Origin of the sequence: Halomonas sp. FeN2, assembly GCF_020595105.1 — a bacterium.
In the GTDB taxonomy this organism is placed as follows: Bacteria; Pseudomonadota; Gammaproteobacteria; order Pseudomonadales; family Halomonadaceae; genus Vreelandella; species Vreelandella neptunia.
The window spans coordinates 2,706,155-2,761,286 of record NZ_CP074200.1 but is presented as its reverse complement, the minus strand read 5'-3'; the positions used below and the strand labels follow the sequence as shown (position 1 = coordinate 2,761,286).

At 56.1% G+C, this 55,132-nt stretch carries 64 protein-coding genes, 4 tRNA genes and 1 riboswitch (2 of these 69 cut by a window edge); of the genes, 16 read left to right on the top strand and 52 right to left on the bottom strand.

Annotation, left to right across the window (positions count from 1 at the left end; genetic code table 11):
• Together KF947_RS12760 and KF947_RS12755 are read left to right on the top strand one after the other, a co-directional pair.
• Positions 1-358: the 3' end of a metal ABC transporter permease gene (locus KF947_RS12760; protein WP_227404108.1), read on the top strand. 533 nt of this gene lie to the left of the window's left edge; only the last 358 of its 891 coding nucleotides appear in the window; the start codon falls outside the window, past its left edge; the stop codon is at positions 356-358.
• A 35-nt stretch (positions 359-393) separates the two neighbouring features.
• Positions 394-1,479, top strand: coding sequence for a metal ABC transporter solute-binding protein, Zn/Mn family (locus tag KF947_RS12755; RefSeq protein ID WP_227404107.1), 1,086 nt, complete (start codon positions 394-396; stop codon positions 1,477-1,479).
• A 22-nt stretch (positions 1,480-1,501) separates the two neighbouring features.
• Here KF947_RS12755 and KF947_RS12750 read toward each other — a convergent pair whose 3' ends face one another.
• Positions 1,502-2,377 carry a LysR family transcriptional regulator gene (locus KF947_RS12750; RefSeq protein ID WP_133731683.1) on the bottom strand — a complete coding sequence of 292 codons (876 nt, stop codon included), beginning with the start codon at positions 2,375-2,377 and terminating at the stop codon, positions 1,502-1,504.
• 149 nt (positions 2,378-2,526) lie between these two features.
• On the opposite strand from KF947_RS12750, the gene ampC reads away from it, so the two are divergent.
• Both ampC and KF947_RS12740 read left to right on the top strand, forming a co-directional pair.
• Complete coding sequence (gene ampC, locus KF947_RS12745; protein ID WP_133731684.1) at positions 2,527-3,699, top strand: class C beta-lactamase; 1,173 nt, start codon at positions 2,527-2,529, stop codon at positions 3,697-3,699.
• A gap of 191 nt (positions 3,700-3,890) precedes the next feature.
• Positions 3,891-4,556, top strand: coding sequence for a cupin domain-containing protein (locus KF947_RS12740; protein ID WP_227404106.1), 666 nt, complete (start codon positions 3,891-3,893; stop codon positions 4,554-4,556).
• On the opposite strand, the gene KF947_RS12735 is transcribed toward KF947_RS12740, so the two are convergent.
• Both KF947_RS12735 and gloA read right to left on the bottom strand, forming a co-directional pair.
• On the bottom strand, positions 4,553-4,921 hold the full coding sequence (locus KF947_RS12735) for a DUF6164 family protein (RefSeq protein ID WP_227404105.1): 369 nt from the start codon (positions 4,919-4,921) through the stop codon (positions 4,553-4,555). The two genes, KF947_RS12740 and KF947_RS12735, sit on opposite strands and share 4 nt — an antisense overlap.
• 9 nt (positions 4,922-4,930) lie before the next feature.
• On the bottom strand, positions 4,931-5,467 hold the full coding sequence (gene gloA / locus KF947_RS12730; RefSeq protein ID WP_227404104.1) for a lactoylglutathione lyase: 537 nt from the start codon (positions 5,465-5,467) through the stop codon (positions 4,931-4,933).
• Positions 5,468-5,722: 255 nt separating this feature from the next.
• Between gloA and KF947_RS12725 the strand changes: the two genes are divergently transcribed.
• The 6 genes from KF947_RS12725 to KF947_RS12700 all read left to right on the top strand — a co-directional run bounded on the left by KF947_RS12725 (position 5,723) and on the right by KF947_RS12700 (position 9,951).
• Positions 5,723-6,067, top strand: coding sequence for a hypothetical protein (locus KF947_RS12725; RefSeq protein ID WP_227404103.1), 345 nt, complete (start codon positions 5,723-5,725; stop codon positions 6,065-6,067).
• Between the two features lie 54 nt (positions 6,068-6,121).
• Positions 6,122-6,220, top strand: a riboswitch (TPP riboswitch).
• A 23-nt stretch (positions 6,221-6,243) separates the two neighbouring features.
• A complete protein-coding gene (thiM, locus tag KF947_RS12720) occupies positions 6,244-7,053 on the top strand; it encodes a hydroxyethylthiazole kinase (RefSeq protein WP_227404102.1) in 810 nt (269 codons plus the stop codon).
• Positions 7,043-7,675 carry a thiamine phosphate synthase gene (gene thiE, locus KF947_RS12715; RefSeq protein WP_227404101.1) on the top strand — a complete coding sequence of 211 codons (633 nt, stop codon included), beginning with the start codon at positions 7,043-7,045 and terminating at the stop codon, positions 7,673-7,675. Before thiM ends, thiE begins: the two co-directional genes overlap by 11 nt.
• The gene (locus tag KF947_RS12710) at positions 7,672-8,592 is read left to right on the top strand and encodes a LysR family transcriptional regulator (protein WP_227404100.1); all 921 of its coding nucleotides are present in this window, start codon (positions 7,672-7,674) and stop codon (positions 8,590-8,592) included. The genes thiE and KF947_RS12710 overlap by 4 nt, the downstream gene beginning before the upstream one ends.
• 78 nt (positions 8,593-8,670) lie before the next feature.
• On the top strand, positions 8,671-9,108 hold the full coding sequence (locus tag KF947_RS12705; RefSeq protein WP_227404099.1) for a DoxX family protein: 438 nt from the start codon (positions 8,671-8,673) through the stop codon (positions 9,106-9,108).
• Between the two features lie 105 nt (positions 9,109-9,213).
• Positions 9,214-9,951, top strand: a complete 738-nt coding sequence (locus KF947_RS12700) for a DODA-type extradiol aromatic ring-opening family dioxygenase (RefSeq protein ID WP_227404098.1) — start codon at positions 9,214-9,216, stop codon at positions 9,949-9,951.
• Here KF947_RS12700 and yegQ read toward each other — a convergent pair.
• From yegQ to KF947_RS12450, 49 genes are all read right to left on the bottom strand, one after another.
• Positions 9,944-11,335, bottom strand: a complete 1,392-nt coding sequence (gene yegQ / locus KF947_RS12695; protein WP_227404097.1) for a tRNA 5-hydroxyuridine modification protein YegQ — start codon at positions 11,333-11,335, stop codon at positions 9,944-9,946. The genes KF947_RS12700 and yegQ overlap by 8 nt on opposite strands.
• Before the next feature lie 120 nt (positions 11,336-11,455).
• Positions 11,456-12,331, bottom strand: a complete 876-nt coding sequence (locus KF947_RS12690) for a DMT family transporter (RefSeq protein ID WP_227404096.1) — start codon at positions 12,329-12,331, stop codon at positions 11,456-11,458.
• Positions 12,332-12,422: 91 nt separating this feature from the next.
• Positions 12,423-13,748, bottom strand: a complete 1,326-nt coding sequence (locus KF947_RS12685) for a D-alanyl-D-alanine carboxypeptidase family protein (protein ID WP_227404095.1) — start codon at positions 13,746-13,748, stop codon at positions 12,423-12,425.
• Between the two features lie 322 nt (positions 13,749-14,070).
• Positions 14,071-14,457, bottom strand: coding sequence for a 50S ribosomal protein L17 (rplQ, locus tag KF947_RS12680; RefSeq protein WP_008959150.1), 387 nt, complete (start codon positions 14,455-14,457; stop codon positions 14,071-14,073).
• A gap of 39 nt (positions 14,458-14,496) precedes the next feature.
• Positions 14,497-15,492, bottom strand: a complete 996-nt coding sequence (locus KF947_RS12675) for a DNA-directed RNA polymerase subunit alpha (protein WP_064235085.1) — start codon at positions 15,490-15,492, stop codon at positions 14,497-14,499.
• 98 nt (positions 15,493-15,590) lie between these two features.
• Positions 15,591-16,211: a 30S ribosomal protein S4 gene (gene rpsD / locus KF947_RS12670; RefSeq protein ID WP_008959152.1), complete on the bottom strand. Its 621-nt coding sequence runs from the start codon at positions 16,209-16,211 to the stop codon at positions 15,591-15,593.
• A 12-nt stretch (positions 16,212-16,223) separates the two neighbouring features.
• Positions 16,224-16,610, bottom strand: a complete 387-nt coding sequence (gene rpsK / locus KF947_RS12665) for a 30S ribosomal protein S11 (RefSeq protein WP_007111985.1) — start codon at positions 16,608-16,610, stop codon at positions 16,224-16,226.
• A gap of 39 nt (positions 16,611-16,649) precedes the next feature.
• The gene (gene rpsM / locus KF947_RS12660; RefSeq protein ID WP_022520863.1) at positions 16,650-17,006 is read right to left on the bottom strand and encodes a 30S ribosomal protein S13; all 357 of its coding nucleotides are present in this window, start codon (positions 17,004-17,006) and stop codon (positions 16,650-16,652) included.
• Positions 17,007-17,130: 124 nt separating this feature from the next.
• Complete coding sequence (gene rpmJ / locus KF947_RS12655; RefSeq protein ID WP_008959154.1) at positions 17,131-17,244, bottom strand: 50S ribosomal protein L36; 114 nt, start codon at positions 17,242-17,244, stop codon at positions 17,131-17,133.
• 64 nt (positions 17,245-17,308) lie between these two features.
• On the bottom strand, positions 17,309-18,640 hold the full coding sequence (gene secY / locus KF947_RS12650; RefSeq protein ID WP_133731695.1) for a preprotein translocase subunit SecY: 1,332 nt from the start codon (positions 18,638-18,640) through the stop codon (positions 17,309-17,311).
• Positions 18,641-19,075: a 50S ribosomal protein L15 gene (rplO, locus tag KF947_RS12645; RefSeq protein ID WP_133731696.1), complete on the bottom strand. Its 435-nt coding sequence runs from the start codon at positions 19,073-19,075 to the stop codon at positions 18,641-18,643. It lies immediately after the preceding gene.
• Between the two features lie 3 nt (positions 19,076-19,078).
• The gene (gene rpmD, locus KF947_RS12640) at positions 19,079-19,261 is read right to left on the bottom strand and encodes a 50S ribosomal protein L30 (RefSeq protein WP_064235087.1); all 183 of its coding nucleotides are present in this window, start codon (positions 19,259-19,261) and stop codon (positions 19,079-19,081) included.
• A 6-nt stretch (positions 19,262-19,267) separates the two neighbouring features.
• On the bottom strand, positions 19,268-19,768 hold the full coding sequence (rpsE, locus tag KF947_RS12635) for a 30S ribosomal protein S5 (protein WP_007111990.1): 501 nt from the start codon (positions 19,766-19,768) through the stop codon (positions 19,268-19,270).
• Between the two features lie 11 nt (positions 19,769-19,779).
• Positions 19,780-20,130: a 50S ribosomal protein L18 gene (gene rplR, locus KF947_RS12630; RefSeq protein WP_008959159.1), complete on the bottom strand. Its 351-nt coding sequence runs from the start codon at positions 20,128-20,130 to the stop codon at positions 19,780-19,782.
• Between the two features lie 9 nt (positions 20,131-20,139).
• Entirely contained in the window at positions 20,140-20,670 is a 531-nt protein-coding gene (gene rplF / locus KF947_RS12625; protein WP_223288618.1) for a 50S ribosomal protein L6, read from the bottom strand.
• Between the two features lie 9 nt (positions 20,671-20,679).
• On the bottom strand, positions 20,680-21,072 hold the full coding sequence (rpsH, locus tag KF947_RS12620) for a 30S ribosomal protein S8 (RefSeq protein ID WP_035582690.1): 393 nt from the start codon (positions 21,070-21,072) through the stop codon (positions 20,680-20,682).
• A gap of 32 nt (positions 21,073-21,104) precedes the next feature.
• The gene (gene rpsN / locus KF947_RS12615; protein WP_040479530.1) at positions 21,105-21,410 is read right to left on the bottom strand and encodes a 30S ribosomal protein S14; all 306 of its coding nucleotides are present in this window, start codon (positions 21,408-21,410) and stop codon (positions 21,105-21,107) included.
• A 10-nt stretch (positions 21,411-21,420) separates the two neighbouring features.
• Positions 21,421-21,960 (bottom strand): 50S ribosomal protein L5, encoded by a 540-nt coding sequence (gene rplE, locus KF947_RS12610; RefSeq protein ID WP_007111995.1) that lies wholly within the window; start codon positions 21,958-21,960, stop codon positions 21,421-21,423.
• 18 nt (positions 21,961-21,978) lie between these two features.
• On the bottom strand, positions 21,979-22,293 hold the full coding sequence (rplX, locus tag KF947_RS12605) for a 50S ribosomal protein L24 (protein WP_007111996.1): 315 nt from the start codon (positions 22,291-22,293) through the stop codon (positions 21,979-21,981).
• Positions 22,294-22,307: 14 nt separating this feature from the next.
• Positions 22,308-22,679: a 50S ribosomal protein L14 gene (gene rplN, locus KF947_RS12600; RefSeq protein WP_008959163.1), complete on the bottom strand. Its 372-nt coding sequence runs from the start codon at positions 22,677-22,679 to the stop codon at positions 22,308-22,310.
• Between the two features lie 49 nt (positions 22,680-22,728).
• Positions 22,729-22,989, bottom strand: coding sequence for a 30S ribosomal protein S17 (rpsQ, locus tag KF947_RS12595; protein WP_007111998.1), 261 nt, complete (start codon positions 22,987-22,989; stop codon positions 22,729-22,731).
• A gap of 1 nt (position 22,990) precedes the next feature.
• Positions 22,991-23,182 carry a 50S ribosomal protein L29 gene (gene rpmC, locus KF947_RS12590; RefSeq protein WP_007111999.1) on the bottom strand — a complete coding sequence of 64 codons (192 nt, stop codon included), beginning with the start codon at positions 23,180-23,182 and terminating at the stop codon, positions 22,991-22,993.
• On the bottom strand, positions 23,182-23,595 hold the full coding sequence (gene rplP / locus KF947_RS12585) for a 50S ribosomal protein L16 (RefSeq protein ID WP_007112000.1): 414 nt from the start codon (positions 23,593-23,595) through the stop codon (positions 23,182-23,184). The genes rpmC and rplP overlap by 1 nt, the downstream gene beginning before the upstream one ends.
• A 15-nt stretch (positions 23,596-23,610) precedes the next feature.
• Positions 23,611-24,315: a 30S ribosomal protein S3 gene (rpsC, locus tag KF947_RS12580; protein ID WP_133731698.1), complete on the bottom strand. Its 705-nt coding sequence runs from the start codon at positions 24,313-24,315 to the stop codon at positions 23,611-23,613.
• Between the two features lie 10 nt (positions 24,316-24,325).
• Positions 24,326-24,658, bottom strand: coding sequence for a 50S ribosomal protein L22 (gene rplV / locus KF947_RS12575; protein ID WP_007112002.1), 333 nt, complete (start codon positions 24,656-24,658; stop codon positions 24,326-24,328).
• Between the two features lie 18 nt (positions 24,659-24,676).
• Complete coding sequence (gene rpsS, locus KF947_RS12570) at positions 24,677-24,952, bottom strand: 30S ribosomal protein S19 (RefSeq protein WP_009098993.1); 276 nt, start codon at positions 24,950-24,952, stop codon at positions 24,677-24,679.
• A 33-nt stretch (positions 24,953-24,985) separates the two neighbouring features.
• Entirely contained in the window at positions 24,986-25,816 is an 831-nt protein-coding gene (gene rplB, locus KF947_RS12565) for a 50S ribosomal protein L2 (protein WP_008959166.1), read from the bottom strand.
• Between the two features lie 17 nt (positions 25,817-25,833).
• Positions 25,834-26,130, bottom strand: coding sequence for a 50S ribosomal protein L23 (gene rplW, locus KF947_RS12560; protein WP_008959167.1), 297 nt, complete (start codon positions 26,128-26,130; stop codon positions 25,834-25,836).
• Positions 26,127-26,732 carry a 50S ribosomal protein L4 gene (gene rplD, locus KF947_RS12555; protein WP_071695001.1) on the bottom strand — a complete coding sequence of 202 codons (606 nt, stop codon included), beginning with the start codon at positions 26,730-26,732 and terminating at the stop codon, positions 26,127-26,129. Before rplD ends, rplW begins: the two co-directional genes overlap by 4 nt.
• Before the next feature lie 15 nt (positions 26,733-26,747).
• A complete protein-coding gene (rplC, locus tag KF947_RS12550; RefSeq protein ID WP_035582685.1) occupies positions 26,748-27,386 on the bottom strand; it encodes a 50S ribosomal protein L3 in 639 nt (212 codons plus the stop codon).
• Between the two features lie 161 nt (positions 27,387-27,547).
• On the bottom strand, positions 27,548-27,859 hold the full coding sequence (rpsJ, locus tag KF947_RS12545; protein WP_007112007.1) for a 30S ribosomal protein S10: 312 nt from the start codon (positions 27,857-27,859) through the stop codon (positions 27,548-27,550).
• Positions 27,860-28,018: 159 nt separating this feature from the next.
• Positions 28,019-29,212, bottom strand: a complete 1,194-nt coding sequence (gene tuf, locus KF947_RS12540; RefSeq protein WP_009288143.1) for an elongation factor Tu — start codon at positions 29,210-29,212, stop codon at positions 28,019-28,021.
• 29 nt (positions 29,213-29,241) lie between these two features.
• Positions 29,242-31,365, bottom strand: a complete 2,124-nt coding sequence (gene fusA, locus KF947_RS12535) for an elongation factor G (protein ID WP_133731699.1) — start codon at positions 31,363-31,365, stop codon at positions 29,242-29,244.
• Positions 31,366-31,594: 229 nt separating this feature from the next.
• Positions 31,595-32,065, bottom strand: coding sequence for a 30S ribosomal protein S7 (rpsG, locus tag KF947_RS12525; protein WP_009288145.1), 471 nt, complete (start codon positions 32,063-32,065; stop codon positions 31,595-31,597).
• Positions 32,066-32,268: 203 nt separating this feature from the next.
• The gene (gene rpsL, locus KF947_RS12520) at positions 32,269-32,643 is read right to left on the bottom strand and encodes a 30S ribosomal protein S12 (protein WP_008959173.1); all 375 of its coding nucleotides are present in this window, start codon (positions 32,641-32,643) and stop codon (positions 32,269-32,271) included.
• Between the two features lie 214 nt (positions 32,644-32,857).
• The gene (gene rpoC, locus KF947_RS12515; RefSeq protein WP_009288147.1) at positions 32,858-37,072 is read right to left on the bottom strand and encodes a DNA-directed RNA polymerase subunit beta'; all 4,215 of its coding nucleotides are present in this window, start codon (positions 37,070-37,072) and stop codon (positions 32,858-32,860) included.
• Positions 37,073-37,082: 10 nt separating this feature from the next.
• A complete protein-coding gene (gene rpoB, locus KF947_RS12510) occupies positions 37,083-41,159 on the bottom strand; it encodes a DNA-directed RNA polymerase subunit beta (RefSeq protein ID WP_133731700.1) in 4,077 nt (1,358 codons plus the stop codon).
• Positions 41,160-41,459: 300 nt separating this feature from the next.
• Complete coding sequence (gene rplL / locus KF947_RS12505) at positions 41,460-41,831, bottom strand: 50S ribosomal protein L7/L12 (protein WP_226250591.1); 372 nt, start codon at positions 41,829-41,831, stop codon at positions 41,460-41,462.
• 112 nt (positions 41,832-41,943) lie between these two features.
• On the bottom strand, positions 41,944-42,450 hold the full coding sequence (rplJ, locus tag KF947_RS12500) for a 50S ribosomal protein L10 (RefSeq protein ID WP_227404094.1): 507 nt from the start codon (positions 42,448-42,450) through the stop codon (positions 41,944-41,946).
• Positions 42,451-42,772: 322 nt separating this feature from the next.
• A complete protein-coding gene (gene rplA / locus KF947_RS12495; protein WP_227404093.1) occupies positions 42,773-43,465 on the bottom strand; it encodes a 50S ribosomal protein L1 in 693 nt (230 codons plus the stop codon).
• A 2-nt stretch (positions 43,466-43,467) separates the two neighbouring features.
• The gene (gene rplK / locus KF947_RS12490; RefSeq protein WP_007112017.1) at positions 43,468-43,899 is read right to left on the bottom strand and encodes a 50S ribosomal protein L11; all 432 of its coding nucleotides are present in this window, start codon (positions 43,897-43,899) and stop codon (positions 43,468-43,470) included.
• Between the two features lie 108 nt (positions 43,900-44,007).
• Positions 44,008-44,541 (bottom strand): transcription termination/antitermination protein NusG, encoded by a 534-nt coding sequence (gene nusG / locus KF947_RS12485; protein WP_008959178.1) that lies wholly within the window; start codon positions 44,539-44,541, stop codon positions 44,008-44,010.
• Positions 44,542-44,549: 8 nt separating this feature from the next.
• A complete protein-coding gene (gene secE / locus KF947_RS12480) occupies positions 44,550-44,933 on the bottom strand; it encodes a preprotein translocase subunit SecE (protein WP_008959179.1) in 384 nt (127 codons plus the stop codon).
• Positions 44,934-45,006: 73 nt separating this feature from the next.
• A tRNA-Trp gene (locus tag KF947_RS12475) sits at positions 45,007-45,082 on the bottom strand.
• 214 nt (positions 45,083-45,296) lie between these two features.
• A tRNA-Thr gene (locus KF947_RS12470) sits at positions 45,297-45,371 on the bottom strand.
• Positions 45,372-45,384: 13 nt separating this feature from the next.
• Positions 45,385-45,458 (bottom strand) — tRNA-Gly (locus tag KF947_RS12465).
• Between the two features lie 132 nt (positions 45,459-45,590).
• Positions 45,591-45,674 (bottom strand) — tRNA-Tyr (locus KF947_RS12460).
• Positions 45,675-45,793: 119 nt separating this feature from the next.
• Positions 45,794-46,633, bottom strand: a complete 840-nt coding sequence (locus KF947_RS12455) for a type III pantothenate kinase (RefSeq protein WP_133731703.1) — start codon at positions 46,631-46,633, stop codon at positions 45,794-45,796.
• Positions 46,630-47,625, bottom strand: a complete 996-nt coding sequence (locus KF947_RS12450; protein WP_227404092.1) for a biotin--[acetyl-CoA-carboxylase] ligase — start codon at positions 47,623-47,625, stop codon at positions 46,630-46,632. The genes KF947_RS12455 and KF947_RS12450 overlap by 4 nt, the downstream gene beginning before the upstream one ends.
• A 230-nt stretch (positions 47,626-47,855) precedes the next feature.
• Between KF947_RS12450 and typA the strand changes: the two genes are divergently transcribed.
• The 6 genes from typA to KF947_RS12420 form a co-directional block, all read left to right on the top strand.
• A complete protein-coding gene (gene typA, locus KF947_RS12445; protein ID WP_133731705.1) occupies positions 47,856-49,706 on the top strand; it encodes a translational GTPase TypA in 1,851 nt (616 codons plus the stop codon).
• 258 nt (positions 49,707-49,964) lie between these two features.
• A complete protein-coding gene (locus KF947_RS12440; protein ID WP_133731706.1) occupies positions 49,965-51,410 on the top strand; it encodes a sodium-dependent transporter in 1,446 nt (481 codons plus the stop codon).
• Between the two features lie 49 nt (positions 51,411-51,459).
• Complete coding sequence (locus KF947_RS12435; RefSeq protein WP_227404091.1) at positions 51,460-52,230, top strand: ABC transporter ATP-binding protein; 771 nt, start codon at positions 51,460-51,462, stop codon at positions 52,228-52,230.
• A 74-nt stretch (positions 52,231-52,304) separates the two neighbouring features.
• On the top strand, positions 52,305-53,009 hold the full coding sequence (locus KF947_RS12430) for an ABC transporter ATP-binding protein (protein WP_133731708.1): 705 nt from the start codon (positions 52,305-52,307) through the stop codon (positions 53,007-53,009).
• A gap of 16 nt (positions 53,010-53,025) precedes the next feature.
• Entirely contained in the window at positions 53,026-54,030 is a 1,005-nt protein-coding gene (locus KF947_RS12425) for a branched-chain amino acid ABC transporter permease (protein ID WP_133731709.1), read from the top strand.
• Positions 54,030-55,132, top strand: the 5' portion of a protein-coding gene (locus KF947_RS12420) for a branched-chain amino acid ABC transporter permease (protein ID WP_227404090.1). Its footprint extends 223 nt past the window's final position; the window shows 1,103 of its 1,326 coding nt (coding positions 1-1,103); the start codon lies at positions 54,030-54,032; the stop codon falls past the right edge of the window. Before KF947_RS12425 ends, KF947_RS12420 begins: the two co-directional genes overlap by 1 nt.

Sequence of the window (55,132 nt, the reverse complement as noted above, 5' to 3'; positions counted from 1 at the left end):
CCGCCGCAGCGGCTGGGTACATAGCGTGTTTTTGGGGCTGCTGGTGCTGAATTTAACCGCTGGCTTTCAAACCCTGGGCACGCTAATGGCAGTGGGTTTAATGATGCTGCCCGCCACCTCGGCGCGCTTTTGGAGCAAACGCCTGGAGGGCTTGATCGGCATCGCAATTGTACTGGCCATGGTGGCGAGCACCGGCGGCCTGCTGCTCTCTTTTCACCTGGATATCCCGTCAGGCCCGAGCATTATTCTGCTGGCCGGGTTTGGTTATCTTTTTTCGGCCCTGTTTGGTCGCTACCACAGCTTGGCAGCCAAGCTGCGGCGTAAAACCACGCCGCTGGAAGTGGAGCAAGGGGCTTAATTATCAGTCTTCATGCTTATCGTAAGGAGTGTTGTATGTCGCTTGCCTATTTATCATCTCGGTCGTCGCGCTGGTTAGTGGGTGTTTCCGCTATGCTGGCGCTGCCTGCTGCCATGGCTAATGAGCGCGTTCAGGTGGTGACCAGTTTCTCTATCCTCGCGGATATGGTGGAAAACGTAGGCGGCGAGCATGTCGAGGTGACCTCCCTGGTGGCTGCCGATGGCGATGCCCACGTTTACTCCCCCAGCCCCGGCGATGCCCGTTCCCTGGCCAATGCTGATTTAGTGGTTTTCAACGGCCTGCTGTTTGAAGGCTGGATGGAGCGCTTAATTAGCGCCAGCGACTACTCGGGTGCGTTGGTGACCGCGACCGACGGTATCGAGCCGCTGGCTTTCGCCGGCCATGACGAGCATGGGCATGACGATCACGGCCATGGCCACGATGACCACGACGATCACGGGCATGATGATCACGACTCTGGCCACGACGCGCATGCAGACCATGATCATGGTGATGAAGATCCCCACGCCTGGCAGGATATGCACCAAGCCGAAGTGTATATCGCCAATATCCGCGATGGCTTAATTGCCGCCGACGCCGATAACGCCGATGCCTACCGCGCCAATGCGGAGCAGTATTTGCAGGAAATGGCCGAAGTAGACGACGAGATTCGTGCGCTGATTGACGAAATTCCGGCCTCCACCAGCGTGATTACCGGCCACGACTCCTTTGGCTACTTCTCAAGTGCCTATGGGGTAACCTTTCTCTCGCCGGTAGGGCTTTCCACGGAAGCCGACCCCAGTGGCGCCAGCATGGCGTCGCTAGTGGATGTGATTGAGCAGGAGAACGTGCAGGCGCTGTTCCACGAGAATATGACCAATCAGTCGATCATCACCCAGCTAGCCGAAGAGACCGGCCTGCCCATTGCGGGCACGCTTTACGCTGATGCTCTGGCAGCAGAGGGTGAAGCCAGTACCTACCTGGGTATGATGCGCCACAATGCGCAGGTGCTGCACGATGCGCTAGCCCAGCCGGGTCATGACGATCACGGTCATTCTAACGACCACGACCACGACCACGACCACGACCACGACCACGACGATCATGGTCATAGCCACTAGCCGTTAACGTCAATAGCGCTGCTCAGGCATTGATGGCCGTGAGCAGCCACTCCCGGAAGGACGCCATGGCGTGGGTTTCCGGGCGTGCCTGCAGGCGAGTCAGCCAGTAACCTCCCAGGCTAACAGCGGTGTCGAAAGGCTGCACCAGCGCGCCGCTGTTCAGCTGGCGGGGGAACATCAGCGGTGGCGCCAGCGCCACGCCTGCCCCTTGCAAGGCTGCTTCCACCATGGCGATGGAAGAGTCAAACACAATGCTGTTGGTCATCGGAAAGCTGCGTGGCAACCCTGCCGCCAATAGCCACTCTGTCCACTCGTCGGCGCGATAAGAGCGCAGCCAGGTCTCGCCTAATACATCGGCAGGTGTTTTAAGCCGCGCAGCAATATCGGGTATGCACATTACCGAGAGTGACGCCGGTAGCAGCGGCTGCGCCGCGGTACCGTGCCAGGCCCCCGTGCCAAAGCGGATCGCAAAATCCAGCCCTTCGCCAGCAATGTCCGCGCGGTTGTTATGGGTGGAGAGTCGTAAATCGACGTAGGGGTACTGGCGCTGAAAATCTCCCAGCCTCGGCAGCAGCCAACCCACGGCAAATGTCCCCACAACGCCGACGTTCAATACTTCCCGATAGCTGCTCTCGCCCACCCGTTCCAGCGTGTGGGCGATTTGGTCGAATGAACTCTTCAATACCGGCAGCAGCAGCTCACCCTCCTGGGTAAGCATTAGCCCCCTCGGCAAACGTTTGAAAAGGGGTACCTTCAACAGCGTTTCGAGCAGCTTTACCTGGTGGCTGACCGCCGCTTGGGTAACGTGAAGCTCTTCTGCCGCGCGGGTAAAGCTTAAATGCCTGGCCGACGCCTCAAACGCGCGCAGCGCCTTCAACGGCAGGTAGGGACGCACCACCTTGACCCCCAAATTTTTCTAATGGCTTATGCAAAATATCGCTGTTTGTGAATTGCCGCAGCGCGCCGTAAGTTAACCCCCGTCACGTGCTTTGCGTCTGGAAATAACTCTCCATCCTCTCTCGGCATTATTCACAACAGGATTTTGGTATGCGTAAGATGTTAGCAGCAAACTGCGGCCTTATCATGACAGGTTCGCTTCTACTCAACGGTTCTGCTTGGGCCACCGGCACGCCTGAAAGCGCCGACATTGAGGCGCTGGTGAACGATACTATCGCGCCTTTGATGGCCGAGCATCGTATTCCAGGCATGGCGGTCGCGCTTAGCATTAATGGCCAGCAGCACTACTTTAATTATGGTCTCGCCAATCAAGAGGCGGGGATTCCGGTCACCGATCAGACGCTGTTCGAACTCGGCTCTATCAGCAAGATTTTCACGGCTGCACTCGCTGGCTATGCCCAGGCTACCGGCGCACTCTCGCTTTCCGACCCGGCCAGTCGCTACCTGCCGGAACTCAAAGACAGCGCCTTCGATGAGATCACGCTGCTGGAATTGGGCACCTACACGGCGGGCGAGCTGCCACTGCAGTTTCCCGACGCAGTACAAAGTGAAGAGGCGATGATCGACTACTACCGCCAGTGGCAGCCTGAATCCACCCCTGGCAGCCACCGGCTCTACTCCAACCCAAGCCTGGGCCTGTTCGGTTATCTTGCCGCACAAAGCCTTGGTCAGCCCTTCGAGATGGCTATGGAGGAGGTGCTGTTCGCACCGCTAGGGCTTGAGCATAGCTACTTTCAGGTGCCGGAGGCGCAGCAGGCGAACTATGCCTATGGTTACTCTAAAGAGGATGAGCCCATCCGGGTGAACCCAGGCATGCTGGATGCCCAGGCCTACGGATTGAAATCGACTGCCGCGGACGTGCTCACGCTGGTGGAAGCCAATATGAGTGGTGCTGAGCTTAATGAGCCACTAAGCCAAGCCTTGGCCGCTACGCGCACGGGTTACTTTGAGATCGGCAATATGACCCAAGGCCTGGGCTGGGAAAGCTATGCCTACCCGGTGGCGCTCGATCAGTTGCTGGCAGGCAACTCGCTTGAGATGATTTTGCAGCCCAACCCTGTCAACCGCTTAACCCCACCGCTAGCCCCCAGGCAGGAAGCGCTCTATAACAAGACGGGCGCTACCAACGGCTTTGGTGACTACGTGGCCTTTGTACCCAGCGAGCAAATCGGCATTGTGCTGTTGGCTAACCGCAACTACCCCAATCAGGCGCGCATCGAAGCGGCACACCATATTCTTTCTGCGCTGACTGAAGCGCCTTAAGCAAGCAGCCAGACAACCCGATGCCACCTTCGTGAACTGCGCCCCAATCGTTGGACATCCATCCAACGATTGGGGTGTTTTTTATGGCGATATAACGGAGATCAAACAACCGAAAGTTGCATTTTTTGCTGTCGATAAGGAGACTAGCAACCTCCCCCGTCACTTACCTTCACTGCGAAGAGCCCTTTCCCATGCGTCTAAACGCCGATTTTAGCCACTTTGCCTGTGTTACCCCGGAAGAGTATCAGTGGGTCGACTCCCCCAGCGCGGGGGTAGAGCGCATGATGTTTGACCGGATTGGTGATGAAGTTGCTCGCGCTACTAGCCTTGTGCGCTATGCCCCCAATACGCAGTTTGAGCGGCATACCCACGGCGGCGGCGAAGAAATTCTGGTTCTGGAAGGCGTGTTTGCCGATGAGCATGGGCGCTATGCGGCGGGCAGCTACCTGAGAAACCCCATTGGCACCGGCCATACCCCGCAGATTGGCGAGGAAGGCGCGCTGATCTTTGTCAAACTGCACCAGTTTGACCCCAACGACACGCTACAGCTGGCGGTGCCTGCTCACCGGCTGCCCTGGCAGCCAGACCGGCGCCCGCGCATTGCCTATAAAATGCTGCACACCTACAAGCAGGAGCGCACCAGCCTGGAGCGCTGGTCGGCGGGCACCTCCATTACCTACCCTACGCTGCGGGGTGGTCTGGAGTTTTTGATACTGGAAGGTACGCTAAGCGATAGCGAACAGAGTTACACCGCAGGCACCTGGTGCCGCTACCCCAGCGGCGCGGCACCGGCACTCACCGCCGGTGATGATGGCGTTATGATGTACCTCAAACGCGGCCACCTGCCCGCAGCTTAGGCGCGCGATAGGCCCAGGAATGGCAGTAGCGTAAGGGCGGCAATAAGCCCCACGGCGAGCAGCACTAGCACGACCTGCAGCGGATGAGCGGCCAAGCGACGCCACAGCGTCTCGGCGTCACCCCGCTCAACCGCCGCCTGGTGCTCGCGCTGGGCGCGCTCAAGACGCTCTGCCTGATAGGCCTCTAACGCCGCGATGGCTGCGTCGTGCTGATGCGGGTTACGCAGCCAAATAGCATCGACCCCCAGGCGGAAAAAGCCCGCCTGGGTTTCGTAGGTATCAAAGCCATGGGCGGCCAGCAGATCACGCACCTCCATGGCCTCTTCGTCGGTCACATGGCGCAGCCGGAACAGTAGTTCAGCCATTGGTGTGCCTCAAGAGTCGCTCTTCCCCACCATTAGGTCTGCCTGAATCACTTCGATCCAGTAACCGTCCGGGTCTTTAACGAAGATAACATCTTTCATCTTGCCCTGATCGGCGCGTTTCACGAAGGTGACGTCGTGCTCGTCGAACCACGCCTGGGCCGCTGCCAAATCCGGCACATTAAAGCAGATATGCCCAAAACCCTGGGGTTCGGCGTTGCCATCGTGATAGGCGAAATCTTCCTGGTTTTCAGTTCCCCAGTTGTGGGTCAGCTCCAGCAGTCCTTTCTGGCTAAACGTCCAGGCGGTACGCGCTTGCGCATCTTCCGGCACGCTGTCGCTGGGCTCCAGGTTGGCCAGGAAGTAGAGCGAAAACTGCATCTCTTCGAAATCCAACCGCCGCATCACCTGCATACCAAACACTTTTGAGTAGAACGCCAGCGCCTGCTCAGGGTCTTTCACCCGCAGCATGGTGTGGTTTAAACGAAACCCTTGGGTTTGGGGTGGTGTGGCCACGACGCCGGGATGCTGCTCGCCTTGAAAACTCATTTTGCTCTCCTGTCGCTAATGCTGGTCATTGAATCCATTGAGCCTCACTTACCGCTTACCATGGGGGCTTTAGGGCCATAATACCAGCCCTTACAAGCATGTAGGATTCACCAACGCAGCGCGGTATCAAGGCAACAATAAGCGCACTGGCAATACTAAACAAAAACCCTACACTTATTATTCATAAGCTTTACAAAAGCAGTTCCCGCAACATGAGCGATGCCCCACCTTTGAGGCGTCCACCAGGAGTTTTCCATGAGTGCGATCGATATGACGCTAGGTGACCACCTGACCCTGAAACAGCTTTCCAATGCGCTTCACAACGGTTTTTCGCCGATTGTTGAAGTCGAGTCGATGGATGGAATTTACAAAGTGCGCTTTCACCACGCTAACGGCGTGTCTGACCTGAGTGACAGCAAAGGCCACGTCAGTACTTTTCTGGGCACCGGTGAAATCCGCGACACCCTGGGCCAACTGGGCCTGACCCACGGCGTGCTGACTTTCGCCGACCAGTGCGGTGACGAGATGATTGGGGTAGAGGGTAAAGCGATGACACCTGATGAAATGCTTACCTACGGTACACGTATTTCGTTTCGTTAGATTGCCATCGTCCGCATCCGGGGCTTTACAGGGCTACTTCAGGCAAGGATAGTAATCCCTCGACAGGGGCGCCCTCCGTTACGGGTGGGCTGAGAAGCACCCTTTGAACCTGAACCGGATAACACCGGCGTAGGGAGTCGTGGTAACGCTTACCACCTCCTTGCCGGGAGGATGCTATGACCCTACGCTCGCTTGGCGATTACCTTGAGACGCTGCGCTCAGTCACCCCGCTGGTTCACTGTATGACCAACTATGTGGCCATGAACAGCACTGCCAACCTGCTGTTAGCCACCGGCGCCTCGCCCGCCATGCTGCATGCGCCTGAAGAGGTGGCAGAGTTCACGGCTATTTCCGCGGGGCTGTCGATTAATATCGGCACGATCTCTGCCCACTGGGCCGATGCGATGCTGACCGCCACAGCGACGGCCGAGCAGCATGCCATTCCCTGGGTGTTAGATCCCGTCGCCGTTGGCGCCACGCGCTATCGCCAAACGCTGTGCGCGAAGCTGCTGGCCGCTAAACCCAGCGTGATTCGTGGCAATGCGTCTGAAATTCTTGCCCTTAACGGCTTAGCCAGCCAAGGCCGCGGCGTTGACTCCACCGCCGCCACCGACCAAGCCGTGGACGCCGCGGTAGCGTTAGCGCAAAAACACGGCTGTATTGTTGCGATGACCGGCGAAAGTGATTGGGTAACGGACGGCGCACGGCACTACCGTATTAACGGTGGCCACCCTTTGATGCCCCGCGTAACAACCCTTGGCTGTGGGCTGAGCGCGCTAGTGGCAGGCTTTGTGGCTGCCAACCGCGACGCCCCACTAGGCGCAACGGCAGCCGCGATGGGCTGCTTTGCCGTGGCCGGTGAGCGGGCGGGTGCTAACGCCCAGGGGCCTGGTAGCTTTCAAGTGGCGCTGCTGGATGCGCTGTATCAACTCACCCCTGACGACCTCACTACTCATGCCCAGCTGGAGGCAATTCATGCCGCTTGATCTATCGCTCTATTTGGTCACCGATGCCGCGCTCTGCCGAGACCATGGCTTGGAACAAACGGTCGAGGCAGCGGTAAGAGGCGGTGTCACCATCGTGCAGTTGCGTGACAAGCATGCCAGCGATGAACAAATGATTGCCCAAGCCAAACGGCTAAAAGCACTTCTGGCGGGCACCGGTGTCCCGCTGATCATTAACGACCGCTTGCAGGTGGCACTGGAAAGCCAGGCCGATGGCCTGCATGTCGGCCAGAGCGACGCCGCCGTTCAGGAAGCGCGCCGTTTGTTAGGAGAACAGGCAATTATCGGCCTGTCGATCAATACCATCGCTCAGCTGCAAGCCACGCCGTTTGAGCTGCTTGATTATGTGGGGATTGGCCCGGTGTTTGCCACCGAGAGCAAACAGGATCACGCCCAGCCCATCGGCTTTGGTGGCTTGGCTGCGCTGGTCAAGGCGTGCCCACTGCCCAGCGTGGCCATTGGCGGGCTGAAAGCGGATCATGCGATTAGCGTACAGCGGGCAGGAGCAAACGGTTTAGCCGTAATATCGGCTATTTGTGGTCAGCCCGATCCTTACCAGGCAGCGCGCGCTTTTCAGGTTTTCCAAGCCGCTTCGGCGTCATGAATCAGTTAGAGCATATCGTCGCTTTTGTGCGGGTAGCCGAGCTGGGTAGCTATACCCGCGCTGCTGAAGCGCTGGATATTTCCCGCACTCGCGTATCCCGCCAGGTCATGGCACTGGAAGAGGCATTGGGTGCGCGACTGATACAACGCACCACGCGACGGCTCCATCTCACTGAGGCTGGGGAACGCTATCTAGTCCGAGCCCAAGGGATCCTGCAAGCGCTTGATGAGGCAGCCGCCGAGGTGGGTCAAGGAACCAGCGATGTGCGCGGGCGGCTGCGCGTGAATGGGCCGATGAGCTTTGGTACCCGCTACCTAGCGCCACTCGTCGCGCAATTTATGCACACTCACCCAGCGCTGGAAGTGCGCCTGGATTTGAACGACCGCCGTGTCGACCTGCTGGAAGAGGGTTACGACGTAGCGATCCGTATCGGCAGCCTGCCTGACTCCAGCCTGGTGGCGCGCCGCCTGACCCGTTGCCGCCTGCTGTTCTGTGCCTCGCCGGCGTATCTTGCCGCTCACGGTGAACCCAGCAGCGTTAACGCCCTTGCCGAGCACCGCTGCCTGCGCTACCGCAGCGGCCAACAGAGCGCTGACTGGAAGATTGCCACGCAGTCATTGACGGTCAATGGCCCACTGGAAAGCAATAACGGCGATGTACTCACCCACGCCGCGGAAGCGGGCCTGGGCATCGCTCAGCAACCCAGCTTTCTGGTCACAGAGAGTATCGCCAACGGGCGTTTAGTGCCCATCTTGACCAGTGAGCCAGCGGTGCTGCTCGATGTTCATGCGCTCTACCCCGCCCGGCGCTACCTGCCCGCCAAGGTTGAACACTTCATCGACCTGCTCACCGAAGCGTGGGGCGACCCGCCGGTTTGGGAGCAGCACATTGGATTGTCGCCCATTACGCAACAGTGATGTGCAAATTACGCTGATTATCTCACGCTCACTCGACGGTAAAGTAGCTTTATCAACCACTCGATGGAAGCTACTACGATGACAACACATACTCACTCTGCCCCCCCTCTACAGCCCTCTGTACAGCACTCTTTACAACCCCAGGCCATCTCACTACTGCGCGTCGCACTGGGTGTGATGGCTCTTGCCCACGGTTTGCTCAAGGTGTTTGTGTTTACCCTGCCGGGCACCGTCGGCTATTTTGAATCACTGGGTTTACCAGGGTTTCTGGCTTACTTGACCATTGCTGCCGAAGTAGGCGGTGGAGCCGCCCTGATTCTGGGTGTTTATACCCGCTGGGTGAGCCTGGCACTGGTGCCGGTACTGCTTGGCGCTGCGTGGGTGCATCTTGGCAACGGCTGGATGTTCTCAAATGCCGGCGGCGGTTGGGAATTTCCGGTGTTCTGGACGCTGGCGTTAATCGTGCAAGCGGGCCTGGGCAGCGGCCGCTGGGTGCTAAGTAACCGATTCGCCTAACACCTAAAACTATCGCCTAACCCTATCGCCTAACCCTATCGCCTAACCCTATTGCCAGCGCTTGCTTACCGCCAGCGTTGGCCATGCTGCTGAGGAGACTCACTCATGTTACCTAGCCTGTTTATTTCCCATGGTTCGCCCATGCTGGCCCTCAATAAAACCCCGGCTCATGCCTTTCTACGTGAACTGGGCAGGCAGCTTGCGCCCAAGGCGGTGGTAGTGGTCTCAGCGCACTGGGAGAGCCTGGCGCTTAAGGTCAGCACCAGCGCCAAACCAGAGACCATTCACGATTTTGGCGGCTTCCCACGGGCGCTTTTCGAGTGCCAGTATCCCGCCCCTGGCGAACCTGAACTGGCCGAACGACTGGCCGTGTTACTGGGCGCCGAGCGGGTAGAGCGCGGCCTGGATCACGGCGCCTGGGTGCCCCTTTCACTGATGTTTCCTGACGCCAATGTGCCGGTTGTCTCGCTGTCGCTTCCGGTGCGCTGGAGCAATGCGGAGCTGGCCACGCTGGGCGAGCGCCTGTCGGCTCTGCGGGAAGAGGGGATTTTGGTGATCGGCTCGGGCAGCCTGACCCATAACCTGTATGAAATCATGCCCCAGGAAAGCCCTGTGCCCGCCTGGGTAGATGAATTTGCCACTTGGGTAAGCGAGCGCCTTATCGCCAACGATCGTGAGGCGCTGCTTAGCTGGGAGCGCGCACCCAACGCGCTGAAGAACCACCCGACCCCTGAACACTTTCAGCCATTGCTGGTGGCCATGGGGGCAGGAGGCGACGCAAAACAGCTGCACCACAGCGTAGAGCACGGTGTGCTTGCGATGGACGTTTATGCGTTTAGCTGATCGCTACCCCTAACGATTCAGGTTGTGCTCCTCTGGAAGGCGCGAGATCACGCATTAACAGCGCAAACTCAAGCTGTTCAGGGCTAATGCTGACCTTGGGGAGGGGGATTCGAACGCGATGCCCCGAGCCAGGCGCTGCGTTTTGCGCTTCACCTCGTAAGTTCTCGATATGCTCAAGCACGAAGCGGTGATTGCCACCTGGCAACATAAGCTCCATGCCATCCCCCACTTCAAAGCGGTTTTTAACCTCGACTTCCAACGTGCCACGAGCCGGATCAAAACCCAGCACTGCGCCGACGAACTGCTGGTGAACGCCGATGGAATGCCCCTGCTCATAGCTTTGGAACTCGCCGTGCACATGGCGTTGATAGAAGCCTTCGGTGTAGCCTCTATTCGCCAGGTTCTCAAGTTCATCCATTAGCCGTTTGTTAAAGGGGCGCCCAGCGACGGCGTCATCAATGGCTTGCCGATAGACTTGCGCTGTACGCGCGACGTAGTAATGAGACTTGGTGCGCCCTTCTATCTTTAGCGATGCCACGCCCATTTGCGTCAGCCGAGCAACATGCTGCACCGCGCGCAGATCCTTGGAGTTCATGATGTAGGTGCCGTGCTCATCTTCATAAACAGGCATCAGCTTGCCAGGGCGGGAAGCGTCTTCAATCAGGGCCGAGAGCTCGTCTGGGCTGTCGACCGCAGCGCTACCACTGCCTTGGGCGGCTATTAAGTCGCCCGTGTCATCGTGGGTTGCCGCTATGGTGTTGTATTTCCAGCGACACGCGTTGGTGCAGGTGCCTTGGTTAGGGTCGCGATGATTGAAGTAACCCGACAGCAGGCAACGCCCTGAATAGGCGATACATAGTGCGCCGTGAACAAAGGTTTCGATCTCTAAGCCTGGGCACTGCTCGCGTATTTCGCCGATCTCTTCCAGTGACAGCTCCCGGGACAAAATGATGCGGCTGATACCTTGCCGCTGCCAGAATTGGGCGGCAGCCCAGTTGACGACATTCGATTGCACCGAGAGGTGGATGGCTTGTTCCGGCCAGCGATCACGCACCATCATAATCAGGCCGGGATCCGACATAATCAGCGCATCGGGCCTTGCCTCAATCACCGGCGCCATATCCTGGAGGTAAGTTTTCAGCTTGCTGTTGTGGGGGGCAATGTTGGAGGCAACGTAAAACTGCTTGCCTCGGGCATGGGCGTACTCGATACCACGATGTAAGTTATCAATTTTAAAATCGTTGTTGCGCACCCGGAGAGAGTAGCGCGGCTGCCCCGCGTAAACCGCATCAGCCCCATAGGCAAACGCATAACGCATGTTCTTAAAGGTGCCGGCAGGGGAAAGGAGTTCGGGAGCTTGCTTAAGTCGTTCTGGGGCTTGCATAGACGGTCACCGTGATCAGGACGATGGCTCGCAGCGGGCTGCGATGAAAGGCCTGGATTATAACCAGCCCAAACCCGTCGTTTTGGCAAGCTCACGGCTTCCGTGACCTAGATCAAATAGTCACGCCGTTGGACGACGTTTCAGGGTCGTGCGCCGGTCGTGATACGCCACCGCTAGCCCGCTGCCCATTATCAAGGCGCTGCCTACCCAGACCCAGAGATCTGGCATTTCACCCCAAAACCACCAGCCCAACAGTACCGCCCAGAGCATGGCGGTGTAATCAAAGGGCGCGGCGATGGCCGCAGGGGCAAACCGAAAGGCCAAGGTGATAAAAGCGGTGGCCGCAACGCCCAAGATGCCGGAGGCGAAAAAGCCTACCCAGTGCCAAGGGTGAGGTGTTTGCCACACCCAGGGCAGCGTTAGCGCTGTCACCACCAGCGGCACGCAGGTCATATAAAACAGCATTGCCCAGAGGTGTTCGCGGGCACCGTAGCGCCGGGCGGTAATCATCATCAGCGCATAAAATAGCGCCGCGCCCACCAATACCAGCGCACCCACCTGAAACGCCTCGCCGTTGGGCCGCACCACGATCAGTACCCCCACAAAACCAACTAAAGATGCAATCAGCACCGGTGGGTCAATCCGCTCTCCCAGCAATGGCACCGAAAGCAGGGTCACAAACAGCGGTGCCACAAAGGCGATCGCCGTGGCTTCTGCCAGGGGTAGCAGCGTCAGCCCCCATACGAAACAGACCATGGTGGCGGTATAGATCAGGCCGCGCAGTAAATGGACGCCCGGCCGTTTCGTGCGCAGCTTGCGTAATCCACCGGCAAAATGGGCAAGCAGGGCAATCAACGGTAGCGACACCAAGGCACGGAAGAAAATAATCTGCAGCGGCGAGTGCACTTCACCTAACCACTTGGAAACGGCGTCGCCTAGGGCGAGAAAAAGAACGCCCAAACACATGCAGAGTATGCCTTTCAGCGAGGTTGTCACCGCGATCCCCCTGTTCACTGGTCAATATAAAGTGCCAAAAAAGAAAAACCCCGCCAATTAGCCATTGGCGGGGTGATCGCAGCCCACCCGCTTATAAGCTGGCGTTAACGACCATGCAGTCCATACCTTGGGAGTGCAGCTCGCGGCAGGCTTGACGGGCTCTCTGCTCGTCCAGCGCCATGAGCCGGGCGCGATAAACCGGGCTTTGGCCCTCTACGGTGTCCACAGCAATACGACCACCTAAACTTTGGGCAATGCGTTGAGCGGCTTGCTGCGCCAACTGCCGTGCTTGGGCTTCTCGACTGAAGGCACCTACTTGAACCCCCCAACCACCGCCTGTTTCATTAGCAGAGGCCAGCTGTCGTTCGCGCTCAATGAACGCTTGTAGCGGGTCGGGCTGAGGTGCCTCGCTTTCGGGAGGGGGACGCTGAATGGTGGCAATATCAGCCAACTGCTCGTCAAGATCGACCAACGGCGTTGAAGGGGTGGCGTTGGCCGAAGGCGATGTAGTTTCGACCACCGCTAGCAGGGGCTGCTGTGGCGCAGGCTGCTGGGGTGCAACCGGCTGAGCAGGTGGCGCAAAGGCCATAAATTCCCGCGAGAAGCTGGTGTCGCCCATCCAGCTTTGCTGATCCCGAAGCGACGCACGCAGGAAGCTACGATCCAGCAGATTGGCCATATGGGTATCCCGAGACTGGGATGAGAACCCACCCATGACGACCCCCACTAAACGCCGATCACCGCGCACTGCGGTAGTGGCTACGTTAAAGCCAGAGGCGCGAATAAAACCGGTTTTTAGGCCGTCGGCGCCTGGATAGTCGCGCACCAAACGATTGTGACTGGTATGCCGGGTACCCCGGTAGCTAAACTCTTGCAGGCCGAAGTAGTGGTAATACTGGGGAAAGTCCTGCATTACGCGTACCGACAGCGTCAGCATATCCCGTGCGGTGGTTATCTGGCCGGCATCAGGCAGGCCGGAGGCATTGCGAAAGGTAGTGGCGTGCATACCCAGCTCGCGTGCCTTGGTGGTCATCATTTGCGCAAAATGCGCTTCGCTGCCGCCCAAGGCTTCGGCGACCACCGCGGCAACGTCATTGGCAGAGCGCACCGCGAGAGCGCGAATAGCGGTATCCACGGGGATAGAGCTACCCGCCGCCAGCCACAGTTTGACTGCAGGCTTGGCGGCCGCATAAGAGGAGACCGGCAAGGGCTGATCCAAGCGCAGCGTACCCTCTTCTAACGCTTCAAAAGTGAGATAGAGCGTCATCATTTTGGTGAGCGACGCAGGGTAACGCTGATCGTCAATATTCTCGGCGTAAAGCACTTCGCCATTGTCCAAATCCACGACGATACCCGCGTAACGCGGGTTGTCGGCATGCGCCGTGGTAACCGTCGCGAGTATGAGCAGCATTAGCATACTCAAAAACCCTATCGCCGACGCTCCCCCGACAGCGCTTTTTATCCTCGCATACATAACTGCCCCTTGCTTGTTATCAAAGCCTGGTTCTAATCGCTGTTTAACCAATCCGCCGCTGCGCCACTACCATGCCACACTCTCGATACAGCGCAAGGCTCCCCCTGGCGGGATGGCAACGCTCACTACGTTTAATAATAAGCCGAGTATAGGCGATTAACAGGCAGTTAAGCGTAGAAAAAGAGAAGATTAATGCACCCATAAAAAAAACCGACCCTTTAGGGGTCGGTTTTCATTCGCTACCAAAGAAACACAGCGCAGAGTATTACTCTTCTGCAGCGGCTTCTTCAACAACCGGACGGTCAACTAGCTCAACGAACGCCATAGGCGCGTTATCGCCGGTGCGGAAACCGCACTTGAGAATACGGACGTAACCGCCCGGACGCTCGGCATAACGCGGACCTAGTTCGTTGAACAGTTTGCCGACGGCTTCTTTAGAGCGCGTGCGGGCAAATGCCAAACGACGATTTGCAACGCTATCCTGCTTAGACAAGGTGATCAGCGGCTCGATAACGCGACGCAGCTCCTTGGCTTTCGGCAGGGTTGTCTTAATGACTTCATGTTCGACCAGCGAGACAGACATGTTCTTGAACATGGCCTGACGATGCGAGCTGGTGCGATTCAGATGACGACCACTCTTACGATGACGCATGGTTGTAATTCCTTACCAAACTGGGACTCAAGTCGACGCTCACGCGGAGGCCTTGTCGTCCTTCAGGCTAGCGGGTGGCCAATTTTCCAGCCGCATACCGAGGGACAAGCCACGCGCCGCCAATACGTCTTTGATTTCATTCAAAGACTTTTTACCGAGGTTCGGTGTCTTCAACAGCTCCACTTCTGTGCGCTGAATGAGATCACCGATATAGTAAATATTCTCGGCTTTTAGGCAGTTCGCGCTGCGAACGGTCAACTCAAGATCGTCTACGGGGCGCAATAGAATTGGATCGACATGATCCTCTTCCTCTTCGACTTCCTGCTCTTTATCAGCTTCCAGGTCGACGAAGGCGGCCAGCTGCTCTTGCAGGATGGTCGCACTGCGACGGATAGCCTCTTCCGGATCCAGGGTACCGTCGGTTTCCAGATCGATAATCAACTTATCGAGATCGGTGCGCTGCTCTACACGAGCGGCTTCAACCGAGTAGGAAACACGGCGGACAGGGCTGAAGGTGGCATCCAGCTGCAGGCGGCCAATGGCACGTGTCTCTTCATCAGAGCCGCGCGCGTCAGCCGGCTCGTAGCCACGACCCAGCGCTACCTTAAGCTGAATTTTCAGCTCGGCACCTTCATTGACATGAGCAATGACGTGATCCGGGTTGACGATTTCGACGCTATGATCAAGCGCAATGTCGCCAGCGGTGACGACGGCTGGGCCCTGCTTGTTCAGCGTGAGCACCGCCTCATCGCGGCTGTGCATCTTGATCGCAACATCTTTCAAGTTCAGGAGGATTTCAATGACATCTTCCTGCACCCCTTCGAGCGCACTGTATTCATGCTCGACGCCGGCGATTTCAGCCTCTACCACGGCACAGCCGGGCATAGACGAAAGCAGAATGCGACGCAGTGCATTCCCCAGGGTGTGACCAAAACCACGCTCGAACGGTTCGAGTACGATTTTGGCGTGATGTGCGCTGATTTCTTCGACCTTGATGTCGCGAGGACGGAGAAACTCTGTCACTGAACGCTGCATATGAACACCTTTCAGGCTGCCAAACGGATACTTGGTACTCGGTACGACCTGGCGCGGGCGTTAAACCGGCACCAGATCGACAAGAAACAGAAAACTGCTTACTTGGAGTACAGCTCGACGATCAGGTTTTCGTTGATGTCGGCAGACAGGTCACCGCGTTCAGGCAGAGCCTTGAAAGTGCCTTCCATCTTCTTGGCGTCGATTTCGATCCAAGCGATATCGCCACGGTTGGCCGCAATGGACAACGCGCTTTGAATACGTGCTTGGTTTTTCGCCTTTTCGCGAATGGAAACAACGTCACCCGGCTTCACTTGATAGGAAGCTACGTTAACGGTGCGGCCGTTCACGGAAATCGCCTTGTGGCTGACCAGCTGACGCGCTTCAGAGCGAGTCGAGCCGAAGCCCATGCGGTAGACGACATTATCCAGTCGGGATTCGAGCAACTGCAACAATACTTCACCAGTCGCGCCTTTCAGGCGAGCGGCTTCTTTGTAGTAGTTACGGAACTGTTTTTCGAGTACGCCATACATACGACGTACTTTTTGCTTCTCACGAAGCTGCAAGCCGTAGTCTGAAAGACGCTGACGACGCTGGCCGTGTACACCCGGGATCTGCTCGGATTTACACTTTTTCTCGAAGGGAGTCACACCACTCTTCAAAAAGAGGTCTGTGCCTTCACGACGAGACAGTTTGCACTTCGGTCCAATATAACGAGCCATGAATCTGTCTCCTTAAACGCGGCGTTTCTTCGGCGGACGGCAGCCATTATGGGGAATGGGCGTCGCGTCTACGATGCTTTGCACGCGGAAGCCGGCGGCATTCAGTGCGCGCACGGCGGATTCACGACCGGGACCTGGGCCTTTAACCAGTACGTCTACGTTTTTCACACCATACTCGGCTGCAGCAGTTGCTGCACGTTCGCTTGCCACTTGAGCAGCGAACGGGGTGCTCTTGCGAGAACCACGAAAACCCGAACCACCGGCAGTCGCCCAAGAAAGAGCGTTGCCCTGGCGGTCTGTGATCGTCACGATCGTGTTGTTAAAAGAGGCATGGATATGCGCAATCGCATCCACTACCTGCTTTTTAACCTTTTTACGGTTACTACGCGGGTTAGCCATGTTGATGTCTATTCCTGTCTTTACGCCAGAACGTGCGTGTTATTTGCGGATCGGCTTACGCGGGCCCTTACGGGTACGCGCGTTAGTCTTGGTCCGCTGACCACGCAGCGGAAGACTACGACGATGACGCAGACCACGGTAGCAGCCTAAGTCCATGAGACGCTTAATGTTAAGCGTAACATCACGACGAAGGTCGCCTTCTACGGTGTACTTGCCAACTTCAGAACGCAGGGTGTCGACTTCTTCAGAAGACAGATCCTGGATCTTGGCAGTAGGCGCGATACCGGCTGCAGCACAGATGTGCTCAGCACGGGTACGGCCAATCCCGAAGATATAGGTCAGCGAGATCGCCGCATGCTTGTTGTCCGGGATATTGACGCCTGCAATACGGGCCATCAGCTTACTCCGAAATTTGAGCGGCTTGCTCGTTTATTCATCTACAAAAGGCGCAACAGCATACCCCTTTAGTTGCCCTAAGGCAAGGGGTATGCTGGCACCCGCTTAATACAACCCAGGCTTATTAACCCTGGCGCTGTTTGTGCCGTGGTTCGCTGCAGATGACGCGGACAGCGCCATTGCGACGAATGATCTTGCAGTTACGGCACATTTTCTTTACGGAAGCTCGAACTTTCATCGATCTTTCTCCAAAAACCGGCTCGCGGCGCGCCCTCTCTAACTTAATAGGGGTGGACGGCGCCTCAGCGCATGATACCGCCGCTACCGTAGCCTTTCAGGTTGGACTTCTTCATCACTGAGTCATACTGATGCGACATGAGATGCGACTGCACCTGGGCCATGAAGTCCATGATGACCACGACTACGATTAACAACGAGGTACCGCCGAAAAAGAACGGCACGTTCCACGCCACAATCAAGAACTGGGGCATCAAGGAAACCGCAGTGATATACAAGGCACCGAACAGGGTCAACCGTGTCATGACCTTGTCGATATAGCGAGCGGTCTGCTCGCCGGGGCGAATGCCCGGCAGGAAAGCGCCTGACTTTTTAAGATTGTCAGCCACATCCTTGGGGTTGAAGACCAGCGCTGTGTAAAAGAAGCAGAAGAATACCACTGCCGCCGCGAAAAGCAAGATGTAAAGCGGTTGACCTGGGCCTAATGCCTGAGATGCACGCTGCAACCACTCCATACCTTCACCGGCACCTACCCATTGGCCAATAGAGGCCGGGAAGAGCAGGATACTGGAGGCAAAAATCGCCGGGATAACACCGGCCATGTTGACCTTCAAAGGCAGGTAGCTACTTTGCCCTGCATACATCTTATTGCCCACTTGCCGCCGAGGGTAATTAACTTTGAGACGGCGTTGGCCACGCTCAATGAAAACTACAAAGGCGACAGTCGCAATACCTAACGCTGACAGCGCTAACAGCGGCAGAACATTCCAGGCCCCTTCATTACGGGCAAGCTCGAAGGCTTGGCCCACGGCACTGGGCAGTCCAGCGACAATACCGGCGAAAATCAGCAGCGAAATACCGTTGCCGATGCCCTTCTCGGTAATCTGCTCACCTAGCCACATCATAAACACCGCGCCCGATACAAAGGTAATCACGGCGGTGAAATAGAAGCTGAAGTCAGCACTGTACGCGATGCCTTGGCTAGCCAGACCGACGGACATGCCGGTAGCCTGGACAAAAGCCAGTATCACCGTGCCGTAGCGGGTGTACTGGCTAATCTTGCGGCGGCCAGCCTCACCCTCTTTCTTGAGCTGTTCAAGATGAGGGGAGACCGCAGTCATGAGCTGCATGATAATCGACGCCGAAATATAGGGCATTATACCCAGGGCGAGAACGCTCATGCGCTCCAGGGCGCCACCCGAGAACATGTTAAACATGCCCAGGATGGTGCCCTGTTGCTCCCTAAACAAGGCAGCAAGCTGGTCAGGATTGATACCGGGAACGGGAATGTGGGCACCAATACGGTACACCACGATGGCGAGGAGCACGAAGCGCAAACGCGCCCACAGTTCACTCAGACCGCTGCCCATCGCCGGCATGTTTCCTGACTTGGCCATTTAGTCCTCTACCTTGCCGCCAGCGGCTTCGATCGCTTCACGGGCACCTTTGGTGACCTTGATTCCGCGAACGGTAACCGCCGTTTTCAGTTCGCCAGAAAGGATGATCTTCGCGTGTAGCGTAGAGTCCTTCAGCACGTTGGCTTCTTTCAAAGTAGCCATGGTGACTTCGCCACCGGCTACTTTTGACAGCTCAGCCAGGCGTACTTCTTCAGAGACCAGAGATTTTGCAGACGTAAAACCGAATTTCGGCAAACGACGCTGCAAAGGCATCTGACCGCCTTCGAAACCGGGCTTAACACTGCCGCCACTACGTGATTTCTGACCTTTGTGACCACGGCCACCGGTCTTACCAAGACCGGAACCGATGCCACGTCCAACGCGCTTCGCAGCGTGCTTGGAGCCCGGAGCCGGGCTTAGGCTATTAAGTTTCATGGATTACTCTCCCTCAACGCGCACAAGGTAGTTAACCTTGTGGATCATGCCGCGTACGGCGGGGGTGTCTTCCAGTTCAACCGTATGACCGATGCGACGCAGACCCAAGCCTTTCATAGTAGCTTTGTGCTTGGGCATGATGCCGATGGTGCTCCGGATCTGGGTAAACTTGATCGTTGCTGCCATGGTGTCTTACCCCGTGATCGCTTCGACAGACAGACCGCGCTTAGCGGCCACGTCTTCCGGTGCTTGCATGGAGGAGAGACCTTTAACAGTCGCTCGTACCACGTTAACCGGGTTAGTGGAACCGTAGCACTTGGCCAGTACGTCGTGGACACCGGCGAGCTCTAGTACAGAGCGCATGGCGCCACCGGCGATGATACCGGTACCTTCAGAGGCCGGCTGCATGTACACCTTGGAAGCACCGTGACGGGCTTTGACCGGGTACTGCAGCGTATGGCCAGCAAGGTTCACCTTGACCATGTTGCGACGAGCTTGATCCATCGCTTTCTGGATTGCGACCGGCACTTCACGCGCCTTGCCACGACCGAAACCGACACGACCTTTACCATCACCAACGACGGTCAGTGCGGTGAAGCCGAAAATACGACCACCCTTGACCACCTTGGCGACGCGGTTGACCTGCACTAACTTCTCTTGCAGATCACCGCTTTGCTGTTCGTTCTTCGCCATCGTAAAACCCTTTAGAATTCCAGGCCGCCTTCACGTGCGGCGTCGGCCAGCGCCTTGACGCGGCCGTGATACTTAAAGCCAGCACGGTCGAAGGCCACCTGGGTGATGCCTGCTTCTTTAGCGCGTTCAGCAATCAGAGCACCTACTTTAGAGGCCGCATCTGAGTTGCCGGTCGCACCCTCGCGCAGTGCTTTGTCCAGCGTAGAAGCACTGGCTAGCACTTTGCCACCATCCGGCGAGATAATCTGCGCATAGATGTGACGCGGGGTACGGTTGACGCACAGGCGATACACGCCCAGCTCGCGGATCTTTGCGCGAGCGCGGCGGGCACGACGGAGACGAGATTCTTTCTTCGCGTTCATAACCCTGCCTTACTTCTTCTTGGCTTCTTTGCGACGCACCTGCTCGTCGGCGTACCGAACACCCTTACCTTTATACGGCTCAGGGGGACGGAAGGCGCGGATTTCCGCGGCGCACTGGCCGAGCTGCTGCTTATCGGCGCTTTTCAGCACGATAACGGTGTTCTTCGGCGTTTCCGCTGACACACCTTCAGGCAGTTCGTAGTCGACCGGGTGCGAGAAGCCCAGTGAAAGATTGAGCGTCTGGCCCTTAGCTTGGGCACGATAACCGACGCCAACAATTTCGAGAGTCCGTGTAAAACCCTCGGATACGCCCGTTACCAGGTTCTGAACCAAGGCGCGGGTAGTACCGGCCATTGCCCAGCTCTTGGCAGATTCGCTCGGGGCGAAGGTCAGCTGGCCATCTTCCTGACCGACCACTACATCAGAGTGGATGGTCATAGATAGCGTGCCCTGGCCGCCTTTGGCGGTCAGCTGGTCAGCATTGATTTTAATATCAACGCCGGCAGGCACTTTAACCGGATATTTCGCTATGCGGGACATTCCAGCCTCCTAGAATACGGTGCAGATGACTTCGCCACCGACACCCGCTTGGCGCGCGGCACGATCGGTCATGACACCATTAGATGTGGTGACAATCGCGATACCCAGGCCATCGGCAACCTTAGGCAAGTTGTCCTTGCCCATGTAGCGGCGCAGGGACGGCTTGGAAACCCGCTGAATGTGCTCAATGACCGGCTTACCCTCAAAGTACTTGAGAGTTACGGTTAGCTCGGGCTTAACGCCCTCCGCTACCGCAAAGTCGGCAATGTAGCCTTCTTCCTTTAGCACTCGGGCCACTTGCACTTTCAGCTTGGAGGACGGCATGGTTGCCGTCTCCTTGGTGGCCATCTGCGCATTGCGGATACGGGTAAACATATCCGCCAGAGTGTCTTGCATGCTCATTTAATGTGCGCTCCTGATAATACTACGTGGCGTTACCAACTGGATTTTTTCAACCCAGGAACGTCGCCACGCATGGCGGCTTCACGCAGCTTGTTACGGCCGAGGCCGAACTTGTTGTAAAAACCGTGCGGACGACCGGTGATACGGCAGCGATTACGCTGACGCACCGGGCTTGAGTCGCGCGGCAGTTGCTGCAGCTTCAGCGTCGCCTCGAAGCGGTCTTCCTCAGTCGTGTTAACGTCTGAGATGATCTTCTTGAGTTCAGCGCGCTTGGTCGCATACTTCGCGACCAGCTGAGTACGCTTAAGCTCACGCTCTACCATACTTTTCTTAGCCATGATCTCGCCCCTATTTCTTGAACGGGAAGTTCAGCGCGGTTAGCAGCGCACGACCTTCCTCGTCGGTTTTGGCGGTCGTAGTGATAGTGACGTCCAACCCCCGGATGCGATCGATTTTATCATACTCGATCTCCGGGAAGATGATCTGCTCACGCACACCCATGGAGTAATTGCCACGACCGTCGAAAGACTTCGGGTTGAGACCACGGAAGTCACGCACGCGGGGAATCGCGATGTAAACCAAACGGTCCAAGAAGTCCCACATACGCTCAGCGCGCAGTGTTACCTTGATTCCGATTGGCCAACCTTCGCGCACCTTGAAGCCCGCGATGGACTTACGTGCCTTGGTCACCAACGGTTTTTGACCAGAGAGTTTCTCTAGGTCGCCGATGGCATTGTCAATCAACTTTTTATCGTTGACTGCTTCGCCGATACCCATGTTCAGAGTCACTTTCGTGATCCGGGGTACCTGCATAACGTTGGCATAGCTGAACTCTTCTTTGAGTTGAGCTGCTACCTCGTTTTGATAACGTTCTTTCAAGTTCGCCATTTTGCTACCCGACTCGCGTTAGGCGTCGATCTGCGTCTGCGTCGACTTGTAGATACGTACCTTGGTACCGTCTTCCTTCACTTGGAAGCCGACGCGATCCGCCTTACCGGTCTCCGAATTGAAGATGGCTACGTTGGACGCGTGAATCGGAGCCTCACGCTCGACGATACCGCCCTGATTACCCGCCATGGGATTTGGCTTGGTGTGACGTTTAATCATGTTCACACCGGACACCAAAAAGCGGTTTTCTAATACCCGCTTAACGGTGCCACGCTTGCCTTTATCCTTCCCGGCGATGACGATGACTTCATCGTCACGTTTGATCTTTTGCATATCCGCCTCGCTCCTTACAGCACTTCAGGCGCTAAGGAAATGATCTTCATGAACTTTTCATTACGAAGTTCACGAGTCACCGGCCCAAAAATACGGGTACCGATGGGCTGTTCGTTGGTGTTATTCAACAAAACTGCCGCATTTCCATCGAAACGGATGAGCGAACCGTCGGGACGACGGACGCCACTACGGGTCCGGACCACGACCGCTTTTAGCACCTGGCCTTTTTTGACCTTGCCACGCGGAATCGCTTCCTTAACCGTGACCTTGATGATATCACCAACGCGAGCGTAACGACGGTGTGAACCGCCTAACACCTTGATGCACTGCACCCGGCGCGCTCCGCTGTTGTCGGCGACATCCAGCATTGTCTGAGTCTGAATCATCGGTTTTCTCCAAACCTAATCTGACTGCACTGATTGACAAGCCTCGGGATTAACCCTTGGCGTGTTCAACCACCTCGACCAGCGTCCAAGCTTTTTTCTTGGAAAGCGGACGGCACTCTTGAATAGAGACCGTATCGCCTGCCTTAGCCTGGTTCGCCTCATCATGGGCGTGCAGCTTGGTGGAGCGCTTAACGTATTTTCCGTAGATCGGGTGACGCTCGCGCCGCTCGATCATGACGACGATGGACTTGTCCATCTTATCGCTCACCACTTTACCGGTGAGCGTACGCTTTGTGTTTTCTTCGGCCATCTCAATCACCTGCCTTCTCGTTGAGCAAAGTCTTAACGCGGGCGATATCCCGGCGGACCTGCTTGAGCAGATGAGTCTGGCTCAGTTGGCCAGTGGCCTTCTGCATGCGCAGGTTAAACTGCTCGCGGAGGAGTTCGAGGAGTTGCTCCTGGAGCTCTCCTGCGGACTTTTCACGAATTTCCTGGGCTTTCATCACATCACCGTCCGTTTCGCAAAGGTGGTGGATAAGGGCATTTTCTGTGCGGCAAGCTCAAACGCTTCACGAGCGAGCTCTTCCGACACGCCTTCAATTTCATACAGGACCCGACCCGGTTGGATCTGGGCAACCCAGTACTCAACAGAACCTTTACCTTTACCCATACGAACTTCGAGCGGCTTCTTGGAGATCGGCTTATCAGGGAAGACGCGGATCCAGATTTTACCGCCACGCTTTACGTGACGTGTGATCGCACGACGGCCTGCTTCGATCTGACGCGCAGTGATGCGGCCGCGACCAGTAGCTTTAAGGCCGTATTCCCCGAAGCTGATCTTGCTTCCGCGATGCGCCAGGCCACGGTTGCGGCCTTTCATCATCTTGCGGAATTTCATACGCTTGGGCTGTAACATCGACTCGCTCTCCCCTTACCTGGAACCTTTCTTCTTGGGCGCGTTGCCGGAAGGCTGCTGTTGCTTAGCCTTGGCACGTACTTCCTCGATACCGCCGAGAATTTCACCCTTGAAGATCCACACTTTGACGCCGATAACGCCATAGGTGGTGTGAGCTTCGTAAGTGGCGTAGTCGATATCCGCACGCAACGTGTGCAGCGGAACGCGACCTTCGCGGTACCATTCGGTACGTGCGATTTCAGCGCCACCAAGACGACCTGACAGCTGAATCTTGATGCCACCAGCGCCAAGACGCATTGCGTTCTGTACCGCGCGCTTCATAGCACGACGGAACATGACGCGACGCTCAAGCTGACCCGCTACGTTAGCAGCGACTAGCTTGGCATCCAGCTCCGGCTTGCGAACTTCTTCGATGTTCACATGCACGGGAACGCCCATCATCTGGGTGAGATCGCGACGCAAACGGTCGACATCTTCACCTTTCTTACCAATCACGATACCCGGACGGGCAGTGTGAATGGTGATGCGGGCATTGTTCGCCGGACGCTCGATGTGGATGCGGCTAACAGAGGCGCTTTTAAGACGCTCTTCCAGGAAGCTACGCACTTCGAGATCGTTATTGAGCTTATCGGCGTAAGCGCCGCGCTCAGCATACCAGACAGAAGCATGGTCTTTGACGATGCCCAGTCGAATGCCTGTTGGATTGACTTTCTGACCCATCGGTCGACTCCTACTTCTCGGCTACCTTGACGGTGATGTGGCACGTGCGCTTCAAGATACGATCCGCACGCCCCTTGGCACGCGGCTTGATACGCTTGAGCGTCATGCCCTCATCGACGCAGATGGTCGAGACACGCAGCTCGTCAATATCCATGCCGTTATTTTCTTCCGCGTTTGCAATCGCGGATTGCAGCACCTTCTTAACCAGCTTGGCAGCCTTCTTCGGTGAGAAGGTCAGCAGGTCGAGTGCCTCGGCGACAGGTTTACCGCGCACCTGGTCAGCCACCAAACGGGCCTTCTGGGCGGATAAACGAGCGCCAAGCAGCTTAGCTGTGACTTCCATCTCTCAATCCTCTCTGGCTTACCGTTTGGCTTTTTTATCCGCCGCATGCCCACGATAAGTGCGGGTAGCAGCGAATTCGCCCAATTTGTGGCCAACCATTTCCTCGGATACGTGCACCGGGACGTGTTGGCGACCGTTATGGACCGCGATAGTGAGGCCTACCATATTGGGCAGGATCATAGAACGACGCGACCAGGTCTTGATCGGTTTACGGTCGTTCTTCTCCACTGCAGCCTCTACCTTCTTCAAAAGATGAAGGTCAATGAAGGGACCTTTCTTTAGTGAACGTGGCACAGCCGTTACCTCTTAATGTCTTGGCAATTTAGATCAACGCGTCTTGTTACGACGACGAATGATCAGCTTGTCGGTGCGCTTGTTCTTACGCGTCTTGTGACCCTTAGTCGGCACACCCCATGGGGATACCGGGTGACGACCACCACTGGTGCGGCCTTCGCCACCACCGTGTGGGTGATCGACTGGGTTCATCGCGACACCGCGAACAGTCGGACGCACGCCTCTCCAGCGCTTCGCACCGGCCTTGCCAAGTTGACGCAGGCTGTGCTCAGAGTTGCTCACTTCACCCAACGTCGCGCGGCACTCGGCCAACACTTTACGCATTTCGCCAGAGCGAAGACGCAGGGTGGCATAGTTACCTTCACGAGCAACCAACTGGGCGCTTGTACCGGCACTGCGAGCAATCTGCGCACCTTTACCCGGCTTGAGTTCGATGCAGTGCACCGTAGAACCCAACGGGACGTTACGCAGCGGCAAGGCATTGCCTTTCTTGATTGACGCGTTAACACCCGATTCCAGCACGTCACCCGCGCTGACACCTTTCGGTGCAATGATGTAACGACGCTCACCATCGGCATACTTCAGCAGTGCAATGTGCGCACTGCGGTTGGGATCGTGCTCCAGGCGCTCAACGGTGGCAGGAATGCCATCCTTGGTGCGCTTGAAATCGATCAACCGATAGTGGTGACGATGACCACCGCCCACGTGGCGGGTGGTGATACGACCGTAGTTATTCCGGCCGCCGGACTTGGACTGTTTTTCCAAAAGCGGTGCATAGGCACGGCCTTTAAACAGTTCCTCGCCAACGATCTTGACGACGTGGCGACGACCGGCGGAAGTGGGTTTGGTCTTGACGATTGCCATTATCCGTACTCCTGCCCTTATTCGGCGCCAGAGAAGTCTTCGAGCGTTTCACCCGCAGCCAGGGTCACATACGCTTTGCGGTAACCCTTACGCAGGCCAACGCCGTTCGCAGTACGCTTTGTTTTACCCTTCATGTTCAGTACCTGAACACTACCGACCTTTTTGCCGAAGAGTGCTTCAACGGCCTTTTTGATCTCGGGCTTGGTAGCATCAGATGCCACCTTGAAAACGTACTGGTTGCGCTCGGCTGCCATTGCGGCCTTTTCGGTCACGTGCGGCCCAAGCAGAACCTTAAATACGCGTTCCTGGTTCATGCCAGCTTCTCCTCGAATTTACGCAGGGCGGAGACGGTAATCAGCACCTTATCAAAGGCTACCAGGCTTACCGGGTCAGCTGCCGCGACATCCACCACGTCAACGTGGGGAAGGTTGCGCGCGGCTAAATAGAGCTTTTCGTCAACTTCTTCAGTAACGATCAACACTTTCTCAAGGTTGAGCTCTTTTAGCTTGGCAGCTACCTGCTTGGTCTTAGGCGCATCAACGACGAATTCTTCAATCGCGACTAAACGCTCTTGACGTACCAGCTCTGACAAGATGGAGCGCATCGCTGCACGGTACATCTTGCGGTTAACCTTCTGGGTGTAGTCTTGCGGACGCGCCGCGAAGGTTACGCCACCACTACGCCATAGCGGAGAGCGGATGGTACCGGCACGTGCACGACCGGTGCCTTTCTGACGCCACGGCTTTTTACCACCGCCACGAACGTCGGAACGACTCTTTTGTGCGCGGGTTCCCTGACGACCAGCCGCCAAATAGGCAGTGACAACCTGGTGAACGAGCGCTTCGTTGAATTCTTTGCCAAAAGTGGCGTCGGCTACTTCAACGGTACCCGTGCCTGCAGCAAGATTCAGATTCATTGGTAATTATCCCCTTCAGCCTGCTTTCACGGCGCTGCGAACGATAACGTCACTACCGGGAGCACCCGGTACGGCGCCTTTAATCAGCAGCAGGTTACGCTCGGCGTCGACACGGACGATCTCAAGGCTCTGCACGGTGCAACGGGCGTTACCCATTTGACCGGCCATCTTTTTGCCTTTGAAAACGCGACCCGGAGTCTGACACATGCCGATAGAACCCGGCGCGCGATGCGACAGAGAGTTACCGTGAGTCATATCTTGGGTGCGGAAGTTCCAGCGCTTAACAGCACCCTGGAAGCCTTTACCCTTAGAGGTGCCAGTCACGTCAACCATTTGACCAGCTTCGAAGAGGGATACGGTGATTTCGCCGCCTACTTCAGGAATCTCTTCGCCTTCTGCAAGACGAAATTCCATCAGTGCACGACCAGCTTCAACACCCGCCTTGGCAAACTGTCCAGCTTGCGCTTTGGTGAGGTGCTTAGCTTTACGAGAGCCAGATGTGACCTGAATCGCTGCGTAACCGTCAGACTCGACAGATTTAACGCGTGTAACACGATTAGGATCAACTTCAATAACGGTTACGGGCACAGACGCGCCGTCTTCGGTAAAGACACGGGTCATCCCGGCCTTTTTACCGACTAAACCGATAGTCATACTCAGTCTCCTATAGTGTACGGGGCTATCACCCGCTATGGCTGCCCTTTCCAGAGCATTCCACTAGCACATTGTATGGCGCCTCACGGCGCGGCGGCTGCTGCTCATGCCAACTCTTTACAAAGAGCGATGAGCGCTGGGCCGCAAAGTGACTAGTGTAATTAGTTGAGTTTGATTTGCACGTCTACGCCTGCGGCGAGATCAAGTTTCATCAAAGCATCAACAGTTTTTTCGGTCGGCTCAACAATGTCGAGCACACGCTTGTGCGTACGAATCTCATACTGGTCACGCGCATCTTTGTTGACGTGCGGTGAGATCAGAATGGTGTAACGCTCGCGGTTGGTCGGCAGCGGAATCGGACCACGAACCTGAGCACCAGTACGTTTAGCGGTTTCAACAATCTCCGCTGTAGACTGATCGATCAGGCGATGGTCGAAAGCTTTCAACCGAATGCGAATCTTTTGGTTCTGCATTTGCCCTAAACTCCAATGGATGTCGACGGCGCGAGCCGTCTACCCACGCATTCAAAGGATGCGCATTATAGGCACGCCAAAAGCCCATGTCAAACATTTGCTGTTGGTGCGCAGAAAAGGGGGCTCATCAGAGCCCCCTTCATCATTCAAGCATATTGCTTACTTGACGATCTTGGCCACAACGCCAGCACCGACAGTACGGCCGCCTTCACGAATAGCGAAGCGCAAGCCTTCGTCCATTGCGATCGGAGCGATCAAGGTAACAACCATTTGCACGTTGTCACCCGGCATGACCATTTCAACGCCTTCCGGCAGTTCACAAGTACCGGTTACGTCGGTGGTACGGAAGTAGAACTGCGGACGGTAGCCCTTGAAGAAAGGCGTGTGACGACCGCCCTCTTCCTTGGACAGTACGTAAACTTCTGCTTCGAAGGTAGTGTGCGGGTTGATGGTGCCCGGCTTAGCCAGTACCTGGCCACGCTCGACGTCATCACGCTTAGTACCACGCAGCAGGGCGCCAACGTTCTCACCAGCACGACCTTCGTCGAGCAGTTTGCGGAACATTTCAACACCGGTAACGATCGTTTTGGTGGTGTCGCGGATACCCACGATTTCCACTTCTTCGCCCGCTTTAACGATGCCGCGCTCTACACGACCGGTAACAACAGTACCGCGACCAGAGATAGAGAACACGTCTTCGATCGGCATCAGGAACGGCTGATCAATAGCACGCTCCGGCTCAGGGATGTAAGCATCCAGAGCCTTGATCAGATTGGCAACGGCAGTGGTACCCATGCCCTTGTCATCTTCACCGTTCAGTGCCATCAGCGCAGAACCAGTGATGATCGGCGTGTCGTCGCCCGGGAAGTCGTACTGATCGAGAAGCTCACGAACTTCCATCTCAACCAGCTCGAGCAGCTCTTCATCATCGACCATGTCCGCTTTGTTCAGGAACACAACGATGAACGGTACGCCAACCTGACGAGACAGCAGGATGTGCTCGCGAGTCTGCGGCATCGGGCCGTCTGCTGCAGAACATACCAGGATTGCGCCGTCCATCTGCGCAGCACCGGTGATCATGTTCTTGACGTAGTCGGCGTGCCCTGGGCAGTCGACGTGCGCGTAGTGACGATCTTCAGACTGATATTCCACGTGGGAAGTAGCGATGGTGATACCGCGCTCACGCTCTTCAGGAGCGTTATCGATGGTATCAAACTCACGCCAGTCGCCGCCGAAAACCTCAGCAGACACGCGGGTCAGGGCCGCCGTCAGGGTCGTTTTACCGTGGTCGACGTGACCAATGGTGCCGACGTTGACGTGCGGTTTGGAACGTTCAAATTTTTCCTTAGCCACTGCTATAACCTCTTTACGTTAGCTAACGGTTAACCGTTTTGATTGATGACGGCTTCAACGACGCTGGAGGGCGCCTCGTCGTACTTCGAGAACTCCATAGAGTAGCTCGCACGGCCCTGGGTTTGTGAGCGCAGATCGGTTGCATAACCGAACATCTCACCCAATGGCACCGTCGCACGAATGACTTTACCAGAAGAGGAGTCATCCATACCCTGCACCAGGCCGCGACGACGGCTCAGGTCACCCATGACGTCACCCATAAATTCTTCGGGGGTCACGATTTCGACCTTCATCACCGGCTCCAGCAGCACGGCCTTGGCCTTCCTGGCACCTTCTTTTACTGCCATAGAAGAAGCAATCTTAAACGCAGTCTCGTTAGAGTCTACGTCGTGGAAGGAGCCATCAAACAGCGTTACTTTAACGTCGATCATCGGGTAACCCGCGATGACGCCGTTTTTGAGCTGCTCAAAAGCACCCTTCTCAACCGCAGGTACGTATTCCTTGGGAACCGTGCCACCCACGATTTCTGAGTTGAACTTGAAGAACAGTTCGTCTTCGCCTTCACCCTTCTCTTCTGCTGTCAGCGGCTCGATACGCAGCCAAACGTGACCATACTGACCACGACCACCGGACTGACGTACGAACTTGCCTTCTTGCTCGATGCTGCCGCGAATCGTTTCACGGTAGGCAACCTGCGGCTTACCGATATTGGCTTCAACCTTAAACTCGCGACGCATACGGTCAACAAGGATATCCAGGTGAAGCTCACCCATACCAGAAATAATCGTCTGGCCGGTTTCTTCGTCGGTTTTGACCTGGAAAGAAGGGTCTTCTTGAGCAAGCTTGCCCAGAGCAACACCCATTTTCTCTTGGTCTGCCTTAGATTTAGGCTCTACGGCTACCGAGATAACCGGATCAGGGAACTCCATACGCTCGAGAACGATCTTGTTATCGATGTCGCACAGGGTATCACCCGTAGTGACGTCTTTCAGACCGATACAAGCAGCGATGTCGCCCGCCAGAACTTCTTTGATCTCTTCGCGGGAGTTGGCGTGCATCTGTACGATACGGCCAACGCGCTCTTTCTTCTGCTTGACGGAGTTATACACACCGTCACCAGATTTCAGAACACCCGAGTAGACGCGGATAAAGGTCAGCGTACCAACGAAGGGGTCAGTGGCGATTTTAAACGCCAGAGCCGCAAACGGCGCACTGTCATCAGCCTCACGGGTATCGACGGTGCCATCTTTGTCGTCAAGCTCACCTTCGATCGCCTTAACTTCAGTCGGCGAAGGCATGTATTCGATAACGCCATCCAGCACTGCCTGAACGCCTTTGTTCTTAAAGGCAGAACCACAGGTAACCAGAACGATATCGTTAGCCAGGGTGCGCGCACGCAGACCAGCCTTGATCTCTTCAATCGACAGCTCACCGCCTTCGAGGTACTTCTCCATCAGCTCGTCAGAGCCTTCGGCAGCCGCCTCGACCATCTCTTCGCGATACTTTGCAGCTGTTTCTTGCAATTCAGCCGGAATATCCACGAGGTCATAATTCATACCCAGGCTTTCCTCATCCCACAGGATAGCCTTCATCTGAATCAGGTCGATAACGCCTTTAAAGTCCTCTTCCGTGCCCCAGTTAATCTGGATCGGCACAGCGTTGGCACCCAGCCGCTCTTTCAGCTGGTTGACAACCATGAAGAAGTCAGCGCCGGTACGATCCATCTTGTTGACGAAAACCATACGCGGAACTTCGTACTTGTTGGCCTGGCGCCATACTGTTTCGGTCTGCGGCTGAACGCCGGAAGAACCACACAGAACAACAACCGCACCATCGAGTACGCGTAGAGAACGCTCAACTTCGATCGTGAAGTCAACGTGCCCTGGTGTGTCGATAATGTTGATACGGTGCTCAGGGAACTGCTTGCTCATGCCCTGCCAGAAACAGGTAGTCGCAGCTGAGGTGATAGTAATACCACGCTCCTGCTCCTGCTCCATCCAGTCCATGGTCGCAGCACCATCGTGCACTTCGCCCACTTTATGGGAAAGGCCGGTGTAGAACAGTACACGCTCGGTCGTCGTGGTTTTACCCGCGTCGACGTGAGCGACGATACCGATATTACGGTAACGATTTAGTGGAGTCTTGCGTGCCACGGTGAAACTCCCGTTTGTTGGCGATGCTCGTTAATTTAGCGGCGTATGCAAGCGAGGCTTATGCGACCGCCGCCACCCTTGAGGGTAGCGGTTAGGTATTACAACAGAGCGACTCAGCAAACACTTCGCCATGCTGAACAACGTGCATATTAAAACCCTAAAGCCATACTTAAAAACGCCGTACTTAGAAACGCCGATTTTAGAAACGCTGACCTTAGATACGCGTACCTTAGAAACGGTAGTGCGAGAAGGCCTTGTTGGCTTCTGCCATGCGATGCACGTCTTCGCGCTTCTTAACGGCAGAACCTTTACCTTCAGCGGCATCCAGCATTTCACCCGCCAGACGCTGCACCATGGTTTTCTCACCGCGACGACGCGCCGCGTCTACCAGCCAGCGCATTGCTAGCGCTTGACGGCGAGACGGACGTACTTCAACCGGCACCTGATAGGTCGCACCACCAACGCGGCGCGACTTCACTTCGACCATCGGCTGGATGGCTTCCAGCGCCTTGTCGAAGATCTCCAGCGGATCTTCTTTACTACGCTCGGCAACCTTGTCCAACGCACCGTAGACGATACGCTCAGCTATGGACTTCTTGCCGCTGACCATCAGGTGGTTCATGAACTTCGCCAGACGCTCACTTCCGAACTTAGGATCCGGCAGAATCTCGCGTTTAGCTACTACTCTTCTTCTAGGCATGATAAGCCCTCAATTAAGGATCTTTCAGGTAAACCCGGAACTCCTGCAGCCTGTGTACGCTATTCAAATACGACAGGCGCCGCCCGACCTTACTCTTATCAGACCGTCAAATTCGTGAAAATCGTTACTCAGCATACCCTGTGGGCAGGATAGCGCTGTACAGCTGAACTATTCCTAACAACCCATCCCTAAGGATTAGTCGATTAGGACTTAGGACGCTTAGTACCGTATTTAGAACGACCCTGACGACGATTTTGAACGCCAGAGGTGTCAAGGGCGCCACGAACGGTGTGATAACGCACACCTGGCAAATCCTTTACACGACCGCCGCGAATCAAAACGACAGAGTGTTCTTGAAGGTTGTGACCTTCACCACCGATGTAAGAAGACACTTCAAAGCCGTTGGTAAGGCGCACACGGCAAACCTTACGCAGAGCCGAGTTAGGCTTCTTAGGTGTAGTGGTGTAAACGCGCGTACAAACGCCACGTTTTTGCGGACAGGCCTGCAGCGCTGGCACGTCACTTTTGGTGACGGGGCGCTTGCGCGGCTTGCGCACTAGCTGATTAATCGTTGCCATGGTGTTTAGCTGACTCCAATGGTTGCCTTGGCCTATTAACAAATACAAGCAGCGGATGCGGGCGCACCCACCCCACTGTTAAAGGCTGCGCATTCTAAAGGCTGACCCTAGGTCGCGTCAAGCCTTGCCGGCGGTTTTACCGGCAAGGTGACGCTTTTTCAGGTCAGCTACTCGTTTTACTTACTCATTTTACCTACCGCTTTAGGTGCCAGACCTACAGCTCATCGTCAGAGTCGAGAGCAGTCAACTGAGCACCCAGCTCCTGTTCGACTTCGGTAGCCGAAGGATTGAACAGTTGCTCTACGTCTTCGCGCTTGCGACGACGCTCTGCGTGGTGAGTCAAGCCCGTACCAGCCGGTATCAGGCGACCAACCACCACGTTTTCTTTCAGGCCGCGCAGGTAATCGCGCTTGCCGGTCACCGCTGCTTCGGTCAGTACGCGGGTTGTCTCCTGGAAGGAGGCCGCGGAAATGAACGACTCGGTGGCCAGACTGGCCTTGGTGATACCCAGCAGCATACGCTGATACTTGGCCGGGAATTTCTTCTCTTTCTCAAGGCGTTCGTTCTGTTCCAGCACGCGAACCAGTTCAGCCTGGTCGCCCGTGATGAAGTCAGAATCGCCCGAATCAGTAATCTCTACCTTGCGCAGCATCTGACGCACAATGACTTCGATGTGCTTGTCGTTGATACCTACGCCCTGCAGACGGTAAACGTCCTGTACTTCGGCAGTGATGTACTTGGCAAGCTCCTCAACACCCAGCAAGCGCAGGATATCGTGCGGATTGCTCGGCCCATCGGAAATTACCTCACCCTTCTCGACAGTTTCGCCTTCGAAGACGGCAATTTGACGCCATTTCGGAATCAGCGCTTCAAACGGATCGCCAGACTCCGGAGTAATGGTCAGACGGCGCTTACCTTTGGTCTCTTTACCGAAGCTGATCACACCGCTGATCTCGGCCAGGATCGAGGACTCTTTCGGCTTACGCGCTTCGAACAAGTCAGCAACCCGCGGCAGACCACCGGTGATGTCTTTGTTCGCCGAGGCTTCTACCGGGATACGGGCAACTACTTCACCTACCCCGATCGTCACACCATCGTCGACCGAAATAATCGAGTTACCCGGCAGCAGGTACTGAACCGGGGTGTTAGAGCCCGATACAGAGACGTACTCGCCAGAGCTGTCTTGCAGCATAACCATTGGGCGCTTGTCGCGACCGGCCATGGGACGTGCTGCAGACTCGATCACCTCAATGGAGGAGAGGCCGGTCATCTCATCGACGCTGCGGTGCATGGTGACACCCTCGTCGAGATCGATGAACTGCGCCTTACCTTCTACTTCGGCAACGATCGGGTGAGTGTGCGGATCCCATTTGGCCACTGTCGCACCAGCGTCGACCACGTCGCCGTCGCGTACAGAAAGCTCAGCACCGTAAGGGAGCTTATAGTACTCGCGCTCACGGCCATGGTCGTCAGCAACGGCCAGGGCGCTAGAACGCGATACAACAACCAGCTTGCCGTCGGCACGCTCAACGTGCTTGATGTTGTGCAGACGAACCTTACCGCCGTGCTTCACTTGTACGCTATCCACGGCTGACGAACGCGATGCCGCACCACCGATGTGGAAGGTACGCATGGTCAACTGGGTTCCCGGCTCACCGATGGACTGTGCGGCGATAACGCCGACGGCTTCACCGATGTTGACCTGATGGCCACGGGCCAAGTCACGGCCGTAACAGGAGGCACACACGCCGTGTGCGGTCTCACAGGTAATCGTAGAGCGTACGATGATCTCGTCGACACCCATGGTGTCGAGCTCGGCACACCATTTCTCGTCGAGCAAGGTACCTTTAGCGATCAATACTTCACCGCTGCCAGGGTGAACTACATCCTGAGCGACGACACGACCCAGCACGCGCTGGGAAAGCGGTACGATGATGTCGCCGCCTTCGATGATCGGGTGCAGGGTCAAGCCATTTTCGGTACCACAGTCGACTTCGGTGATGACCAGGTCTTGCGCTACGTCTACCAAACGACGGGTCAGGTAACCGGAGTTGGCGGTTTTCAACGCCGTATCCGCAAGACCTTTACGTGCACCGTGGGTCGAGATGAAGTACTGAAGTACGTTCAGACCTTCACGGAAGTTGGCGACGATCGGCGTTTCGATGATCGAACCGTCCGGCTTGGCCATCAGGCCACGCATACCCGCCAGCTGGCGGATCTGGGCGGCACTACCACGGGCACCGGAGTCGGCCATGATGAAGACGCTGTTGAACGAGTCCTGCTCAACTTCGTTACCATCACGATCGATGACGGTCTCTTTAGAGATACCCACCATCATCGCCTTGGCGACTTTATCGTTGGCCTTGGACCAGATATCGATAACCTTGTTGTACTTCTCACCCGCTGTTACCAGGCCAGAAGAGAACTGGTCTTCGATCTCTTTAACTTCGGCTTCCGCTGCATCAACGATTTCAGTTTTTGCTTCGGGAATAACGAAGTCGTTAACACCGATTGAGGCGCCGGACCAGGTCGCCAGACGGAAACCGGTATACATCAGCTGGTCAGCGAAAATGACGGTCGGCTTGAGGCCGGCACGACGATAAACTTCGTTGATCAGGCTGGAGATCGCCTTCTTCTTCATCGGCTGGTCGATCAGCTCGAAGGGCACACCTTCGGGCAGAATGCGGAACAGCAGTGCACGGCCTACCGTCGTATCGTAAATACGGCGGTGGAAGCTACGCTCGCCGCTCTCTTCTTCGATATCGATTTCGTCCAGACGCACTTTGACCCGGGCGTGCAGCGATACTGACTGAGTACCAAAAGCACGCTCAACTTCATTAAGGTCAGAGAACACCATGCCTTCGCCTTTGGCGTTGATCTTTTCGCGGGTCATGTAATAGAGACCCAGAACAACGTCTTGCGACGGTACGATGATCGGTTCGCCGTTAGCGGGCGACAGTACGTTGTTGGTGGCCATCATCAGCGCACGGGCTTCAAGCTGCGCTTCCAGCGTCAGCGGTACGTGTACCGCCATCTGGTCACCGTCAAAGTCGGCGTTATAAGCAGCACATACCAGCGGGTGCAGCTGAATGGCTTTACCTTCGATCAGCAGCGGCTCAAACGCCTGGATGCCCAGACGGTGAAGCGTGGGTGCGCGGTTCAGCAGCACCGGATGCTCGCGGATAACATCGGCAAGGATGTCCCACACTTCCGGCAGTTCGCGCTCGACCATCTTCTTGGCGGCTTTGATCGTTGAGGCGTAGCCCAGCGACTGCAGCTTGGAGTAGATAAACGGCTTGAACAGCTCAAGGGCCATTTTCTTGGGCAGACCACACTGGTGCAGACGCAGGGTCGGACCTACGGTAATTACCGAACGGCCCGAGTAGTCGACGCGCTTACCCAGCAGGTTCTGACGGAAACGACCCTGCTTACCTTTGATCATGTCGGCGAGCGATTTCAGCGGACGCTTGTTAGAGCCCGTGATCGCGCGGCCACGACGACCGTTATCAAGCAGTGCATCGACGGCTTCCTGAAGCATACGCTTCTCGTTGCGCACGATAATATCCGGCGCATTGAGATCCAGCAGACGCTTCAAGCGGTTGTTACGGTTGATCACACGACGGTAAAGGTCGTTGAGATCAGAGGTCGCGAAGCGGCCACCGTCCAGCGGTACCAGCGGACGCAGATCCGGCGGCAGCACGGGCAGCACTTCCATGACCATCCACGCCGGCGCGTTGCCGGAGTGGTAGAAGGCTTCAAGCAGCTTGAGGCGCTTGGAGAGCTTCTTGATCTTGGTTTCGGAGTTAGTCTGCGGAATCTCTTCGCGCAGGTGGTTAATCTCTTCTTCCAGATCGATGTCTTTGAGCAGTTCCTGAACGGCTTCGGCACCCATGCGGGCATCAAAGTCGTCGCCGAACTCTTCCAACGCTTCAAAGTACTGCTCGTCGTTCATCAGCTGACCACGCTCCAGCGTGGTCATGCCTGGATCGATAACGACAAAGCTTTCGAAGTACAGCACGCGCTCGATATCACGCAGGGTCATATCGAGGAACATGCCGATACGCGACGGCAGTGACTTCAGAAACCAAATATGCGCCACCGGAGAGGCGAGCTCGATGTGCCCCATGCGCTCACGGCGCACGGCGGCTTTGGTCACTTCAACGCCACATTTTTCGCAAATGATGCCGCGGTGCTTCATGCGCTTGTACTTGCCGCACAGGCACTCGTAGTCTTTTACCGGGCCAAAGATCTTGGCGCAGAACAGGCCATCCCGCTCCGGTTTAAAGGTACGATAGTTGATGGTCTCAGGCTTCTTCACCTCGCCAAACGACCAGGAGCGAATCATGTCCGGCGACGCCAGGGTAATCTTGATCGCGTCAAACTCTTCGGACTGAGACTGCGATTTGAGTACTTTCACCAAATCTTTCATGGGACGGCTCCTAGCTCTCTAACTCGATATCGATGCCCAGCGAGCGGATTTCCTTCACGAGTACGTTGAAGGATTCCGGCATGCCTGCCTGCATGGTGTGGTCGCCATCCACGATGTTTTTGTACATCTTGGTGCGGCCTTCGACGTCGTCCGACTTGACGGTGAGCATCTCTTGTAGCGTGTATGCAGCGCCGTAAGCTTCCAGCGCCCACACTTCCATCTCACCGAAGCGCTGACCACCGAATTGCGCCTTACCACCCAAGGGCTGCTGGGTAACCAGCGAGTAAGAACCGGTAGAGCGCGCATGCATCTTGTCGTCTACCAAGTGGTTAAGCTTCAGCATGTACATGTAGCCAACGGTGACCGGACGGTCAAAAGCATCACCGGTACGGCCATCGAACAGGGCCATCTGACCCGACTCGGGGATGTCCGCTAGCTTCAGCAGGTGCTTGATTTCGTGCTCTTTGGCACCGTCAAACACCGGCGTTGCCATGGGCACACCACCTTTGAGGTTCTTCGCCAGGGCAATGATCTCGTCGTCCGTCAGGGAGTCGAGATCTTCAACGCGCGTACCTTGCGTATTGTAGATCTGCCCCAGGAAGTCACGGATCTCGGCCACTTGCTGTCCACGTGCGTCGCGCAGCATGGCTTCGATCTTGACGCCCAAGCCACGTGCCGCCATACCCAGGTGGGTTTCCAGAATCTGACCGACGTTCATACGCGACGGTACACCCAGCGGGTTCAGTACCACGTCGACCGGCTCGCCCTTCTCATCAAAAGGCATGTCTTCGATGGGCATAATCGCCGAGATAACACCTTTGTTACCGTGACGACCGGCCATCTTGTCACCCGGCTGGATGCGACGCTTGACCGCCATGTAGACCTTGACGATTTTTAGCACGCCCGGTGCGAGATCATCGCCCTGGGTCAGCTTGCGCTTCTTATCTTCAAAGCGCTCGTCCATCTCTTTGCGACGGGTTTCCAGCTGTTCGTCGGCCTGAGCCAGCAGCTCATTAAACGACTCATCCTGCAGACGCAGCTTGAACCACTGCTGACGCGGCAACTCATCCAGGTACGCTTCGTCGAGCACGTCACCTTTCTTGAGGTTCGGTCCGCCGTTAACAGCCTGGCCGTCAAGGGTACGCTTTAGACGCTCAAAGGTGGCGTCTTCGGCGATACGGTAAGTCTCTTGGAGATCCTTACGAACTTCATCCAGCTGAGTGCGCTCGATTGACAGGGCGCGTGAATCTTTTTCAACGCCGTCACGAGTAAACACCTGCACGTCGATGACCGTACCTTTCATGCCGGTAGGGGCACGCAGGGAAGTGTCTTTAACGTCAGACGCTTTCTCGCCGAAGATGGCACGTAGCAGCTTCTCTTCGGGCGTCAGTTGGGTTTCACCTTTCGGCGTCACCTTACCGACCAGAATATCCCCCGGGCCGACTTCGGCACCGATGTAGACAACGCCCGCTTCATCCAACTTGGAGAGCGCAGACTCGCCCACGTTGGGGATATCGGAAGTAATCTCTTCAGAACCCAACTTGGTGTCGCGAGACACACAGGTCAGTTCCTGAATGTGAATCGTGGTGAAACGGTCTTCTTGAACGACCCGCTCGGAAAGCAGGATGGAGTCCTCGAAGTTGTAGCCGTTCCAGGGCATGAACGCGATGCGCATGTTCTGGCCAAGCGCCAGGTCACCCATATCCACCGACGGGCCGTCGGCGAGAATGTCGCCGCGTGCCACGCTGTCACCAGGCCGCACGATCGGGCGCTGGTTCATACAGGTGTTCTGGTTCGAGCGGGTGTACTTGGTCAGGTTGTAGATATCCACACCGGCTTCACCGCCGATGATTTCATCTTCATTAACCCGTACCACGACACGACGCGCATCAACGGAATCAATCACGCCGCCGCGATTGGCCACCGCACAGACGCCGGAGTCACGGGCAACAAAGCGCTCCATGCCCGTACCTACCAGCGGCTTATCGGCACGCAGGGTCGGTACCGCCTGACGCTGCATGTTAGAACCCATCAAGGCGCGGTTGGCGTCATCGTGCTCCAGGAACGGAATCAATGCCGCTGCGACGGAGACCACCTGACGTGGCGATACGTCCATCAGCGTCACTTGCTCAGGACGCATAAAGGTAGTTTCACCGCGGTGACGAACCTGAACCAGGTCATCACTTAGCTTGTTGGACTCATCTACCGCTGCTGACGCCTGGGCGATAACGAAATCGCCCTCTTCGATCGCCGAGAGGTGAACGATGTCGTCGGTCAGCTGACGATCAACCACTTTACGGTACGGCGTCTCGAGGAAACCGTAGCTGTTGGTGTGGCTGTAAGTGGCCAGCGAGTTAATCAGACCGATGTTCGGGCCTTCCGGCGTTTCGATTGGGCATAGACGCCCGTAGTGCGTGGCGTGAACGTCACGTACTTCGAAGCCAGCACGCTCACGGGTCAAACCACCGGGGCCGAGTGCCGACACACGACGCTTGTGGGTAACCTCAGAGAGCGGGTTGTTCTGATCCATAAACTGGGAAAGCTGGCTGGAACCGAAGAACTCTTTCACCGCCGCCGCAACCGGCTTGGCGTTGATCAAGTCTTGGGGCATCAGGCCTTCGCTTTCCGCCATGGAAAGACGCTCTTTCACCGCACGCTCTACACGCACCAGGCCAACGCGGAACTGGTTCTCTGCCATTTCGCCTACACAGCGAATACGGCGGTTACCCAGGTGATCGATATCGTCAACGTCACCGAAGCCGTTACGGATATTGATCAGCTCGCGCAGCACATCGAGGATGTCTTTGCGATCCAGCACGCCGGAGCCGGTATCGGTATCACGGCGCAGGCGGCGGTTGAACTTCATGCGGCCAACGCCCGACAGGTCGTAGCGGTCCTCAGAGAAGAACAGGTTGTTAAACAGCGTCTCGGCAGACTCTTTGGTGGGCGGCTCGCCGGGGCGCATCATGCGGTAAATTTCGACTAACGCTTCAAGCGCGGAATTGGTTGCATCCAGCTTCAAGGTGTCGGAAATAAAGGAACCGCAGTCGAGATCGTTGGTGTAAAGCGTCTCTACCAGGGTAATGCCGCCCTGGGCCATACGCTCAAGCACTTCGGGGGTGATCTCGGTATTACACGGACAGATCAGCTCGCCCGTTTTGGAATCGATTTGGTCTTTGGCCAGGGTTTTGCCGAACAGGTACTCCATCGGCACGTCCAGACGCTCAAGGCCGGCTTTTTCAAGCTGGCGAATGTGCTTCTGGGTAATCCGACGACCCTCTTCAACGATCACATTACCTTCGCCATCCTTGATGTCGAAAGTAGCCGTTTCGCCGCGCAGGCGCGACGGTACCAACTCCACAGAGAAACCGGATTTCTCAATGTGGAAGACGCTGGTTTCAAAGAACTCGGCCAGGATCTCTTCGGTGTTCATCCCCAGCGCACGCATCAATACCGAGGCCGGCAGTTTGCGGCGACGGTCAATACGCACAAAGACGTTGTCTTTGGGGTCAAACTCGAAGTCCAACCAAGAGCCACGGTAAGGAATTACGCGAGCTGAGTAGAGCAGCTTGCCGGAGGAGTGGCTCTTACCTTTGTCGTGATCGAAGAACACACCGGGCGAGCGGTGGAGCTGGGAGACGATAACCCGCTCAGTACCATTAATCACAAAGGTACCGTTCTCAGTCATCAGGGGGATTTCCCCCATGTAGACTTCTTGCTCTTTGATATCTTTAATTGCTTTGTTCGAGGAGTCGCGATCATAGATGATCAAGCGAACCTTGACGCGCAGCGGGGCGGAGTAAGTCACGCCGCGCAGCTGGCACTCCTTAACATCGAACGCCGGCGTACCGAAGCGGTAGCTGACATACTCAAGCGCTGCATTGCCGGAGAAGCTCTCAATCGGAAACACGGACTTGAATGCCGCGTGCAGACCGACCTCGTGACGCTCGTCGGGCGAACGATCTTGCTGGAGGAAGTCGTAATAGGAATCAAGCTGGATCGCCAGCAAGTAAGGCACATCCATCACTTGGGGCAGTTTGCCGAAATCCTTGCGGATGCGTTTTTTCTCAGTATATGAGTAAGCCATCTGTATTCCCCAGCTTGTTCACCATGGGTGACCGATGCGTGGTCATCGCTGCCCGGCGGGCTTCGTCAGACGCAGACAGCAAGCTCCTAAATCGGTAGCTCGCCGTCGAAAATCTAGTTCGATAACACTGTAGTCGATAACACTATGTTCAATAACGCTTTTACGTTTCTGTTGTTTCCGCTATTTGCCAACAGCGCCGCTGCTCTTAAACGTCAGTTACAACAGAAAAAGGCCGGCAGCGGGATATCCCGCCGCCAGCCGTGGAAGCTTACGCAGCGCGTAAAGCCGTCCGCACAAGAATTACTTGAGCTCGACGGTTGCGCCCGCTTCTTCCAGCTTGGCTTTAGCTGCTTCAGCGTCGTCTTTAGACATGCCTTCTTTGATAGTCGCCGGAGCGCCGTCAACAGCACCTTTAGCTTCTTTCAAGCCAAGGCCGGTGATCTCACGTACTGCTTTGATGACGTTAACTTTCTTGTCGCCAGCAGACGTCAGAACAACGTCAAACTCAGTCTGCTCTTCAGCGGCTTCGCCGCCACCAGCAGCCGGACCAGCCATCACAGCAGCAGCGGCAGAAACGCCGAATTTCTCTTCCATTGCTTCGATCAGCTCGACAACTTCCATTACGGTCATGTCGGCTACAGCATTGATGATATCGTCTTTAGACAGTGCCATTGTTTCGTTCCTAACTTTGCGGGAGTCTCGGTCAGCCGAGGACTCAGGATTCATTGCTCGGTTCAGGCAGCGTATCGATCAGATCGTTCACGCCACCTGCAAGAAACGCTGCTTAAGCAGCTTCTGCTTCTTGCTTCTGGTCGCGCAGTGCGGCCAGAGTACGAACCAGCTTGCCAGCGGAGGCTTCTTTCATTACCGACATCAACTTGGCAATTGCTTCGTCGTGTGTCGGTAGGGTTGCCAGACGGTCAATGTCAGCAGCCGGAATCAGCTCACCTTCGTAGGCCAACGCTTTTACTTCGAAGTTCTTGTCCGTTTTAGCAATCTCTTTGAACAGACGAGCGGCAGCGCCCGGATGGTCAGTAGAGAAAGCCAACAATGTAGGACCAACGAAGCTATCGTTCAAGCACTCCCACTGAGTGCCCTCGAGAGCGCGGCGAGCCAGCGTGTTACGTACAACACGTAGCTCTACACCATTCTCACGCGCCTGCTTGCGCAGATCGGTCATTTTACCAACCGTAACGCCGCGAGAATCAGCAACTACGACGGAGAGTGCGCCCTTGGCCGCTTCACTGACCTCGGCAACAATCGCTTTCTTGCCTTCAAGTGCTAGTGGCACAGTGATCACTCCTTCGTGCCGGAACCCTAGAAGGTTCCGGTGGTTACCATCTCTTCCCACTCTGCTGTGCTAAAAACGCTGCAAAGCGGGAAGCCTTGGGGATGGTGCTCACCAGAAAGCCGTTTAAAGCTAAACCAACTGGCGGCCACACCATCTGCGCAGGCGCTTCTGAGGCAATTAAGCCGCGCTGGTGGGTACGAAAAGATGTACTGATCAAGCGCGGCACCTGCGGTCTTTGACGATGCCCCGGCCAGTGATAGACACCAAACGGGGGACCGCAAAGTTCTTGCTCGGTTCCTACAAAAAAACAACGATGACTCGCTTACGCGAAAGCAGAGTGATCGATCGTCAAACCCGGGCCCATGGTAGTAGACAGGGTCATTTTTTTGAAGTAAATGCCTTTAGACGAGCTCGGCTTAAGGCGCTTCAGGTCAGCAACCAGGGCTTCCAGGTTGCCGTTAATGGCTGCTGCGTCAAAATCCACTTTACCCAGAGTAGTATGGATAATGCCGTTTTTGTCGGTACGGAAACGCACCTGACCCGCTTTAGCATTTTTAACCGCTGTCGCCACATCAGGCGTTACGGTGCCAACTTTCGGGTTAGGCATCAGGCCACGTGGGCCTAGAATCTGACCCAACTGGCCGACTACGCGCATGGCATCTGGCGAAGCGATAACGACGTCAAAATCCATCACGCCTTTTTTCACTTGCTCAGCCAAGTCATCCATACCCACGATGTCGGCACCGGCTTCTTTAGCGGCATCGGCATTGGCACCCTGGGTGAAGACCGCAACGCGTACGTCTTTACCGGTACCGTTAGGCATGACGGTAGCGCCACGCACAACCTGGTCGGATTTACGCGGGTCAACGCCCAGATTGATGGCGACATCAACGGACTCTTTGAATTTAACAGTAGACAGCTCGGAGAGAAGCGCTACCGCTTCTTCAATAGAGTAGGCTTTAGTGGTGTCTACTTTTTCGCGAATGATTTTCGCACGCTTAGACAGTTTAGCCATGATCAGAGACCCTCCACGTTTAGGCCCATGCTGCGCGCGCTGCCAGCAATGGTGCGTACAGCTGCATCGAGATTCGCAGCCGTTAAATCAGGCTCTTTAGTCTTGGCGATCTCTTCAAGCTGTTCACGCGTTACGGTGCCGACCTTCTTCTTGTTCGGCTCACCAGAACCGGACTTGATACCAGCGGCTTTTTTCAGCAGCACGGCAGCAGGCGGCGTCTTGGTAACGAACGTGAAGCTACGGTCAGAGTAGACAGTGATCACGACTGGCGTCGGCAGGCCCGGCTCAATTTCTTGAGTCGCGGCGTTGAACGCCTTACAGAATTCCATGATATTCACGCCGTGCTGACCCAGTGCTGGGCCTACCGGCGGGCTTGGATTGGCTTTACCTGCAGCAACCTGCAGTTTGATGTAAGCCTGTACTTTCTTGGCCATCGTTTATGCTCCAATTGGGTAATAGCGCCCGAAGGCTCCCCGGTACCAGCGAGACAACCGCCAGGTCATCTCACGCGAATCAAAACTTACTCTTCCTCAACCTGAGACTTATTCTTTCTCAACCTGAGAAAATTCTAACTCAACAGGTGTAGAGCGCCCGAAGATCAGCACGCTGACATGCAGACGACTCTTTTCGTAATTAACTTCTTCGACAACACCGTTGAAATCGGCAAACGGCCCGTCGACAACACGTACTGACTGACCGGGCTCAAACATCGTTTTAGGCCGCGGCTTATCAGTACCGTCTTTAACGCGCAGCAAAATGGCATCTGCTTCGCGAGAAGTGATTGGCGCAGGTTTCTCTTTTGTACCACCGATAAAGCCCATAACACGCGGCGTCTCATTGACGAGGTGCCAGGTTTCGTCGGCCATCTCCATCTCGACCAATACGTAGCCGGGATAAAACTTGCGCTCGCTCTTGCGTCGCTTGCCGTCACGCATTTCGACAACTTCTTCAGTTGGCACCAGAATTTCGCCAAAGCGATCTTCCATACCATACATCTTCACACGCTCAATCAATGAGCGCATGACATGCTTTTCAAAGCCAGAATAAGCGTGAACGACGTACCAACGTTTGGACATGAATGCTCCTAACCAATGACGCCGGACATCGCCCAGCCAAGAAGAGTGTCGATCAACCACAGCATTAGCCCCACCACCAAAACGGCCACTAGCACAATGGCCGTGGTTTGAATGGTTTCGGCTCGGGTCGGCCATACAACGCGCTGAATCTCTTTCTTGGCGCTTCTGGCAAGCTCTACTAAATCACGACCTTTGGTAGTGGTTAGCGCGATTAAACCCGCAATCACACACAACACCACTACGCCAAGCACGCGGTAGAGCAGGCCAATATCGGCGAAATAGGTATTACCAACAACAGCAACGACAAGCAGCGCTACGACCGCCGCCCACTTGAGCCCGTCATGGCGCGTCTGTTGCACCTCGGCGCCATGTTTTACAGAACCAGGCTTCATAAAAACGAGACTCCTCAGGGTGCGGCGAACGATAAAAGAATTTTGGAAAAAGACATACCAACCTGGGGAAGGTTGGCAGGCCAGGAGGGAATCGAACCCCCAACCTGCGGTTTTGGAGACCGCTGCTCTGCCAATTGAGCTACTGGCCTGTATCGTCGTACTGACTTTCTATTTTCTAGCTTCTATCTACTTTTTGCTTCTACTTCTGCTAACAAGCGTCTTTTCGACCGCCTATACAACAGCGGGCGCCATGGTAGCGGAGAAACCCACACCTGACAACCCCTTCTTTACGCTCGAGCGCTACAAAAACCCACCCAAACGCAGAGACAAAAAAAGCGAGCTTCGCTCGCTTGATCTGCAATATGGAGCTCATGGACGGAATTGAACCGTCGACCTCACCCTTACCAAGGGTGTGCTCTACCCCTGAGCTACATGAGCCAAACACATCAACTGGAGCGGGCGGCGGGAATCGAACCCGCACCATCAGCTTGGAAGGCTGAGGTTCTACCATTGAACTACGCCCGCAGAACCTGTCTAGAATGACGATCCGCTACGCGCCGCCTTATAACTCTAACTTACTGAAGCTATAAACCGTAGACAATGCCCGCTACCGGCTTTTCATTCAGCAGCACCGATCTAATCGCTGCTGCTTAATTCTGGTGGAGAGGGAAGGATTCGAACCTTCGAAGCTTTCGCGGCAGATTTACAGTCTGCTCCCTTTGGCCACTCGGGAACCTCTCCAACTGTGGCGGCACATTATGCCAGCCTCCAAAACAGTGTCAAGCTAGATATTTACTTAATTTATCGTAGCTTGCGATACCAGCGCATCTTCTGCCTGCCTTGGAACGCGCTGCATTCTGTCAAAGCAGCATGGAGAATGCAAGTCCTGCGCGAATCTTTTCTAGCGCTACCGGTTCAGGCACCCGCGGCGCCCCCGACATTTTACCCGCACGCTCGGCAAAGGTCATCGGAAAGCACGCCTCCAGGCCGCCATAGACCATGTCCGGCCACACTGCATGGGGAACCTGCACACCTCTTGAGACAACCCGCGCATCGCCCCCGGTTAACAGCATTGGCAGCGCCACACCTTCCTGGTCACATACTTCGCTATAGATGCGATTAATAGCACTAACAGCGGCCATGTAGATACCGTGGTTGACCGCATCAACAGTGCGACGGCCAGGCTCTAGCAACTCATCGGCCTCGCTTTCAGGATCGATGGCCACATTGCGGGTGCCAAGCTTCAAGCTCTCTTTCATCAGTCGAAGACCGGGGATAATAAAGCCACCCAGGTGCTGGCCGCCTGGCAGCACAAAGTCAATAGTGATCGCGCTACCGCAATCCACCGCACAGCAACCGCCCGCTAACTGATAGCCCGCCAGCGCTCCCATCCAACGATCAACCCCCAAGCGCCCCGGCTCTTCATAGCCGTTAACCACGCCTAGCGCCTCATGGGTTGAGTGCGCCACGTGCACATGACGCACACGGCGGCGCAACAAGGCGACGGTTTCTTCCAGCACCGCCGCCCTGGCGACGCTGGATATACGTACCGCCTCGACCACGTCGAGATCGGGAATATCGGCCCCCGGGCGCCACTCTTCCCGGGTCCATACCGCTCCACGGGAACGTATCTCGCTACTCTCGGCATCCTTGAGCCGCCATTTAGACAGCGTGTTGCCGATATCAAGATCCAGAATCATAAACGCCTGCGTACGCTAATCTCACCGCCAGCTAGGCGTCGCGAGTGACCATTTTCGGCAACCCATAGGTTACCACTCTCATCCACTTCCCCCGCGACGGCATCGCTGGTCTGCTGCCCCTGTATCACTCGAATAGGCAGCCCTGCATAGGCGTGGCGCTGGTTCCAGGCATCCCGCCAAGCGCCAAAACCGTCCTGCTCAAAGCTAGCCAGCATAGCCAGCAGGCCTGCCACCACCTCAGAGGCCAGTTGATTGCGTGAAATATTCGGCAGCCGCTCGAAAAGCGCGGCCACAGGCTGATCGATAGCTGCCCGCTGGGCGGGCGGCAACCACAAATTCATGCCCATACCAATGACGACTTCGCAGGGGCCTGCCGCATCCCCGGTCACTTCGATAAGTATACCGGCCAGCTTGCCTAACTCATCGCCTGGGTCATCACCCTGCTCGGAGAGCAGAATATCGTTAGGCCACTTAAGCCTCGGTGCAACACCATGGTGCTCGAGCACTTGGGCAACCACGACGCCTACCGCTAAGCTCAAGCCTTCCAGCACCGCGATACCCGACTCAAAGCGCCAGCCCAGCGAAAGCATGAGGCTCTGCCCCCAGGGCGTCGTCCAGACACGCCCCCGGCGGCCACGCCCTGCCGTCTGTAGCTCAACCAGGCACACTTCGCCATGTCCGGCGCCCTGCTCAAAGCGCTGACGCAGATACTCGTTGCTGGAGGGTAACTGATCTTCAACAAACAGGCGCGCAAGGTGGTGGCGCGCCTGAGCGGGCAACTGCGCAACAATTTTGGCGCCTTCCAGGGGCTCCAGGCGCTGGGATAGCTGGTAGCCACGGCCTTTCACCGCCACTACCTCCACCCCTAACGCCTCCAGTTTTTTTAACTGCTTCCACACCGCCGCACGAGAAATACCCAGCGCTTCACCCAGCTGCTCGCCAGAGTGAACCTCGCCATCGCTTAACAAACGCATCAGGTTGCCGATGGTCATGCTCCTGCCCCAGTGGGAAAAGCGCTAGTCTAGCGGATGGAGGTTCATGGCGAAAACATTCCTAGACCAAGGTTGATATGAGAGGCAGTAATATCAGCGAAGCCTTCGACATGGTAGAATGGCTATTGGACGCAAGCCCTGAGCCAAGATGGTCGGCAAATTGCCAGCCCTTGCGACCCGCATTTTCCGACCCGTGGACGAACGGGTGTTCACAAGAGTTCTCTCTCAGCATGCAAAACCAGCAAAACTCCAGCGCGGTTAATAACCTGCGCAACGTCGCGATCATAGCCCACGTTGACCATGGTAAAACCACACTGGTCGACAAACTCCTGAGCCAGTCTGGCACCCTTGACCGTAAAGCAGAAGGTCAAGAGCGCATCATGGACTCAAACGATCAGGAAAAAGAGCGTGGCATTACCATTTTGGCCAAGAATACGGCCATTCAATGGCAAGACAGCGAAGGTAATGGCTACCACATCAACATCGTGGATACGCCTGGGCACGCCGATTTCGGCGGCGAGGTTGAGCGCGTCATGTCAATGGTCGATTCGGTGCTACTGCTAGTAGACGCCGTTGATGGCCCGATGCCGCAAACCCGCTTTGTGACCCAGAAAGCCTTCGCCCAAGGCCTGAGGCCGATCGTGGTGGTCAACAAAATTGACCGTCCCGGCGCACGCCCTGACTGGGTTATCGACCAGATTTTTGATCTGTTCGACAACCTCGGTGCGTCTGACGAACAGCTCGATTTCCCGATCATCTACTGCTCTGCCCTAAACGGCATTGCCGGTATGGATCCTGAAGAGTTGGCGGACAACATGGATCCCATGTTCCAGGCCATCGTCGATATCGTCGAGCCGCCTAAGGTTGAGCTTAACGGCCCCTTCCAGATGCAGATCTCTGCGCTGGATTACAACAGCTACGTAGGCGTTATCGGCCTGGGTCGCATCAAGCGTGGCGCGGTGAAACCGAACCAGCAAGTGTCGATCATCGGCGTTGATGGCAATGTGCGTAAAGGCAAAATCGGTCAGGTCATGACCCATATGGGCCTTGAGCGCGTGCAGACTAACGAAGCCACCGCGGGCGACATCGTCTGTGTTACCGGCATCGACGATCTGTCGATTTCGGATACGCTATGCGATCCGGCCAAGGTCGAGGCACTGCCGCCACTGTCCGTCGACGAACCGACCGTTTCAATGACCTTCCAGGTCAACGATTCACCGTTCGCCGGTAAAGATGGCAAGTTTGTGACCAGCCGCAACATCAAGGATCGCCTTGATCAAGAGCTGATTCACAACGTGGCACTGCGCGTTGAACAGGGCGAAACCCCTGAGAAGTTCAAGGTTTCTGGGCGTGGCGAGCTGCACCTCTCGGTGCTGATCGAAACCATGCGCCGTGAAGGCTTTGAGCTGGCCGTAGGCCGCCCCGAAGTCATCATCAAAGAGATCGACGGTGAAAAGCAGGAGCCCTACGAAGAGGTCATCATCGACTGTGAAGAGCAGCACCAAGGCTCAATCATGGAAGAGCTGGGCTACCGTAAAGGTGAGATGACCAACATGCTGCCGGACGGTAAAGGACGGGTTCGCCTGGACTTCATCATTCCTGCTCGTGGCTTGATCGGTTTCCGCGGCCAGTTCCTGACCCTGACTTCGGGCACCGGTATTCTGACCAGCCGCTTTGATCACTACGGCCCGCTGAAGCCTGAAGCCTCTATCGAGCGTCGTAACGGCGTGCTGGTTTCGATGGTTGACGGTAAAGCCCTTGCCTACGCACTGTATGCACTGCAAGAGCGCGGCAAGCTGATTATTGATCACGCCACGGAAGTTTACGAAGGCATGCTGATCGGTATCAACAACCGCGCTAACGACATGGTGGTTAACCCCACCAAAGGCAAGAAGCTCGACAACATGCGCTCTACCGGTAACGATGAAAACATCGTATTGACCCCGCCGGTTAAGTTTTCCCTGGAGCAGGCCATTGAGTTCCTCGACTCTGACGAGCTTGTCGAAGTCACGCCAGCGCACATCCGCCTGCGTAAAAAGCTGCTGAAAGAGACCGAACGTAAGCGTTACAGCAAGAAGTAACCCGCTCCCAGCAGTGAGTAACCAAAAACCCGCGAAAGCGGGTTTTTTTATGTCTCATTGCAACGCTTCATGACCGCTCCATAGCTGCCAAGATACTCCCCTAAACGCAGCCTAAACGCTAATACGCTGGAAAGGCGGCGCGTTCTATCGCACAGTAACGCTAAATTCAGCGCGTCCAAGGCACGCTGACATCGCTATATTCATACAGGCGTTTGGATACCACCCCATTCTGACGCCCAACCACGGACACTCTTACCCATGAGCGGTCATAACGTCTGGACGCATAAAGGCACTTTTCTTCTCGCCGCGGTTGGCTCCGCCGTCGGCTTGGGCAATCTGTGGCGCTTCCCCTACCTCACCGGTGAAAACGGTGGCGGTGCTTTTATACTGGTCTACGCATTGACGATCTTCGCCGTCGGCATCCCGATTCTGATTGCCGAGATCATGCTGGGACGCACCAGCCGCCAGAGTCCGATTATGGGTATGCGGCACCTGACCAAAACCCATGGCACCTCACGAGCCTGGGAAACGATTGGCTGGCTGGGCGCCGCCTCGGCGTTTTTGATTTTAAGCTTTTACTCGGTGATCGCCGGGTGGGCGATTCACTACACCTGGCTGATGCTGACCGGCTCCCTGGTCGGCGCCGACGCGCAGACCATTAGCACTGGCTTTGACGCTCTGTTGGCAGCTCCTGGCCTAATGACGCTCTATCACACCCTTTTCATTGCCGCGTCCGCGCTGATTGTGGGTATGGGGATTCATAAAGGCATAGAATCAGGCCTGCGCATTATGATGCCCGCGCTGTTTGTGATTCTGCTGGTGGTGCTCGCCTACGGCGTGGTGAATGGCGACATAGGCGCCGCCGCCAGCTTCCTGTTTACCTTTAATATCGCCGACCTCAGCCTTGAGGGCTGGCTGCAGGCCATGGGCCAGTCATTCTTCACCCTTAGCCTGGGCATGGGAGCCATCATGGCTTACGGTGCCTATATGCCCAGCGATGTCTCACTGACCCGCACCGCCTTTGCTGTCGCTATCGTCGATACCGCCGTGGCGATGGTGGCAGGCCTGGCCATTTTTGCCCTGGTGTTTGGCGCCGGGCTGGAAACCGGACAAGGCCCTGGGCTTATGTTTGTTACTCTTCCGCTGGCGTTTGCCGAGATGCCGTTTGGCGCTTTGGTCGGCGGTGTGTTCTTTATCCTGGTGCTCGGCGCCGCTATCAGCTCCTCTATTTCGCTGATTGAGCCTGTCGCCGCCTTCCTAGTGGAGCGCTTTGACATGACCCGCCCCCAGGCTGTAGCGATTATGGTTATCGCCGCCTGGGCAATGGGCCTGTTGACCGTGGTTAGCTTCAATATCTGGGCCGAGGGGACGATATTCCATAGCCTGTTTGGGCGCAGCGCGTTTGAGTTTATCGAGCTACTCACCAATATCTTTATGCCGGTGGGCGGTCTGCTGATAGCCCTATTCGCCGGCTGGGCGCTAACCCAGAGCGAAGTGATGAAGGAACTGGGCAGCAGCGTCACTTGGTTTAAATTTTGGCGGTTTCTGGTGCGCTTTGTGGCCCCCGCCGCCGTCGCCTTTGTGTTTTTACGCACCATTCCTCAGGTGGATGGCTATCTTATCCCCACCCTTGGCGCACTGCTCATTATTGGTGCCTTTGCAGCCAGCCAGCGGTGGCTGAAAAAACCACGACAAACAACTTAATAACGGTATGCAGGCGGCTTGTTAGCCGCCTGCATCGCGTGGAGACACCATGACCCCTCTTATTGAAGTACAGCGAGTCAACAAAGCGTTCGGCGGCCTACAGGTGATTAACGACTGCTCCATTCAAGTGGAGAAGGGCTCCATTACCGGGATGATTGGTCCCAACGGCGCAGGTAAATCAACCCTGTTTAATCTCATTGCCGGCGCACTGGCCCCCGACAGCGGCCGAGTACTGCTCGATGGTGAAGACATTACCTCGCTCAGCGCCGATCAGCGCTTTCATCGCGGCTTACTGCGCACCTTTCAGATCGCCCACGAGTTCAGCCAGATGAGCGCGCTGGAAAACCTGATGATGGTGCCACCCAAACAAGCCGGTGAAGACCTTTTCAGTGCCTGGTTAAAGCCCGGTAAGGTGCAGCGGGAAGAGGCAGAGGTGCGCCGCCGTGCCCTGGAAGTCATCGACTTTGTTGGCCTGCATCATGTGCGCAACGAGCTGGCGGGTAATTTGTCCGGGGGGCAAAAGAAGCTGCTAGAGCTTGGCCGCACCATGATGACCAATGCCAAGGTAGTGCTCCTTGATGAGATCGCCGCCGGGGTGAACCGCACCCTGTTGGGCGATTTGATCGGCAATATTGAGCGGCTCAACCGCGAAATGGGTTACACCTTCCTGGTCATTGAGCACGATATGGAGATGATTGCCCGCCTTTGCGACCCGATTATCGTGCTGGCTCAGGGCAGTGTGATGGTGGAGGGGCATATCAACGACATCCAGAATAACCCTGAGGTCATCGAGGCCTACTTCGGTACCGATGCCGCTTAAGCGTGACGTTTTCTCCCATTAGCCAATTAATATAATGATGTCGCTGCCAAGCGACCTTGCTGGAATACTTTCATATGCCATTAATCGACGCACGGGATGTGCACGGCGGCTATGGCGGCATGAATATCCTTAACGGGGTAAACATGACGCTGGAAGCCGATGAGGTCGGTGTTATCGTCGGCCCTAACGGGGCGGGTAAATCCACCATGCTGAAAGCGGTCTTTGGCCTGCTGCATGTTAATCAGGGCGAGATACTGCTTAACGGCCAGCCAATCCAAAACCTGCCGCCTAACCAGCTGGTAAAGCGCGGCATGGGTTTCGTGCCCCAGGAGAAGAACGTTTTCCCCAGCCTTTCGGTGCAGGAAAACCTGGAGATGGGCGCCTTTTTAAAGCCGCAAAACGTCAAGCGCATGCTCGCTCAGATCTATGAGTTTTTCCCACCACTGTACGAAAAGCGCCGCCAGCCTGCCGGTGAGCTTTCCGGCGGGCAGCGCCAAATGGTCGCCATGGGGCGTGCTTTGATGGCCGAACCAAGCCTGCTGCTGCTGGACGAACCCACTGCGGGGCTGTCGCCGCTGTATATGAATGAGATTTTCGACCGCGTCAAACAGATCAACGCCGCTGGCGTGGGTATTTTGATGGTGGAACAGAACGCCAAACAGGCACTCGCGATTGCCGATAAGGGCTTTGTGCTGGCCGCGGGCCAAAACCGCTTTACCGACACTGGGGCGGCACTGCTCGCTGACCCCGATGTCGCCAAAAGCTTTTTGGGCGGCTAGCCCCAGGGAGATAGACGTGAACGAACTGGTTTTTTTCATCAATAATGTGGTGATTTCGGGCAGCGTCAGCGGCTCTATTTATGCCATTGGGGCCATTGGAGTAACGCTGATTTTCAGCATTATGCGCTTTGCCCACTTCGCCCACGCCGACATGATGACCTTCGGCGCCTTTATGGTGCTGCTACTCACCACGCTATTTCCGGCGGCTGGCGCCAGCCTCGGCGTACCCACCGCCGTGCTAATGCTGCCGCTGGCGATGCTGCTTACTGCCGCCTTAGCGGTGGGAATCGATAAAACTTTCTATAAACCGCTACGTGCCCATGGGGTCAAACCGATTGTGCTGGTAATTGGCTCGCTGGGGGTCACGCTGATTCTACAGGGCTTAATCCGCCTCTTTTCGGGCACCGGCGGGCAGAGTTTATATGTCGACGACCGTAAAGAGATCTTCCGACTTGCGCTTCCCTTCGAGGGTGCCCGGGCTCCGATTGTGGTTACCGAGCCGCAGATTTACCTGTTCGTGATTACCATCGTTGCGGTCGTCGCACTGCACCTTTTCCTTAACCGTTCGCGGTTAGGCAAGGCAATGCGCGCCATGTCGGATAACCCTGAGCTGGCCCAAGCATCGGGTATTAATACCAATACCATTGTGGCGGTGACATGGATGATTGCCGGAGCGCTGGCGGCTATTGCCGGAACGTTGCTCTCCTTAGACGTTACCTTCAAACCCGATTTGAGCTTCTTCCTGCTGCTGCCCATTTTCGCCGCCGCCATTGTGGGTGGCGTAGGCCACCCTTACGGCGCCATTGCCGGTGGCTTTGTGGTCGGCTTTGCCGAAACCCTGGCGGTGTTTAACTGGAACGTGCTGCTGCGCCCCTTCAGCGATAGCTTGCCCGCCTGGCTGGAGCTACCGTCGAATCTGGCCTTCGTGGGTACCGAGTACAAAATTGTAGTGCCGTTTTTCATTCTGGTAGCCATTTTGGTGTGGCGTCCCACCGGACTCTTTAAGGGCAAGGTGATCTAATGAGCAATTCAGAAAAAACCCGCAACCCTGCCTACACTCCCCAAGACGCCACGCCTGCCCGTCGCTTCCCGCTGCGTGAACTGATCCTGTTTGGTGTTCTGCTCGTAGCGATTTTGGCGGTGTACGCCATCATGGGCGCCGCCTACAGCACACGCATGCTGGTCGAGGCCGCCTGCTACGCCATTCTGGCGTTAGGGTTAACGATTCAATGGGGCTACGCAGGGCAGTTCAACGCCGGGGTCATGGGCTTCGTCGCCCTGGGTGGCTTTTGTGCGATGTTCTTCAGCGTACCGGTCAACGACGACTTCTGGGGCACGGCGCTACCCGGTGAATTTGGCCGCGTATTGCTGTATGGCGCAGCCGCTATTGTCTTGATTGTTGGCGCCAGCAAGCTGGATCGACTGGGCGTACCCAAGCCTCTGCGTACGTTTATCGCGGTGGTGCTGGGTGTGGTGCTTTACCTTGTGGTGATTAGCCAGCTGCGTGAAGTCACTGATGCGATTGAAAACCAGGCAGGCTTTGTCGGTGGGCTCGGCTTACCGCCCTGGATCGGCTGGATTGTCGGTGGCGCGCTAGCGGGTGGCGTCGGCTACTTTATTGGCCATATCTGTCTGGGTTTACGCAGCGACTATCTGGCGATAGCCACCCTAGGCATAGCCGAAATCATTAAAGCTTTTTTGAAAAACTCTGACTGGCTAACTCGTGGTACCGCCACGGTATCCCCACTTCCCTGGCCCACACCGGGGCCTGCCGAACTCGGGTTTACGCTCTCCCGGGCTATCTACCTTTCGTTTACCGCAGTGATCATTGCGGTGATCTTCTTTCTGCTCAATCGCGCCTACAACGCCCCCTGGGGCCGAATGATCCGGGCGATTCGCGACAATGAAGTCTCCGCTGCGGCGATGGGTAAAGACATCAACAAACGGCGTCTGGAGATCTTCGTGCTGGGCTGCATTCTGATGGGCTTAGGCGGCGGCATACTGGGCACCTTCAACAGCCTTTTCGATCCTCAAGGCTACCTGCCGCTGAACCATACCTTCCTGGTGTTGGTGATGGTGATTCTGGGCGGGCCGGGCAATAACCTGGGCACCATTTTTGGCGC

Bases quoted from the DNA above. Each gene is read 5' to 3' on its own strand.
- KF947_RS12755 (WP_227404107.1), top strand. From the start codon at position 394: ATGTCGCTTGCCTATTTATCATCTCGGTCGTCGCGCTGGTTAGTGGGT.
- ampC (WP_133731684.1), top strand. From the start codon at position 2,527: ATGCGTAAGATGTTAGCAGCAAACTGCGGCCTTATCATGACAGGTTCG.
- KF947_RS12740 (WP_227404106.1), top strand. From the start codon at position 3,891: ATGCGTCTAAACGCCGATTTTAGCCACTTTGCCTGTGTTACCCCGGAA.
- KF947_RS12735 (WP_227404105.1), bottom strand. From the start codon at position 4,921: ATGGCTGAACTACTGTTCCGGCTGCGCCATGTGACCGACGAAGAGGCC.
- gloA (WP_227404104.1), bottom strand. From the start codon at position 5,467: ATGAGTTTTCAAGGCGAGCAGCATCCCGGCGTCGTGGCCACACCACCC.
- KF947_RS12725 (WP_227404103.1), top strand. From the start codon at position 5,723: ATGAGTGCGATCGATATGACGCTAGGTGACCACCTGACCCTGAAACAG.
- thiM (WP_227404102.1), top strand. From the start codon at position 6,244: ATGACCCTACGCTCGCTTGGCGATTACCTTGAGACGCTGCGCTCAGTC.
- thiE (WP_227404101.1), top strand. From the start codon at position 7,043: ATGCCGCTTGATCTATCGCTCTATTTGGTCACCGATGCCGCGCTCTGC.
- KF947_RS12710 (WP_227404100.1), top strand. From the start codon at position 7,672: ATGAATCAGTTAGAGCATATCGTCGCTTTTGTGCGGGTAGCCGAGCTG.
- KF947_RS12705 (WP_227404099.1), top strand. From the start codon at position 8,671: ATGACAACACATACTCACTCTGCCCCCCCTCTACAGCCCTCTGTACAG.
- KF947_RS12700 (WP_227404098.1), top strand. From the start codon at position 9,214: ATGTTACCTAGCCTGTTTATTTCCCATGGTTCGCCCATGCTGGCCCTC.
- yegQ (WP_227404097.1), bottom strand. From the start codon at position 11,335: ATGCAAGCCCCAGAACGACTTAAGCAAGCTCCCGAACTCCTTTCCCCT.
- KF947_RS12685 (WP_227404095.1), bottom strand. From the start codon at position 13,748: ATGCTAATGCTGCTCATACTCGCGACGGTTACCACGGCGCATGCCGAC.
- rplQ (WP_008959150.1), bottom strand. From the start codon at position 14,457: ATGCGTCATCGTAAGAGTGGTCGTCATCTGAATCGCACCAGCTCGCAT.
- KF947_RS12675 (WP_064235085.1), bottom strand. From the start codon at position 15,492: ATGCAGCGTTCAGTGACAGAGTTTCTCCGTCCTCGCGACATCAAGGTC.
- rpsD (WP_008959152.1), bottom strand. From the start codon at position 16,211: ATGGCTCGTTATATTGGACCGAAGTGCAAACTGTCTCGTCGTGAAGGC.
- rpsK (WP_007111985.1), bottom strand. From the start codon at position 16,610: ATGGCTAACCCGCGTAGTAACCGTAAAAAGGTTAAAAAGCAGGTAGTG.
- rpsM (WP_022520863.1), bottom strand. From the start codon at position 17,006: ATGGCCCGTATTGCAGGCGTCAATATCCCGGACAACAAGCATGCGGCG.
- rpmJ (WP_008959154.1), bottom strand. From the start codon at position 17,244: ATGAAAGTTCGAGCTTCCGTAAAGAAAATGTGCCGTAACTGCAAGATC.
- secY (WP_133731695.1), bottom strand. From the start codon at position 18,640: ATGGCCAAGTCAGGAAACATGCCGGCGATGGGCAGCGGTCTGAGTGAA.
- rplO (WP_133731696.1), bottom strand. From the start codon at position 19,075: ATGAAACTTAATAGCCTAAGCCCGGCTCCGGGCTCCAAGCACGCTGCG.
- rpmD (WP_064235087.1), bottom strand. From the start codon at position 19,261: ATGGCAGCAACGATCAAGTTTACCCAGATCCGGAGCACCATCGGCATC.
- rpsE (WP_007111990.1), bottom strand. From the start codon at position 19,768: ATGGCGAAGAACGAACAGCAAAGCGGTGATCTGCAAGAGAAGTTAGTG.
- rplR (WP_008959159.1), bottom strand. From the start codon at position 20,130: ATGAACGCGAAGAAAGAATCTCGTCTCCGTCGTGCCCGCCGCGCTCGC.
- rplF (WP_223288618.1), bottom strand. From the start codon at position 20,670: ATGTCCCGCATAGCGAAATATCCGGTTAAAGTGCCTGCCGGCGTTGAT.
- rpsH (WP_035582690.1), bottom strand. From the start codon at position 21,072: ATGAGCATGCAAGACACTCTGGCGGATATGTTTACCCGTATCCGCAAT.
- rpsN (WP_040479530.1), bottom strand. From the start codon at position 21,410: ATGGCTAAGAAAAGTATGGTAGAGCGTGAGCTTAAGCGTACTCAGCTG.
- rplE (WP_007111995.1), bottom strand. From the start codon at position 21,960: ATGGCGAACTTGAAAGAACGTTATCAAAACGAGGTAGCAGCTCAACTC.
- rplX (WP_007111996.1), bottom strand. From the start codon at position 22,293: ATGCAAAAGATCAAACGTGACGATGAAGTCATCGTCATCGCCGGGAAG.
- rplN (WP_008959163.1), bottom strand. From the start codon at position 22,679: ATGATTCAGACTCAGACAATGCTGGATGTCGCCGACAACAGCGGAGCG.
- rpsQ (WP_007111998.1), bottom strand. From the start codon at position 22,989: ATGGCCGAAGAAAACACAAAGCGTACGCTCACCGGTAAAGTGGTGAGC.
- rpmC (WP_007111999.1), bottom strand. From the start codon at position 23,182: ATGAAAGCCCAGGAAATTCGTGAAAAGTCCGCAGGAGAGCTCCAGGAG.
- rplP (WP_007112000.1), bottom strand. From the start codon at position 23,595: ATGTTACAGCCCAAGCGTATGAAATTCCGCAAGATGATGAAAGGCCGC.
- rpsC (WP_133731698.1), bottom strand. From the start codon at position 24,315: ATGGGTCAGAAAGTCAATCCAACAGGCATTCGACTGGGCATCGTCAAA.
- rplV (WP_007112002.1), bottom strand. From the start codon at position 24,658: ATGGAAGTCACAGCTAAGCTGCTTGGCGCTCGTTTATCCGCCCAGAAG.
- rplB (WP_008959166.1), bottom strand. From the start codon at position 25,816: ATGGCAATCGTCAAGACCAAACCCACTTCCGCCGGTCGTCGCCACGTC.
- rplW (WP_008959167.1), bottom strand. From the start codon at position 26,130: ATGAACCAGGAACGCGTATTTAAGGTTCTGCTTGGGCCGCACGTGACC.
- rplD (WP_071695001.1), bottom strand. From the start codon at position 26,732: ATGAATCTGAATCTTGCTGCAGGCACGGGTACCGTTGAAGTAGCCGAC.
- rplC (WP_035582685.1), bottom strand. From the start codon at position 27,386: ATGACTATCGGTTTAGTCGGTAAAAAGGCCGGGATGACCCGTGTCTTT.
- rpsJ (WP_007112007.1), bottom strand. From the start codon at position 27,859: ATGCAGAACCAAAAGATTCGCATTCGGTTGAAAGCTTTCGACCATCGC.
- rpsG (WP_009288145.1), bottom strand. From the start codon at position 32,065: ATGCCTAGAAGAAGAGTAGTAGCTAAACGCGAGATTCTGCCGGATCCT.
- rpsL (WP_008959173.1), bottom strand. From the start codon at position 32,643: ATGGCAACGATTAATCAGCTAGTGCGCAAGCCGCGCAAGCGCCCCGTC.
- rpoC (WP_009288147.1), bottom strand. From the start codon at position 37,072: ATGAAAGATTTGGTGAAAGTACTCAAATCGCAGTCTCAGTCCGAAGAG.
- rpoB (WP_133731700.1), bottom strand. From the start codon at position 41,159: ATGGCTTACTCATATACTGAGAAAAAACGCATCCGCAAGGATTTCGGC.
- rplL (WP_226250591.1), bottom strand. From the start codon at position 41,831: ATGGCACTGTCTAAAGACGATATCATCAATGCTGTAGCCGACATGACC.
- rplA (WP_227404093.1), bottom strand. From the start codon at position 43,465: ATGGCTAAACTGTCTAAGCGTGCGAAAATCATTCGCGAAAAAGTAGAC.
- rplK (WP_007112017.1), bottom strand. From the start codon at position 43,899: ATGGCCAAGAAAGTACAGGCTTACATCAAACTGCAGGTTGCTGCAGGT.
- nusG (WP_008959178.1), bottom strand. From the start codon at position 44,541: ATGTCCAAACGTTGGTACGTCGTTCACGCTTATTCTGGCTTTGAAAAG.
- secE (WP_008959179.1), bottom strand. From the start codon at position 44,933: ATGAAGCCTGGTTCTGTAAAACATGGCGCCGAGGTGCAACAGACGCGC.
- KF947_RS12455 (WP_133731703.1), bottom strand. From the start codon at position 46,633: ATGATTCTGGATCTTGATATCGGCAACACGCTGTCTAAATGGCGGCTC.
- KF947_RS12450 (WP_227404092.1), bottom strand. From the start codon at position 47,625: ATGACCATCGGCAACCTGATGCGTTTGTTAAGCGATGGCGAGGTTCAC.
- typA (WP_133731705.1), top strand. From the start codon at position 47,856: ATGCAAAACCAGCAAAACTCCAGCGCGGTTAATAACCTGCGCAACGTC.
- KF947_RS12440 (WP_133731706.1), top strand. From the start codon at position 49,965: ATGAGCGGTCATAACGTCTGGACGCATAAAGGCACTTTTCTTCTCGCC.
- KF947_RS12435 (WP_227404091.1), top strand. From the start codon at position 51,460: ATGACCCCTCTTATTGAAGTACAGCGAGTCAACAAAGCGTTCGGCGGC.
- KF947_RS12430 (WP_133731708.1), top strand. From the start codon at position 52,305: ATGCCATTAATCGACGCACGGGATGTGCACGGCGGCTATGGCGGCATG.